The 56,758-nt window shown below is 70.7% G+C and carries 43 protein-coding genes and 3 tRNA genes; 26 read left to right on the forward strand and 20 right to left on the reverse strand.

All coding sequences use genetic code 11. From position 1 onward, the window contains the following. Window positions 1-161 precede the first annotated feature (161 nt). On the reverse strand, window positions 162-1,568 hold the full coding sequence (locus CXQ97_RS16510; RefSeq protein ID WP_104181983.1) for a phosphomannomutase/phosphoglucomutase: 1,407 nt from the start codon (window positions 1,566-1,568) through the stop codon (window positions 162-164). Window positions 1,569-1,660: 92 nt separating this feature from the next. Between CXQ97_RS16510 and CXQ97_RS16515 the strand changes: the two genes are divergently transcribed. Beyond that, the gene (locus tag CXQ97_RS16515) at window positions 1,661-3,775 is read left to right on the forward strand and encodes a RecQ family ATP-dependent DNA helicase (protein WP_104181984.1); all 2,115 of its coding nucleotides are present in this window, start codon (window positions 1,661-1,663) and stop codon (window positions 3,773-3,775) included. Between the two features lie 47 nt (window positions 3,776-3,822). On the opposite strand, the gene CXQ97_RS16520 is transcribed toward CXQ97_RS16515, so the two are convergent. Together CXQ97_RS16520 and CXQ97_RS16525 are read right to left on the reverse strand one after the other, a co-directional pair. After that, window positions 3,823-3,910: transfer RNA gene (locus CXQ97_RS16520), tRNA-Ser, on the reverse strand. 105 nt (window positions 3,911-4,015) lie between these two features. Continuing rightward, window positions 4,016-6,100, reverse strand: coding sequence for a prolyl oligopeptidase family protein (locus CXQ97_RS16525; RefSeq protein WP_104181985.1), 2,085 nt, complete (start codon window positions 6,098-6,100; stop codon window positions 4,016-4,018). Window positions 6,101-6,177: 77 nt separating this feature from the next. Between CXQ97_RS16525 and CXQ97_RS16530 the strand changes: the two genes are divergently transcribed. Continuing rightward, window positions 6,178-8,118, forward strand: a complete 1,941-nt coding sequence (locus CXQ97_RS16530) for an FAD/NAD(P)-binding domain-containing protein (RefSeq protein ID WP_104181986.1) — start codon at window positions 6,178-6,180, stop codon at window positions 8,116-8,118. Between the two features lie 210 nt (window positions 8,119-8,328). Here the strand turns inward: CXQ97_RS16530 and CXQ97_RS16535 are convergent, their stop codons facing one another. From CXQ97_RS16535 to CXQ97_RS16545, 3 genes are all read right to left on the reverse strand, one after another. Continuing rightward, window positions 8,329-12,822, reverse strand: a complete 4,494-nt coding sequence (locus tag CXQ97_RS16535; RefSeq protein ID WP_104181987.1) for an ExeM/NucH family extracellular endonuclease — start codon at window positions 12,820-12,822, stop codon at window positions 8,329-8,331. Between the two features lie 218 nt (window positions 12,823-13,040). After that, complete coding sequence (locus CXQ97_RS16540; RefSeq protein WP_104181988.1) at window positions 13,041-13,637, reverse strand: septum formation family protein; 597 nt, start codon at window positions 13,635-13,637, stop codon at window positions 13,041-13,043. A 50-nt stretch (window positions 13,638-13,687) separates the two neighbouring features. Next, window positions 13,688-13,775 (reverse strand) — tRNA-Ser (locus CXQ97_RS16545). A 60-nt stretch (window positions 13,776-13,835) separates the two neighbouring features. Here CXQ97_RS16545 and CXQ97_RS16550 point away from each other — a divergent pair. Then, window positions 13,836-14,810: an NAD(P)H-quinone oxidoreductase gene (locus tag CXQ97_RS16550; protein ID WP_104181989.1), complete on the forward strand. Its 975-nt coding sequence runs from the start codon at window positions 13,836-13,838 to the stop codon at window positions 14,808-14,810. Here CXQ97_RS16550 and CXQ97_RS16555 read toward each other — a convergent pair. Further along, window positions 14,807-15,901 (reverse strand): FUSC family protein, encoded by a 1,095-nt coding sequence (locus tag CXQ97_RS16555; RefSeq protein WP_306740161.1) that lies wholly within the window; start codon window positions 15,899-15,901, stop codon window positions 14,807-14,809. The genes CXQ97_RS16550 and CXQ97_RS16555 overlap by 4 nt on opposite strands. A 302-nt stretch (window positions 15,902-16,203) precedes the next feature. On the opposite strand from CXQ97_RS16555, the gene CXQ97_RS16560 reads away from it, so the two are divergent. Both CXQ97_RS16560 and CXQ97_RS16565 read left to right on the forward strand, forming a co-directional pair. Then, complete coding sequence (locus CXQ97_RS16560) at window positions 16,204-18,480, forward strand: carbon starvation CstA family protein (RefSeq protein ID WP_104181991.1); 2,277 nt, start codon at window positions 16,204-16,206, stop codon at window positions 18,478-18,480. After that, complete coding sequence (locus CXQ97_RS16565) at window positions 18,480-18,689, forward strand: YbdD/YjiX family protein (RefSeq protein WP_104182020.1); 210 nt, start codon at window positions 18,480-18,482, stop codon at window positions 18,687-18,689. Before CXQ97_RS16560 ends, CXQ97_RS16565 begins: the two co-directional genes overlap by 1 nt. 61 nt (window positions 18,690-18,750) lie before the next feature. On the opposite strand, the gene CXQ97_RS16570 is transcribed toward CXQ97_RS16565, so the two are convergent. Together CXQ97_RS16570 and CXQ97_RS16575 are read right to left on the reverse strand one after the other, a co-directional pair. Then, complete coding sequence (locus CXQ97_RS16570) at window positions 18,751-19,512, reverse strand: hypothetical protein (RefSeq protein WP_104181992.1); 762 nt, start codon at window positions 19,510-19,512, stop codon at window positions 18,751-18,753. Window positions 19,513-19,547: 35 nt separating this feature from the next. Then, window positions 19,548-20,558 carry an ABC transporter ATP-binding protein gene (locus tag CXQ97_RS16575; RefSeq protein WP_104181993.1) on the reverse strand — a complete coding sequence of 337 codons (1,011 nt, stop codon included), beginning with the start codon at window positions 20,556-20,558 and terminating at the stop codon, window positions 19,548-19,550. 113 nt (window positions 20,559-20,671) lie between these two features. Between CXQ97_RS16575 and CXQ97_RS16580 the strand changes: the two genes are divergently transcribed. From CXQ97_RS16580 to CXQ97_RS16595, 4 genes are read left to right on the forward strand one after another with little or no spacing between them, the layout of a single operon-like run. Then, entirely contained in the window at window positions 20,672-22,096 is a 1,425-nt protein-coding gene (locus CXQ97_RS16580) for a sensor histidine kinase (RefSeq protein WP_104181994.1), read from the forward strand. Then, window positions 22,093-22,695 carry a DNA-binding response regulator gene (locus CXQ97_RS16585; RefSeq protein ID WP_104181995.1) on the forward strand — a complete coding sequence of 201 codons (603 nt, stop codon included), beginning with the start codon at window positions 22,093-22,095 and terminating at the stop codon, window positions 22,693-22,695. The genes CXQ97_RS16580 and CXQ97_RS16585 overlap by 4 nt, the downstream gene beginning before the upstream one ends. Window positions 22,696-22,732: 37 nt before the next feature. After that, on the forward strand, window positions 22,733-23,329 hold the full coding sequence (locus tag CXQ97_RS16590; protein WP_104182021.1) for a bacterial proteasome activator family protein: 597 nt from the start codon (window positions 22,733-22,735) through the stop codon (window positions 23,327-23,329). A 7-nt stretch (window positions 23,330-23,336) separates the two neighbouring features. Continuing rightward, window positions 23,337-23,804, forward strand: a complete 468-nt coding sequence (locus CXQ97_RS16595) for a hypothetical protein (protein WP_104181996.1) — start codon at window positions 23,337-23,339, stop codon at window positions 23,802-23,804. Window positions 23,805-23,845: 41 nt separating this feature from the next. Here the strand turns inward: CXQ97_RS16595 and CXQ97_RS16600 are convergent, their stop codons facing one another. Beyond that, entirely contained in the window at window positions 23,846-25,450 is a 1,605-nt protein-coding gene (locus tag CXQ97_RS16600; RefSeq protein WP_104181997.1) for a hypothetical protein, read from the reverse strand. 120 nt (window positions 25,451-25,570) lie between these two features. Between CXQ97_RS16600 and CXQ97_RS16605 the strand changes: the two genes are divergently transcribed. Then, the gene (locus CXQ97_RS16605) at window positions 25,571-26,410 is read left to right on the forward strand and encodes an aldo/keto reductase (RefSeq protein ID WP_104181998.1); all 840 of its coding nucleotides are present in this window, start codon (window positions 25,571-25,573) and stop codon (window positions 26,408-26,410) included. Window positions 26,411-26,633: 223 nt separating this feature from the next. Here CXQ97_RS16605 and map read toward each other — a convergent pair whose 3' ends face one another. Next, window positions 26,634-27,407: a type I methionyl aminopeptidase gene (gene map, locus CXQ97_RS16610; protein ID WP_104181999.1), complete on the reverse strand. Its 774-nt coding sequence runs from the start codon at window positions 27,405-27,407 to the stop codon at window positions 26,634-26,636. A gap of 69 nt (window positions 27,408-27,476) precedes the next feature. Between map and CXQ97_RS16615 the strand changes: the two genes are divergently transcribed. Further along, window positions 27,477-27,776 (forward strand): helix-turn-helix transcriptional regulator, encoded by a 300-nt coding sequence (locus CXQ97_RS16615; RefSeq protein WP_104182000.1) that lies wholly within the window; start codon window positions 27,477-27,479, stop codon window positions 27,774-27,776. A 63-nt stretch (window positions 27,777-27,839) separates the two neighbouring features. Here the strand turns inward: CXQ97_RS16615 and CXQ97_RS16620 are convergent. Beyond that, window positions 27,840-27,915, reverse strand: a tRNA-Thr gene (locus CXQ97_RS16620). A 220-nt stretch (window positions 27,916-28,135) separates the two neighbouring features. Between CXQ97_RS16620 and CXQ97_RS16625 the strand changes: the two genes are divergently transcribed. After that, entirely contained in the window at window positions 28,136-28,876 is a 741-nt protein-coding gene (locus CXQ97_RS16625; protein ID WP_306740168.1) for an HAD family hydrolase, read from the forward strand. Here the strand turns inward: CXQ97_RS16625 and CXQ97_RS16630 are convergent. Genes CXQ97_RS16630 through tmk form a run of 3 tightly spaced genes read right to left on the reverse strand, consistent with a single transcriptional unit; the run spans window position 28,831 to window position 32,239 of the window. Continuing rightward, window positions 28,831-30,405: an alpha/beta hydrolase gene (locus CXQ97_RS16630; protein WP_104182001.1), complete on the reverse strand. Its 1,575-nt coding sequence runs from the start codon at window positions 30,403-30,405 to the stop codon at window positions 28,831-28,833. The genes CXQ97_RS16625 and CXQ97_RS16630 overlap by 46 nt on opposite strands. Continuing rightward, a complete protein-coding gene (locus tag CXQ97_RS16635) occupies window positions 30,402-31,595 on the reverse strand; it encodes a DNA polymerase III subunit delta' (RefSeq protein WP_104182002.1) in 1,194 nt (397 codons plus the stop codon). The genes CXQ97_RS16630 and CXQ97_RS16635 overlap by 4 nt, the downstream gene beginning before the upstream one ends. Then, the gene (gene tmk / locus CXQ97_RS16640; RefSeq protein WP_104182003.1) at window positions 31,592-32,239 is read right to left on the reverse strand and encodes a dTMP kinase; all 648 of its coding nucleotides are present in this window, start codon (window positions 32,237-32,239) and stop codon (window positions 31,592-31,594) included. The genes CXQ97_RS16635 and tmk overlap by 4 nt, the downstream gene beginning before the upstream one ends. A gap of 82 nt (window positions 32,240-32,321) precedes the next feature. Here tmk and CXQ97_RS16645 point away from each other — a divergent pair, with 82 nt between their 5' ends. Together CXQ97_RS16645 and CXQ97_RS16650 are read left to right on the forward strand one after the other, a co-directional pair. Then, window positions 32,322-33,542 (forward strand): PLP-dependent aspartate aminotransferase family protein, encoded by a 1,221-nt coding sequence (locus CXQ97_RS16645; RefSeq protein WP_104182004.1) that lies wholly within the window; start codon window positions 32,322-32,324, stop codon window positions 33,540-33,542. Window positions 33,543-33,546: 4 nt separating this feature from the next. Continuing rightward, window positions 33,547-33,876 carry a DUF2516 family protein gene (locus CXQ97_RS16650; RefSeq protein ID WP_104182005.1) on the forward strand — a complete coding sequence of 110 codons (330 nt, stop codon included), beginning with the start codon at window positions 33,547-33,549 and terminating at the stop codon, window positions 33,874-33,876. Window positions 33,877-33,898: 22 nt separating this feature from the next. Here the strand turns inward: CXQ97_RS16650 and CXQ97_RS16655 are convergent, their stop codons facing one another. Further along, window positions 33,899-34,627 (reverse strand): class I SAM-dependent methyltransferase, encoded by a 729-nt coding sequence (locus tag CXQ97_RS16655; protein ID WP_258062694.1) that lies wholly within the window; start codon window positions 34,625-34,627, stop codon window positions 33,899-33,901. Window positions 34,628-34,913: 286 nt separating this feature from the next. Between CXQ97_RS16655 and CXQ97_RS16660 the strand changes: the two genes are divergently transcribed. Then, the gene (locus tag CXQ97_RS16660; protein WP_104182007.1) at window positions 34,914-35,660 is read left to right on the forward strand and encodes a phosphoglyceromutase; all 747 of its coding nucleotides are present in this window, start codon (window positions 34,914-34,916) and stop codon (window positions 35,658-35,660) included. Between the two features lie 80 nt (window positions 35,661-35,740). Here the strand turns inward: CXQ97_RS16660 and phoU are convergent, their stop codons facing one another. Continuing rightward, entirely contained in the window at window positions 35,741-36,400 is a 660-nt protein-coding gene (phoU, locus tag CXQ97_RS16665; protein ID WP_104182008.1) for a phosphate signaling complex protein PhoU, read from the reverse strand. Window positions 36,401-36,561: 161 nt separating this feature from the next. Between phoU and CXQ97_RS16670 the strand changes: the two genes are divergently transcribed. Both CXQ97_RS16670 and CXQ97_RS16675 read left to right on the forward strand, forming a co-directional pair. Continuing rightward, window positions 36,562-37,797, forward strand: coding sequence for a cell wall metabolism sensor histidine kinase WalK (locus CXQ97_RS16670; protein WP_219815451.1), 1,236 nt, complete (start codon window positions 36,562-36,564; stop codon window positions 37,795-37,797). Continuing rightward, a complete protein-coding gene (locus CXQ97_RS16675; RefSeq protein WP_104182009.1) occupies window positions 37,794-38,474 on the forward strand; it encodes a response regulator transcription factor in 681 nt (226 codons plus the stop codon). Before CXQ97_RS16670 ends, CXQ97_RS16675 begins: the two co-directional genes overlap by 4 nt. Window positions 38,475-38,546: 72 nt before the next feature. Here the strand turns inward: CXQ97_RS16675 and CXQ97_RS16680 are convergent, their stop codons facing one another. Then, on the reverse strand, window positions 38,547-39,077 hold the full coding sequence (locus CXQ97_RS16680; RefSeq protein WP_146069696.1) for a hypothetical protein: 531 nt from the start codon (window positions 39,075-39,077) through the stop codon (window positions 38,547-38,549). A 256-nt stretch (window positions 39,078-39,333) separates the two neighbouring features. On the opposite strand from CXQ97_RS16680, the gene CXQ97_RS16685 reads away from it, so the two are divergent. From CXQ97_RS16685 to glgX, 6 genes are all read left to right on the forward strand, one after another. Continuing rightward, entirely contained in the window at window positions 39,334-39,816 is a 483-nt protein-coding gene (locus tag CXQ97_RS16685) for a CarD family transcriptional regulator (RefSeq protein WP_104182011.1), read from the forward strand. Between the two features lie 79 nt (window positions 39,817-39,895). Then, window positions 39,896-40,621, forward strand: a complete 726-nt coding sequence (gene ispD / locus CXQ97_RS16690) for a 2-C-methyl-D-erythritol 4-phosphate cytidylyltransferase (RefSeq protein ID WP_104182024.1) — start codon at window positions 39,896-39,898, stop codon at window positions 40,619-40,621. A 40-nt stretch (window positions 40,622-40,661) separates the two neighbouring features. Next, window positions 40,662-41,195: a 2-C-methyl-D-erythritol 2,4-cyclodiphosphate synthase gene (gene ispF / locus CXQ97_RS16695; RefSeq protein ID WP_104182012.1), complete on the forward strand. Its 534-nt coding sequence runs from the start codon at window positions 40,662-40,664 to the stop codon at window positions 41,193-41,195. Between the two features lie 26 nt (window positions 41,196-41,221). Next, the gene (gene cysS / locus CXQ97_RS16700; RefSeq protein WP_104182013.1) at window positions 41,222-42,685 is read left to right on the forward strand and encodes a cysteine--tRNA ligase; all 1,464 of its coding nucleotides are present in this window, start codon (window positions 41,222-41,224) and stop codon (window positions 42,683-42,685) included. A gap of 90 nt (window positions 42,686-42,775) precedes the next feature. Further along, the gene (gene rlmB / locus CXQ97_RS16705) at window positions 42,776-43,756 is read left to right on the forward strand and encodes a 23S rRNA (guanosine(2251)-2'-O)-methyltransferase RlmB (protein ID WP_104182014.1); all 981 of its coding nucleotides are present in this window, start codon (window positions 42,776-42,778) and stop codon (window positions 43,754-43,756) included. Between the two features lie 8 nt (window positions 43,757-43,764). Then, the gene (glgX, locus tag CXQ97_RS16710; RefSeq protein ID WP_104182015.1) at window positions 43,765-45,864 is read left to right on the forward strand and encodes a glycogen debranching protein GlgX; all 2,100 of its coding nucleotides are present in this window, start codon (window positions 43,765-43,767) and stop codon (window positions 45,862-45,864) included. A gap of 192 nt (window positions 45,865-46,056) precedes the next feature. Here the strand turns inward: glgX and glgP are convergent, their stop codons facing one another. Next, window positions 46,057-48,669 (reverse strand): alpha-glucan family phosphorylase, encoded by a 2,613-nt coding sequence (gene glgP / locus CXQ97_RS16715; protein ID WP_104182016.1) that lies wholly within the window; start codon window positions 48,667-48,669, stop codon window positions 46,057-46,059. 133 nt (window positions 48,670-48,802) lie between these two features. Here glgP and CXQ97_RS16720 point away from each other — a divergent pair, with 133 nt between their 5' ends. Genes CXQ97_RS16720 through glgB form a run of 3 tightly spaced genes read left to right on the forward strand, consistent with a single transcriptional unit; the run spans window position 48,803 to window position 56,405 of the window. Further along, window positions 48,803-50,842, forward strand: a complete 2,040-nt coding sequence (locus CXQ97_RS16720; protein ID WP_104182017.1) for an alpha-1,4-glucan--maltose-1-phosphate maltosyltransferase — start codon at window positions 48,803-48,805, stop codon at window positions 50,840-50,842. Beyond that, window positions 50,842-52,608: a maltose alpha-D-glucosyltransferase gene (treS, locus tag CXQ97_RS16725; protein WP_104182018.1), complete on the forward strand. Its 1,767-nt coding sequence runs from the start codon at window positions 50,842-50,844 to the stop codon at window positions 52,606-52,608. The genes CXQ97_RS16720 and treS overlap by 1 nt, the downstream gene beginning before the upstream one ends. Next, window positions 52,605-56,405 (forward strand): 1,4-alpha-glucan branching protein GlgB, encoded by a 3,801-nt coding sequence (gene glgB / locus CXQ97_RS16730; protein ID WP_104182019.1) that lies wholly within the window; start codon window positions 52,605-52,607, stop codon window positions 56,403-56,405. The genes treS and glgB overlap by 4 nt, the downstream gene beginning before the upstream one ends. Before the next feature lie 99 nt (window positions 56,406-56,504). Here the strand turns inward: glgB and CXQ97_RS20130 are convergent. Further along, window positions 56,505-56,758: hypothetical protein (locus CXQ97_RS20130; protein ID WP_219815452.1), on the reverse strand; the 254-nt coding region annotated here is incomplete at its 5' end.

A 56,758-nucleotide genomic window follows, 5' to 3' on the forward strand; every position in this document is an offset into this window, starting at 1 on the left:
AGCGCTTCGGGGACTCCCTGCCCGAGGAGCTGAGGGGGCAGCTCGAGGAGCTGAAGCAGCGCTTCAGCGTCGCCTGAGCACCGGGGGCCGGCCCCTCCGACACGAGAGAGGCCCCTTCCCGTCGGGAAGGGGCCTCTCTCGTGCCTGCGGTGCTGCGGGGGTCAGTCGCGGATGACGGCCAGGACGCGCCGCACGAGGTCCTCGAGGGTCTGCGGATCCACGGCCTCGGCGTTGAGCCGGAGGTACGGCTCGGTGTTCGAGGGGCGGAGGTTGAACCACCAGTCGCCATGGCCGGGAGTGAAGGTCAGGCCGTCGAGGTCGTCCACGACCACGCCCTCCTGCTCGAATTCGGTGCGTGCCCGGGCGATGGAGGCGTGCAGGTCCGCCACCTTCGAGTTGACCTCGCCGGAGGAGAAGTAGGGCTCGTACTCGCGGCCGAGCTCCGACAGCGGGCCGTCCTGCTCCCCGAGGGCGGCCAGGACGTGCATGGCGGCCAGCATGCCGGTGTCGGCGTTCCAGAAGTCGCGGAAGTAGTAGTGGGCCGAGTGCTCGCCGCCGAACACCGCGCCCTCCTCGGCCATGATGGCCTTGATGAAGGAGTGGCCTACGCGCGAGCGGAAGGGCCGTCCGCCGTCGTGCCGGATCAGTTCCGGCACCGCGCGGGAGGTGATGAGGTTGTGGATGATGACGGGCTCCGCCTCACCGGCGGCCTGGGCGCGCGCGATCTCGCGGCGGGCGACCATCGCGGTGATGGCGCTGGGCGAGACGGGCTCGCCCTTCTCGTCGATGATGAAGCAGCGGTCGGCGTCGCCGTCGAACGCGATCCCGATGTCCGCGCCGTGCTGCACGACGGCGGCCTGCAGGTCGAGCAGGTTCTCCGGCTCCAGCGGGTTGGCCGGGTGGTTGGGGAACGAGCCGTCGAGCTCGAAGTAGAGGGGCACGATGTCGAACGGCAGGGCGGGGAGGATCCGGTCGCCGAGGACGGCCGGGGTGGTGAGGCCCGCCATGCCGTTGCCGGCGTCGACGACGATCTTCAGCGGGCGCGACGACGAGAGGTCGACCAGGGTGCGGAGGAACCGTGAGTACTCCTCGAGGACGTCGCGGACGCCGGTCGTGCCCCGGGTGCCGGCGGCGGGGATGGTGCCGTCCGCGAGGTATCGCTCGGCGCGCTCCTGGATGTCCTTCAGACCGGTCTCCGAGGACACGGGCACGGCGCCCGGGCGCGTCATCTTCATCCCGTTGTACTGGGCGGGGTTGTGGCTGGCGGTGAAGGTCACGCCCGCCGCGTGCAGGGTGCCGCTGGCGTAGTACAGCTCGTCCGTGGAGATGAGGTCGAGGAAGAGCACGTTCGCGCCGCGCAGGGTGGCGCCGTCGGCGAACGCCTTCGAGAACTCGGGCGACGACGGGCGCATGTCGCCGCCGACCAGGATGGTCTCGCCCGCCAGGTCCAGGGAATCCACGAAGGCGGCCCCGACCGCACGGACCGAGTCCACCGTGATGGTCTCGCCGACGATGCCGCGCACGTCGTAGGCCTTGAAGGAGAGTGAGAGATCGAAGGTTGTAGTCACGTTGGAAAGTGTATCGGTGGGGCCGCGACGCCGGTTGCGCACATGGTGGGCCTCCCGCGAGGACTGGGGGACGTGGCTGGGATACTGGGAGGATGTCGACGACCACCACGCTCAACGAGCAAGCAACAGCCATCCTGCACACCCTCGTCGGGTCGCCGGACGCGCAGTTCCACGAGGGGCAGTTCGAGGCCATCGAGGCGCTCGTCGAGGGCGGGCGGCGCGCCCTCGTCGTCCAGCGCACCGGCTGGGGGAAGTCCGCCGTGTACTTCGTCGCCAGCCTGCTCCTGCGCGCCCGCGGAGCCGGGCCCACGCTCATCGTCTCGCCCCTGCTCGCGCTCATGCGGGACCAGGTGGCCGCCGCCGCCCGGGCCGGGGTGCGCGCCGAGGCCATCAACTCGGCCAACCAGACGGAGTGGCAGGACATCGAGGCGAAGCTCCAGGCCGACGAGGTGGACGTCCTCCTCGTCTCGCCCGAACGCCTCAACAACCCGTCGTTCCGTGAGCTCTACCTGCCGGAGCTCATGCGGCGGACGGGCCTGCTCGTGATCGACGAGGCCCACTGCATCTCCGACTGGGGCCACGACTTCCGCCCCGACTACCGGCGCCTGCGCGAGCTGATCCTGGGGCTGCCGCAGGGCGTCCCCGTGCTGGCCACCACGGCGACCGCGAACTCCCGCGTCGTGAAGGACGTCGAGGAACAGCTCGGGGCGGGAGGCACCGACGTCTTCACGCTGCGCGGGGAGCTCGCCCGCAAGTCGCTGCGGCTCGGCGTGTTGCGCCTGCCGAGCCCCCGCTCCCGCCTCGCCTGGCTCCTCACGCACCTCTCCGACCTGCCGGGCAGCGGCATCATCTACGCCCTGACCGTCTCCGCCGCCGAGGACACCGCACGGCTCCTGCGCGAGAACGGGCACGCCGTCCGCGCCTACACGGGACGCACCGATCCGGCCGACCGGGAGGCCGCGGAGGCCGCCCTGAAGAACAACGAGGTGAAGGCGCTCGTGGCCACCAGCGCGCTCGGCATGGGCTTCGACAAGCCCGACCTCGGCTTCGTGGTGCACCTCGGAGCCCCGTCCTCGCCCGTCGCCTACTACCAGCAGGTGGGCCGCGCGGGACGCGGGACGCCGAACGCCGACGTCCTGTTGCTGCCCGGGGCCGAGGACCGCGACATCTGGGAATACTTCGCCACCGCGTCGATGCCGTCCCAGGACGCCGCCCTGCGGGTGCTCGACGCCCTCGAGCCGGGCACCGTCCTGTCCACCCCGGCACTCGAGACGCGCGTCAACCTGAAGCGCTCGCCCCTCGAGCTCCTCCTCAAGGTGCTCGACGTCGACGGCGCCGTCCGCAAGGTGACCGGCGGGTGGGAGAGCACCGGGACGCCCTGGACCTACGACGCCGAGCGGTACCGGCGGATCAGCGAGGCCCGCGTCGTGGAGCAGAAGGCGATGCTCGACTACGAGAACACCGCCGGCTGCCGCATGGAGTTCCTCTCGAGGTCCCTCGACGATCCGGCCGCCACCCCGTGCGGCCGTTGCGACAACTGCGCTGGCCCCTGGTACTCGGACGAGGTGGCGCACGACGCCTCCGACTCGGCGAACCAGGCCCTCAGCCGCGTCGGGGTGGAACTCGAGCCGCGGGGCCAGTGGCCGTCCGGCATGGAGAAGCTGGGCGTGCCCCTGAAGGGGAAGCTGAAGCCGGGTGAGGTCAGCCTGCCCGGCCGGGCCCTGGCCCGCCTGACGGACCTCGGCTGGGGGAACAGGCTGCGGGAGCTCATGGCCGACGCGACCCCCGACGCACCGCTGGACCACGCGGCCATCGAAGCCGTGGTGCGCGTGCTGGCGCAGTGGGGCTGGGACGAGCGGCCGGTCGCCGTGGTCAGCGTCCCCTCGCGGCGGCGCCCCGAACTCATCGGATCCCTCGCGCAGGCGCTGGCCCAGGTGGGGCGCATCCCCTATCTCGGGCAGCTCGCCACCCCGCACGGCTTCCCGCAGGGGCAGGCGGGAGGCAACAGCGCCTTCCGCCTGGCGGCTGTATGGGACCACTTCGCCGTCCCCGAGGGCGGCGCCGCATGGTTCGCCGCGAACCCCGGGCCGGTGCTGCTGGTCGACGACGTCGCGGACAGCCGCTGGACGATCACCGAGGCGGGGCGGGCGCTGCGTTCGGCCGGCGCGTCGGGAGTGCTGCCCTTCGCCCTGGCGCTCAAGGCGTAACGGGCCGGGATGCGAGAAGGCCCCCGGGGTACCCGGGGGCCTTGGCGCGGAGACGGGGGGATTTGAACCCCCGGTAGGCTTTAGGCCCACACTTCATTAGCAGTGAAGCCCATTCGGCCGCTCTGGCACGTCTCCTCGGCTATCTCTAGCCTCCCAAGGTTACCCAGAAGGGGACGGCAAGAGCAAAACCACCCCGCAGCCGTCCAGGAACTGCCGGGCGGGTGGTCGCGCGCGGTCGTGTCAGAGCGATCCCGTGAGGGCCCGCCAGAGGAACTCGAAGCTCATCGCGTGCATCCTCGCGGCCTGCCGGTTGTCGGCGGCCCCGGCGTGCCCGCCCTCGAGCGCCTCGTGGAACCAGACGTCCGGGATGTCGAGGTCCTTCATCTTCGCGGCCATCTTCCGGGCCTGCACCGGGCCCACCCTGTCGTCGCTGGTCGCCGTCCAGATGAGCGTCTTCGGATAGGCGACGTCGTCGCGGAGCAGGTGGTACGGCGAGAAGGTCTGCACGTACTCCCATTCCTCGGGCTTGTCCGGGTCGCCGTACTCCGCGATCCAGGAGTAGCCGGCCGACAGCTTCGTGTAACGGCGCATGTCGAGCAGGGGCACGCCGCACGAGATGGCGCCGAACAGGTGCGGATAGGTGGTGAGCATGTTGCCCACGAGCAGCCCGCCGTTGCTGCGGCCCGTGCAACCGAGGAGCGCCGGCGAGGTGACGCCGCGCCGGACGAGGTCCTCGGCGATGGCCGCGAAATCCTCGTAGGCGCGGTGCCGGTTCGCGTGCAGCGCCGCGTGGTGCCACTGCGGCCCGTACTCGCCGCCCCCGCGGATGTTCGCCAGCACGTACACGCCGTGCCGGCCCTCCTCCGTGGTGCGTTCGAGCCAGCCGCGACCGATCACGCCGCTGTACGCGGGTGTCATCGAGTGCTCGAAACCGCCGTACCCGGACAGGAGGGTGGGGTTCCCGCCGTCGAGCACCAGGTCCTTCGACGCGAGCTGGAAATAGGGCACGCGCGTGCCGTCGGTCGAGACCGCGAAGTGCTGCTCGACGGCGAAGCGGTCCTCGTCGAAGTAGGACGGCGAGGACTTCACGGCCGTGTGGTCGCCGCCGATGGTCCCGCGGTGGAGCGTCGACGGCGTCAGGAAGCCGGTGGCGATGAGCCAGTAGTCGTTGCCGTCCTCGTCGTCCTCGTCGTCGACCGCGTAGGCGTCGACGGAGTGCAGCGGCGGGCAGGCGTCGAGCAGGTCGGCCGTCCAGTCCTTCGCGGGATCGAGGATGCGGATCTCGGAGGACACGTCGCGCAGCAGGTTCAGCAGGAGGTAGTCCCGGGTCCAGCTCCAGGACTGCAGGGACGTGGACGGATCGGGGGAGAAGACGGTCGCGAACGTGCGCTCACCGGCGAGGAAGGAGTCCAGCGCGATGACGAGGAGGGCGCCGGCCGCGTGGGTGGTCCCGGCCTCGATCCAGTCCGTGCGAGGCCGGACGATCAGCCATTCCCGGTGCAGCGAGATGCTGGCGTCCTCGGGCACCTCGATCAGGCGCCAGCCGTCCTGCCGGAGGTAGGTGCGGCGCGTGTGGAAATCGATGGTGTCGACGGCGATGTCACGCTCGAAGCCCGGTGTGGAGTCGTGCAGCACGAGCGCTATCATGTGGTCCTCGTCCACCTCGAAGTACTGCTCGGCCGCGGCGAGTCCGGTCCCGCGCCGCAGGGTCCGGACGGTCCGGGGGTAGGAACTCGACGTCATCGACCCCGGCCCGAAATCGGTGCCGACGTGGAGGGCGTCCGGGCCGGCCCAGCTGATGCGGCTCTTCGCGGTCGGGATGTCGAAGCCGCCGTCGACGAACGACAGCGTGTCGAGGCTGAACTCGCGGTAGCGCGCAGCGTCGCCGCCGTCGGGGGAGAGGACCACGAGGACCCGGTCGTGCGGGGCGCCGGCCACCGGCCGGAGGAAGAGCGCCCCGCTCCAGACCCATTCGGTCCCCTCGGCGGCGCTCAGGGCGTCGACGTCGAGCAGGAGTTCCCAGGCCGGGGTGTCGGAGGCGTAGCTGTCCCACGTGGTGCGCCGCCAGATGCCCTGGCGGTGCTCGGCATCGCGCCAGAAGTTGTAGTAGTGGCTCCCGTGCTTGCCGGCCATGGGGATCCGGTCCGTGGAGTCGAGCACCTCGAGGATGCCGCGCTCCCGGACGGCGAAGTCCGGCGTCACCAGGGCGTCCTCGGTCAGGGCGTTCTCGGCCCGGACCCACGCGAGGCCGTCCTCGGCGTAGATGTCCTCGAGCCAGAGGAAGGGGTCGTCCGTGGTCGCGGTGGTCTGCGTCGGGTGCGTCATCAGCCCATCCTATGCAGCGCTCCCTCAGGCGATCTCCCGGCGAACGGGGCCGCGCCCGCGTTGGATAGGCTTGACGCGTGGAGAACCAGGAGGCAAGGCGCGTGGCCGTCATCGGAGGCGGACCCCGCGGCACCTCCGTGGTGGAGCGGTTGATCGCAGGGCACCGCGCCCTGGGCGCCGGTGCTCCCGCCCTCGCCCTGCACGTGATCGAGCCCTACGAGGCCGGCCCCGGACACGTCTGGCGGACGGACCAGTCGCGGCTGTTCCTCATGAACACACCCTGCCTCTACCCGACGGTCGTCCCGGTGGGACCCGCCGCCGCCGGCGTCGCGTCCTCACCCGGCGGCGTCTCCTTCGACACCTGGCGGGCACGCGTGAACGACGGCCTGGTTCCCGGACTGGGCGACGCCGATCTCGCCGAGTGCGCGCGGCTCGCCTCGAGGGACTTCCCGAGCAGGGCCCTCTACGGCCGGTACCTCGCCTGGACCTTCGCGGAGGTCGTGCGCCAAGCCCCGTCCGGCGTCGCCGTCGTCCGCCACCCCCAGGAGGCCGTCCGGCTGCGGCGGCTCGACGCCGGCCGGTGGCGCATCCTCCTCGACGACGGCTCCCGGGTCCATGCCGACGACGTCGTCCTGGCGCTGGGACATCTCGCGGCGACCCTCACCCCCGAGCAGGGGAGGCTGCAGGACGTCGCAGCGCGCCACGGGCTGCAGTACTGGCCCCCCGCCGTCCCGGCCGACGTCACCTGGGACCGGCTCCCCGCGCGGAAGACCGTCCTGGTCCGGGGACTCGGCCTCAACTTCTTCGACGCCATGATCCAGCTGACCGAGGGCCGCGGTGGGCGGTTCGCGCCCGCCGACGGGGGCCGGCTCGAGTACACGCCCTCCGGCCGGGAGCCCCGGCTCGTCGCGGCATCGCGGCGGGGGGTGCCCTACCGGGCGAAGGCGTCCCTCGACTCCTACATCCCGCGCAGCATCGAACTGCGGTTCTGCACCCCGGCCCGGGTGCTCGCGTTCCGGCGGTCGGGCGTGCAGCCCGGCTTCGACCACGACCTCTGGCCGCTGCTGCACCGGGACGTGCTCCGTGTCTACTACACGACGCTCTGCCGGACCACGCAGCGGCCGCTCACGGCCGCACCCGAGGCGTTCCTCGCGGAGCTGGACAGCGCGCTGGGGACGGAGGGCCCTGCGTGGGAGGCCGCGGCCGGGGAGGCCGTCGCCCGCGCGATCCCCGTGGACCTCCGGCTCGACGTCGAAGCACTCGCCCACCCGTTCGCCGGGCGCCGCTTCGCTGACGGCGAGGAACTCGCCGCGGCCGTCCTCGCCTACCTCGACGCCGACGCCGGCGGATCGGCGGCCGGCGAGGACGACCCCCTCAAGATGGCGATCGGCGCCCTGAACGCCGGGAGGTCGGTCATCAAGCAGGCCGTCGCGGACGGCGGGATCTCGGACTCGTCGTGGAACGCCGAGCTCCGCGGATGGTTCGAGCCGCTCGTCGAGGGCCTCGCCAGCGGGCCGCCGCCCGCGCGGATCGCGCAGCTCGCAGCGCTCGTGCGGGCGGGGATCGTCCGCTTCGTGGGGCCGAACCCGAGCTTCGGCTTCGACCAGGACGAGGGGCTCTTCCGCGCGACCTCCCCGTGGGTGCAGGGCGAGTCCTTCACCGCGCGCTACCTCGTGGAGGCCATGATGCCCGCGAACCGGGTGAGCACGAGCCTGTCCCCGCTCATGCGCACCCTCCTCGAGGACGGCAGCGTTCGACCGCGGACCCGCATGGGGGAGGACGGGGTGCCGGTGACCTCGGCCGGGCTGGACGTCACGGTGCCGCCCTATCGTGCCGTCGACAGGACCGGGAAGGCCCAGGACTCCCTCTTCGTGATCGGCCTCCAGCTCGCCTCCGTGCAGTGGGGGACGGCCATCGCGGCCGAGGCCGGGGCCCCGCTGGAAGCCGGCGGCAGGACCCTGCTCGATGCAGACGCGATCGCCGCCGCGCTCCTGGAGCGGGCCGCGGGCGGGCTGTAGGAGTTCGACGGGACCGAGCCCGGCACCCGGAGCGCAGAAAGGAGGGACCCCCACCGGGTGGTGGAGGTCCCTCGTTTCATGGGTGCCCCGGCGTCAGGCGCTCAGGACGGTCACCTGGCGGTCGGGACAGCGCTCGTGGTCCGCCAGGTGCGCCCGGTAGCTCGCCCGGGCGCCGTTGTCGGCGCCGTCGATCGGGACTGCCGGCTCGAATCAGTCCTGCTTGCCCGGCTTGACGGGCTTGACGGGCTTGACCGGCTTCTCGGGCTTGACCGGCTTGACCGGCTTCTCCGGCTTCTCGGGCTTGACGGGAACCTCCGGTTGGGGTGCCGCCTCCACGGTCACGGGGAGGGTGACAGTGGTCGCGCTCGGTGAGGCGGTCAGAACGATCCGCCCCTGGCCGCTCGCGGTCGTCGGGACCGTGAGGGTCACCGTCGCGGTACCGCCGGCAACCGGGAAGGACCCGAGCTGCGTGACGGTGCCGTTCGCGGCCACGAAGCTCGCGGCCAGCGTGGTGTTCGCCGGGCTGCCGAGCGAGGTGAGGTCCAGCTTCGACACCGTGAAGGAGACGGCTGCGCCGGCCTTCACAACGGTCGGAGCGCCCTGCACCTGCACGCTGCGGCGGTCGAACGACGGCGACAGCGGGCTGTTCGCCTTGATGTAGTCGATCCACGCGTCACGGTCCACGAGACCCGACTCGCGGGTGTCGGTGCCCTCACGGAAGACCGTGAAGTTGTCGCCACCCTGGGCCAGGAAGCTGAAGGTACCGACGCGGTAGTCCTTCGCCGGATCGAGCGGGGCACCGTCGATCATGACGGAGGTGATCCTCGAACCCCGCGCAAGCGCGGGATCATAGGTGACGCTCACGTTGTCCGACAGGCCGAGGGCCAGGAAGGACCGCGAACTGCCATCCGGCTGCCACTGCTGCTCGAGCATCGCCTTGAACTGCGCACCGGTGAGGGTGGTGGTCCAGAGGTCGTTCACGAACGGCAGCACGGCGTTCGCCTCGGCGAAGGTCACGACGCCGTCGGGTGCGTAGTAGAGCTCGTTGCGGAGCCCGCCCGGGTTGACGACGCCGATCTGCGCTCCGCCGCGTTCCGCGGAGGAGAGGCTGGCGCGCAGCGAGTCGGCCACGAGGTTGCCCAGCGTCGACTCCGAGGCGCGGTCGTCGCGCACGGTGCCGATGAAGGCCGACGTGATGTCCTTCGTGACCGATCCGACGGGCTGGCTGCCGATGACGTTCGCCTGCGCGAGGGCCGCGTCGACGATGGTCTTGACCGCGGCGACCCGAGGGAAGCCGGCGACGAGGGTGGCGTCGGCGTCCGTGGTGCGTGCGACGTTGCGGGCCGTGTAGGACTGGACGTCACCGGTGGGCTTGTCGACGGTCAGCGTGATCTGGCCGACGAACTCGCCGTAGGAGCCGGTCTGGAGGATCGGCCGGGTCTTCCCCGCGGCGCCCGGGACGGGGGCGTCCCATGCGTACTGCTTGTGCGTGTGGCCGGTGAAGATCGCGTCCACGAGGGGGGTGGTCCCGGTGACGATCTCGGCGAACGTGCCGCCCGCTGCGACCTCCTGCTCGAGGGTCGACTTCTCGACGACGCCGTCACCGGCGCCCTCGTGGTACTCGGCGACGATGACGTCGGCGAGGTCCTGGTCCTCGATCTTCTGCGCGACCCGGTTGACCGCCTCGACGGGGTCGCCGAACTCGACGGTCGCGATGCCACCGGGGCTGACGAGTGACTCGGTCTCCTTGGTGACGACGCCGATCACGGCGACGTCGACGCCGTCGACCGTGATGATGGAGTACTCGTCGAGCGCCGGCTCCGTGGTGCCCTTGGTGTAGACGTTCGCCCCGAGGTACGGGAAGTCCGCTGTATCCGAGACGCGGCCGGTCAGGTCCGCGAGGCCCTTGTCGAACTCGTGGTTGCCCACGGCCGAGGCCTTGAGCTCCAGGGCGTTCAGGACGTCGAGCGTCGGCTTGTCCTCCTGCAGCGAGGAGGCGAAGAGCGACGCGCCGATGTTGTCACCGGCGGAGAGGAACGCGGTCTTGTCGTCGCCGAACTCGGCGCGCAGCTTCTCGACGGTCCCGGCGAAGCGCACCGTGTTGGCGTCGATGCGTCCGTGGAAGTCGTTGATGTTCAGCAGGTTGAGTTCCGCGGTGGTGTCCACGGGTGCGGGTGCGAGGTCGAGGCCGACGATCACGGGGTCGTGGTCGCTGGCCCGGTACTGGTCCGCCACGTAGTAGTCGGTGACGTTGTTGTTGTACCGGCTGTACTCGAGGGCGACCGACTCGACCGAGTTGATGTTCCACGTGTCCACGCCGGTGACCGCGGCGTCCGCCGCGGGCGAGGCCAGGATGTGGTCCAGCGATCCGCTGAGGCCCGAGAAGACGTAGGAGTAGCTGTCGTCCTTCTCGCCCTGGTTGACGTACCCGGCCTCGTAGAGGACGTGCATGGGGTCCTCCTGGGTGTACGCGTTGAAGTCGCCGGTCAGGAAGACCTTGTCCGTCTTCGCCGATGCCTTCAGGGAGTCGGCGAAGGCCACGAGGGCCTGGGCCTGCGTGACGCGTGCGGCGTTCCAGGCACCCTGGCCGTCACCCGTGTCGGCGTTGCCGCCCGAGCTGGGGCCGGAGCCCTTGGACTTGAAGTGGTTGACGATCGCGAGGAAGGTCTCCGCCTCCGTGCCGCCCACCGGCTTGAACGCCTGCGCGAGGGGCTTGCGGGCGTTCGAGAAGGCGACGTTGTCATTGAGGATGACCGACTCGCCCACGGGCTCCGCCACGGCCTTCTTGTAGATCAGGGCGGTGCGGATGAAGTCCTCGTCCGCGGGGGCGGGGACGGCCGCGGGGGAGCGGACGTAGTCCCATGTGCCGGGAGCCTTCTCGTTGAGCGCCTCGACGAGGGTGGCGAGCGCGGCGTCGCGATCCTTGCCGAAGCGCACGGAGTTCTCGACCTCCATGAGCGTCACGACGTCGGCGCCGAGGCCGTTGATCGCGGCGACGATCTTCGCTTCCTGTCGCTCGAAGTTCACCTTGTCCGCGGCGCCGCGTGAATTGCAGCCGCCGTCGACGGTGATCGGGTTGCCCGCGCGGTCCGTGAAGTACCTGCAGCCGGTCTGGTCCTCACCCGTGGTGGGGAAGTAGTTCAGCACGTTGAACGAGCCGATCTTCAGGTTGCCGCCCACCGGCTGCGGTGCGGCGGGGCGCTCGCCGGCGAACTGCACCGGCTGCACATCTGCCGGGTTCGCGCCGTTCAGCTCCGCGAGCGGCTGGAACTTCCAGGCGCTGTTGCGGTAGTCGAGGACCACGGGGGAGGTGAAGGCTGCGCTGTACCCCACGCGGACGGGCTGGAACTGGGTCAGGTACGGGAGTACCTTGCCGCGGTTGACCTGCGTGAAGAAGTTGGTCGAGGCGCCGTCGTCGAGCCTGATGCTCCGGGCCGCGTTGTCGGCGATGACCGCTGCGTTCTCCGGGGTGCCCGGGCGTGCGACGTCGGTGGGCTGCAGGAGGCGCTCGGTACCGGAGGCCAGGGTGACCTCGCCGTACTGGTTGAGGGTGTAGTTGTCGGCGACCGTGTAGGCACCGGAGGGCTGGAAGAGCATGCCCTCGACCGCTTCGCGCGCGGCCTCGGTGGCCGGAAGCGCGATGGCCGATGCCTTGGGCTCCTCGGCCGCCTCGGTGATCCTGGTGGTGCCACCGGCAGCGACGGTGAGCTGCGTCAGGTTGAAGAACTCACCGGCGGTACCGGTCACCTCGACGTGGTCACCCACGGCGACCGAACCGACGGTCGCGGGGGAGTAGACGAAGATCGCGTCCGAGGCCGCCTGATCGGCAGCTGCCGAGCTGCCCGGGGTCTGCAGGTAGAAGCCGGCGAACCCGCCCGAGGGGTAGGCGGCGGTGACCTTGCCACGCGTCGTCACGGTCTGGCCGGAGAGCGGTGTCGCGGTCCCGGTGCCCTGGATGTCGCGGATGGCCGTGACGGTGCCCGGCGTCGGCGGGACCGGCGTGGGCGTGGGCGTAGGGGTGGGCGTCGGCGTGGAGCCGCCGGGGGCCGCCGCGCTGTTCATCGGCGTCGTGTCCTGCAGGATGAAGTCGGCGCCGTTGACGTCGGTGTCGCCGAAGCCCGTGCGGTTGGTGGACTTCGTGCTCCCGGCACCAGGTGTCGTGGCGACGGTGCCCTCGAAGGCGGTGGCCGTGCCGTAGCCCAGGGCGTCGACGACGCCGGGTGTGCCGACGATGCTGCCGGGCGGCAGGGCCCCGACGCTCGCGGCCTGGTCGGAGAGCACGAGGACGCCACCGGGGGCGCCGGGGTTGAAGCCCGTCGTGAGGTCAGGGGTGGGAAGCGCGGACCCCGCGGTGCCGTTGCTGCCACCCTGGATGAGGAAGTAGCCCTTGGCCGGGATGGTGCCGCGGAGTGCTGTCGCACCCGGCGCGGCGGTGGATCCCGGCGCGCGGTACTGCAGGGACCAGCCGTCCAGGCTGACCGGCGCATCGGTGGGGTTGTAGAGCTCCACGTACTTGTTGGTGAACGGTGTTCCCGCCGAGCCGCCCGAGATGAACGCCTCGTTGATGATGATGCCGTCTCCTGCGACGGACGCCGTAGTCGGTGGTGTCTCCACCGCTACGGCTGGCAGTGCGATCATCGGTGAGGCGATCAGCCCTACCGACAGCGCCGCACCGAGCGCTCCCCTCCATGACGAATTAATCATTCGTTCGAATTCTCCTTGACGATGGCCGCGAAGCAGCCGCGAGTGAAGCCCGCCGACCCGTCGATGGGTGGGCGCGTTGGCATGAGCACCAGATGTGACGCAGGTGACATTCCATCCCCGGGAGTAGCCAACCAGAACATGGTTAACATCTGGTTACCAAAACACCAGAGGCCCCGGAAAATCCGGGGCCTCTGGTCGTTATCTGTGGACGACCTGCTCTATCTGCGGGCGTTTCTGAGCGTTCCGGTCACCGGTTCCTCATCCTTCTCCGCGACGAAGCACACGATCTCGCGGTCGTCCGCCGCGTTCCAGCTCTCCTCGACCGGGTAGAAGTAGAGCAGTTCCAGGACGGAGGCGTCGTACTCGAGCCCGACGTACGTGGTGAACTCCCTCGCGCAGAACTCGCTCGCCGCGGTGTTGGCGGCCGGCACCCCCGGGTAGTCGCCGTCGGGCATCTCCGTCCGGGCGAAGGTCTCGAAGACGTGCAGCCCGTCGCAGGGCAGGACGGTGATGTCGGAGACGCTCCCCATGCCGGGGTCGTCGATGCAGTCGCCCACCTGGAGGGAGAACGCGTCCGTCCGGGCCTCCGCGGTCACGGCGCCGTCGGCGTCGCGCTCCGGTGCGGGCGGGCCGAGGACGCCGCAGCCGGGGAGGAGCGTGAGCAGGCCGATCGCGGCCGCGGCCGCGATCCCGCGGCGCCGCCCGGCCCTCGTGTGATGCCCAGTACCCATTGAGACCCCGTCGTCGGCCGCGTCGAGCGCGGCGCGGCTGTTGCTCCTCGGGACAGTACCGCACCCGCGGCGGTCGGCAGGCATGGGGCGGATCCGGGAGGGGAGGCCCCGCGCCGCGGAGCCTCCCCTGGGAGCGGAAGGTAAGGGATTCGAACCCTTGAGACGGGGTGACCGCCCACTGGTTTTCAAGACCAGCTCCATCGGCCGCTCGGACAACCTTCCCGCGGCTAGTGTTTCACGAAGGGCGGACGGCGCCCAAATACCCAGGGACTGGAGGACGGCATGCGCGCAGTGGTGATCGAGGGTGCCGGCGGGCCGGACGTCCTCTCCGTGCAGGACGTCCCCGATCCCGTGCCCGGGGCGGGCGAGGTGCTCATCGACGTCGTCGCCGCCGGACTGAACCGCGCCGATGTGCAGCAACGCCGAGGACTCTATCCGCCGCCCCGCGGTGCGTCCCCGCTGCCCGGCCTCGAGGTGTCGGGACGCATCGCCGACGCGGGGGACTCCGCCTTCGCGGTGGGGGACGCCGTCGTCGCCCTGCTGGCGGGCGGCGGCTACGCGGAGAGAGTGGCGGTACCTGCCGGGCAGGTGGTCCCCGCTCCCGACGGGGTCGACCTCGTCGACGCCGCGGGCCTCCCCGAGACGGCCGCGACGGTGTGGTCGAACCTCGTGCTGCAGGCGGGGCTGGCGGAGGGGGAGCACGTCCTGATCCATGGGGCGTCCGGGGGTATCGGTGTGATGGCCGTCCAGGTGGGCCTCGCCCTGGGCGCGGTGCCCCTCGTGACCGCGGGATCGGCGGCGAAGCTCGACGTCGCACGCTCCCTCGGCGTCCGCACCCTCATCGACTACCGCGAGCAGGACTTCGTCGAGGAGGTCCGGGCAGCCACGGGCGGCCGGGGCGCGGACGTCATCCTCGACGTGGTCGGGGCGAAGTACCTCGCACGGAACGTCGAGTCCCTCGCCACCGGCGGGCGGCTCGTCGTCATCGGACTGCAGGGCGGCGCGACGGCGGAACTCGACCTCGGGATGCTGATGGGCAAGCGGGCGAGCGTGGCCGGGACCACGCTGCGGTCACGGCCCGTCGCGGAGAAGACGGCCATCCTGGCGGCGGTCCGCGACAACGTATGGCCGCTCGTCGCCACCGGGGCCGTGAAGCCCTTCGTCGGCCGGACCTTCCCGCTCGCCGAGGCGGCGGCCGCCCATGCCTACTTCGACTCCGGCGAGCACACCGGGAAGATCCTGCTGGTGATGGACTAGGCGGTGCGGGTCCCCGCCTGCGCCGTGCGCTGCCACAGGTGCAGCGCCAGCACCAGCGCGATCCCGACGGACGCCCCGATGCCCGTCTCGACGGCCCGGTCCGCCAGGAGGCCCGCCGGAGCGGTCGGGCGGGCCAGTTCGGTGGAGACGAGAGCGAGGGGCGTCACGAAGGCCTGGGCGAGCGCGTACTGGCGGAGGATGAACATCTCGGCGGCGAACTGGGCGACGGCGATCACGAGGACGAGCTGCCAGGCCGGCAGTCCCGGAAGCAGGATCAACGCGGTCAGGACGAGTCCCGCGAACGTGCCGAGGAGGCGCTGGAGGCCCCGGGTCACGCGGGCGCGCGCGGTCTGCCCGACCAGCGGCACGGTCGCCGCGACCATGGCCCAGTAGGTGTGGCCGATCCCGAGCAGCGTGGCCGCGCTCCCCGCGAGCAGGGCCGCCACCACGTACAGGGCGGCCTCACGCCCCAGGGCCGCGACGTGCCGGACGGTCGGCCGGTCGGCCGGTGCCCGGTGCCAGGGCGTGCGGTGGGCGGGCCGGAGGCTGCCCGCCTGCCCGAGGAGCAGGGCGAAGGCCACCGTGGCGACCGCCGTCGTGAGTCCCGGCCCCAGCGGTGGCTGACCGGGCGCGGACGCGATGGCCGCGAAGGCGAAGATATGGAACAGGGATCCACCCGGGCGGAGGTGGAACAGGCCCGCCAGGAAGGTGCCGAGCCCGGCGACGGCGCTGGTCAGCAGGATCAGCCCCCAGGGGCCGACGTCGGCGCGCGCGGTCAGCGCCGCGGCGAGGATGACCGCGAGCATGAGCCCCCCGCCGCGCAGCTGCGTGGCGAGGCGCGGACGGTGGGGTTCGTTCCGCCCGTAGATGCCGGCGAAGGCGCCGAAGGTCGCGAACACGGCGAGGTCCAGCCGCCCGAGCAGCAGGACGACGAACAGGGGTACACCCACGCCGATGGCGCAGCGGAGGGCAGGATGGTGGTCGGCGGCCGAGGGGGCCAGGTGCACGAGGTCGCGGAGGAGGGGCACGGGCTGCGGGCTTCCGGTCGGAGGGATCGACGGCGCCGCTGGCATCGGATGGCGGAATGCCACCGATCAACCCTACGCCCGTCCCTGCGCCGGGGCGCCGCGTGATCAGCGAGGGGCATGAGCGCGAACGACGACGCGCCGCCCGCCGTGCTCGACGACGGACCCGACGGAGTCCCGCGCAGCTCCTCCTGACGCACCCATCGGCCGCATGCCGGGGAACTCCGGTCCCGGCGCCGCGCGGGGCCGCTCGCCGCACCCCCGGGTGCGTTCGGCGCAACGGCACCCTCGGGCTGCTTGTGGTGTGACGTCGGCCTCACTAGGTTGCTACCTTCGTGTGCATCACACTTCCGCACCCGAGGAGCATCATGAGTAAGAAGCAGAACGGATCCCACCGGCACGCCGACGTGCTGGCGACGGATCCGGACCTGCCGCCGGTCGCCGTCGACCCGCAGCAGGCCGAAGCAGAAGACCGCCGGTGGACCCCGGCGAAGATCGCCCTCTGGGTGGGCATCGCACTCCTGGGCGGTATCGCCTGGGTCATGCTCGCCATCGTCCGCGGTGAGACCGTCAACGCCATCTGGTTCGTCTTCGCGGCCGTCTGCACCTACCTCATCGCCTACCGGTTCTACTCGAAGTTCATCGAGCGCAACCTGCTCAAGCCCGACGATCGGCGCGCGACCCCCGCCGAGTACAAGGCCGACGGCAAGGACTATGCCGCCACCGACCGACGGGTCCTCTACGGCCACCACTTCGCCGCCATCGCCGGCGCCGGCCCCCTCGTGGGCCCCGTCCTCGCAGCACAGATGGGCTACCTCCCCGGTACGCTCTGGATCATCATCGGCGTCATCTTCGCCGGCGCTGTCCAGGACTACCTCGTCATGTTCTTCTCGATGCGCCGCGGCGGCCGTTCCCTCGGTCAGATGGCGCGCGAGGAGCTCGGGGTCATCGGCGGGACCGCGGCCCTCATCGCCACCCTGACCATCATGATCATCATCGTGGCCATCCTCGCGCTCGTGGTCGTGAACGCGCTCGGAGAGAGCCCCTGGGGCGTCTTCTCCGTCTCCATGACCATCCCGATCGCACTCTTCATGGGCGTCTACCTGCGCTACCTGCGGCCCGGCAAGGTCACCGAGGTGTCCCTCATCGGCTTCGCGCTGCTGCTGCTCGCGATCGTCGGTGGCGGCTGGATCTCCGAGACGGCCTGGGGCGTCGAGATCTTCACCCTCGACCGCATCACGATCGCCTGGGGCATCATCATCTACGGCTTCATCGCCGCCGTGCTGCCCGTCTGGCTCCTGCTGGCACCCCGCGACTACCTGTCCACCTTCATGAAGATCGGCACGATCATCATGCTCGCGGTCGCGATCGTCATCACCCGCCCGGAGATCAGCGTCCCCGCCATCACGCCCTACGCGACCTCCGGCACCGGTCCCGTCGTCGCGGGCACGCTGTTCCCGTTCCTCTTCGTCACCATCGCCTGCGGTGCTCTCTCCGGGTTCCACGCCCTGATCTCCTCGGGCACCACGCCGAAGATGATCGAGAAGGAACGCCAGACGCGCTTCATCGGGTACGGCGGCATGCTCATGGAGTCCTTCGTAGCGATCATGGCGCTCGTCGCAGCCCTCTCGATCGACCGCGGGATCTACTTCGCGATGAACTCCTCCGCGGCGGCGACCGGCGGCACCATCGAGGGTGCGGTGACCTTCGTCAACGGCCTCGGCCTCACCGGCGTGAACCTCACGCAGGAGGCGCTGAGCACGATGGCCTCGAACGTCGGCGAGGAATCGATCGTCTCCCGCACGGGTGGTGCTCCGACCCTCGCCGTCGGCATCGCCCAGATCATGCAGGGTGTCTTCGGCGGCGCGGGCATGATGGCCTTCTGGTACCACTTCGCCATCATGTTCGAGGCGCTGTTCATCCTCACCGCTGTCGACGCCGGCACCCGGGTCGCCCGGTTCATGCTGCAGGACAGCATCGGGAATTTCGTGCCCCGCTTCCGCGACACCTCCTGGCGGACAGGGGCGTGGATCTGCACCGCGATCATGGTGGCCGGTTGGGGGGCGATCCTCATCATGGGCGTCACCGATCCCCTCGGCGGTATCAACACCCTCTTCCCGTTGTTCGGTATCGCCAACCAGCTCCTTGCGGCCATCGCGCTCGCGGTCTGCATGGCGATCTGTGCCAAGAAGGGGCTGTTCCGCTTCCTGTGGATCCCGGCGGTCCCGCTCGCCTTCGCGTCCGTGGTCACGATCACGGCGTCGTTCCTGAAGATCTTCTCGCCCGTCCCGGCCATCGGGTACTGGGCGCAGCACACCGCGTTCAAGAACGCGCTGGCGGCCGGCGAGGAGAGCTTCGGCACGGCGAGGACCGTCGCCGCCATGGAAGCGGTGGTGCGCAACACGTTCATCCAGGGCACGCTGTCGATCTTCTTCGTGGTGCTGTCGATCATCGTCATCGCGACGGCGATCCTCGCGACGATCCGCGCCTACCGGCACGGCGGCGGCAAGGAGAACGAGGATGCCCCGGTGGCCTCGCGCATCTTCGCACCCGCCGGCCTCGTCGCGTCCCCGGCGGAGAAGGAGCTGGAGGCGCAGTGGTCGGCGCTGGAGCCGGGCAAGCGGCCGGCGCGGACGGGGCACTGATGACCGTGCCGCAGGTGCTCTCCCGCGCGCGGGACACCGCACGTGAACTGGCGTGGCTCTTCAAGGGGGTCATGGGGGAGAACGCCTACCAGGCGTACCTCGACCACCACGAGCGCACCCACGCCGGTGGACTCCCGATGACGGAGCGTGAGTTCTGGCGGGACAAGACCGACCGCCAGGACGCCAACCCGGAGGGTCGCTGCTGCTGAGCAGGGTACGACGAAGCCGGCACTCCCACGAAGGGGGTGCCGGCTTCGTCGTACCCGGGTGTCAGCGCTTCTCCCAGCGGAAGCGTCTCGCGGCGACGAGGTAGGGCAGCACGATCCAGGCGAGGAGGACGACGGCGGCGCCCGCCACCGACGCGTCGGCGGCCTCGACCCCCCAGCCGGCCATGAGGAGGTTCTGCAGCGCGCCGCCCGGCGTGAGCCGGGAGACCAGCTCGAAGCCGTCGTCGAACGCGGTCCAGAAGAACGAGCCGATCACGGCGACGAGGAACGGGAGCGTGGTGATCTGCGCGGCGGCGGCTGAGGGCGTGTAGATGCTGGTGAGCATGCCGGTGGTCGCGCACAGCGCCAGGAAGCCGAGCGACGCGCCGACCACGAGCAGCGGCCGCGTCGGGACGTCCACGCCGGCCAGGCCGAGTCCTCCGGTGACGACGACGAGCTGCGCCGCGACGAGCGCCACGGTGGGCGTGAGCATGCCGAGCCAGATGACGGTGTCGGAGGACTCGCCGCTGCGCAGGCGCTTGAGGAACAGCTCCTGCCGCCGTGTCGCGAGCGTCGTCGTCGCGGTCAGGTAGACCCCCAGGAGGGCCATGATCATGAGGGTCAGCCCGGCCAGCACGGCCGTGCCGGACGGGCCGGCCATCTGGTCGGCGCCGACGTAGAACAGGTAGGCGGCCATGGCGATGGGCATGAGGACGGCGCCGGTCAGCACCGTCTTGTTGCGGAAGATGATGCGCAGTTCCATGAGCGCGATGGCACTGATGCGGCTGGCGGCGGAGGGGGGCGGGGTGCGCGTGAGGGTGGTCATGGTTCTTCTCCTGATCGGGACTGCGGGGCTCGGGGCTAGGCTGCGTCGCCGACGCTGACCCGGCGGAAGACGGCGGCGAGGGACGCCTCCGAGGCGGACAGCCGGTCCAGCGGGACACGGTGGGCGTCGGCCCAGGACAGGACCTTCCAGAGGTCCTGCTGCAGGTCGAGCGACGGTATCCGCACCTCCGTCCTGGACGGGGTGGGCACGAAGTCGGGGGACAGCCCGAGGCCCTGGAGCCGGATGACGTCGACGGACGCCTCCACCTCGAAGGAGATGGTCGACGGTTCGCGCCGCAGGACTTCCGCGAGGGTGCCCTCGACGGCGATCTCGCCGTCGTGCATGATCGCGAGCCGGTCCGCGTAGCTCTCCGCCTCCTCGAGGTAGTGGGTGGTGAGGACCACCGTGGTACCGGCATCGTTCAGGCCGCGGACGAGTTCCCACGTGCGCTCCCGGGATTCCGGGTCGAGGCCCGTGGTCGGTTCGTCGAGGAACAGGAGATCCGGCTCGTTCGCGGTCGCGAGCAGGAGGTCGAGGCGCCGGCGCTGCCCACCAGAGAGCATCTTGACGCGGGTCGAGGCCTTCGCCGTGAGGTCCAGGACGTCGAGGCCGGTCGCGATGACCTCCTCGCGCGTCCTGTCGCGTGCATCGGCCGTCGACAGCCGCAGCCAGAGCCGGCAGGTCTCCTCCACGGTGAGGTCGTCGGCGAAGCCCGCCTCCTGCAGCATGATGCCGAGGCGGGGCCGGATCGAGGCCTTGTCGCGGTAGGGGTTCCCGCCGAGGACGGTCAGGGTGCCGGACGTGGCGGCACGATGGCCTTCCAGTGCCTCCATGGTGGTGGTCTTGCCGGCCCCGTTGGTGCCGAGCAGGGCGAAGAACTCGCCGTTGCGGATGGACAGGTCGATGCCGCGGACGGCCTCGTACGAACCGTAGGAGCAACGCAGGCCCCGGGCGGACACCGCCACGGTGTCCGCGGGTCCTGTGGGTCCTGTGGGCGCGGGACGGTCCGGAAGGGAGAGCGGCGGGGTGCTGGGTGAGGTGGTCATGGCACCATCCTTCCGAGCCGTCCCGCGTGGCGTCAGTGCCCTGACGTCATCTCCTCCCCTGCCCGTCCGCACACCGGGACCATGACAAATGTCATGGTCCTACGATGGACGGCATGGCGCTCTTCCCCGCTCGACGCAGCCTCCCCGACCCGGATGCTGCGACTGCGCATCACCCGGCTCCTGCCGCGGCAGGTCCGCCCGAGACGGGCCGCGGCGTCCGCGCCACGTGGCGGTACACCATCGGGTCGATCGTCTTCTACAGCGTCTTCATCGGCGCCGTGGACACGCTGTTCATGCTCTCCGGCGGCGACTACGGGTTGCAGCTCCTGGACGTCACCATCATCCTTCTCGCCGCCGTGGCGGTCGCAGCCCTCGTCCGGTACTGCTGGTTCTTCCGCACCGGACTCGGCGGCGGACTGCCGGCGCGGAAGTACACGGTGTGGCTCCTCCTGCCGGCCGCCGGCCTGTGGTTGATCGGGCTCCTCCAGTCCCACACCCTCTGGGTGGCCGCCGTGCCGCTCTGGTTCGCGGCGAACGCCATCGTCGTCGTCGTCGCACGCCGGGCACGCTGGTGGGTGCTCGCCGGGGCGCTCGCCGCCCTCGTGCTCCACGGCATGCTCGGGATGCTCCTCGGCACCGAGCTGGGCGGCCCCGCGGTCGATGAGGGCGGCCTCGTCTCCGTCGGTCTCTGGGCGCTGATGACGCCCCTGCTGTTCGTCGGGAGCATCTGGTGGTGGGAGATCGTGCTGCGCCTCGACGACAGCCGCCGCACCTCGGGCGAACTCGCCGTCGCCAGGGAGCGGCTGCGCTTCGCCGCGGACCTGCACGACATCCAGGGACACCACCTCCAGGTGATCGCCCTCAAGACGGAACTCGCGGGCCGCCTGCTCGACGCCGACCCGGAGGCGGCGCGCGTCCAGATCCGCGAGGCCCAGCAGCTCGCGCGCACGGCGCTGGAGGAGACCCGCGCCCTGGTGCACGGCTACCGTGCTGTGTCCCTCGCAGCAGAGGCCGCCAATGCGGCGGAGGTGCTCCGCGCAGCGGGTATCGACGCCTCCGTGGAGGTCGACGCCGGCGGCCTGCCGCCGGAGGAGCGCACCCTGTTCGGGCTCGTCATCCGCGAGGCCACCACGAACATCCTGCGCCACAGCGAGGCCACCTGCGTGGCGTTCCGCCTCGTGCGGTCCGGACCGGGAGCGGTCCTCTCCGTGACGAACGACGGCGTGACGGACGACGGCGCCACGGGGGACGGGGTGGCGGACGGCGCGACGGACGCGGTGGGCGGTACCGGGCCGCGGGCCGCGGGCTCCGGGATCGACGGCCTGCGGCAGAGGTTCGAGGCCGTCGGAGGATCGGTCGATGCAGGACGAGTGGGTGGGCGGTTCGTGCTCACCGCCACCGTACCGGTGTCGACGGCGGCCGCATCACCCGGACCGTCCGCTGTCCGGGCGTCCGCCGCGGACGAGGCGGACGCCGTCGGTGGTCGAGCCGTCGATACTCCTGCCTCCGCGGCCGGCGCACGGCAGGAGCTGCCATGATCCGCGTCGTCCTCGCCGATGACGAGCACCTGATCCGCGGCGCCCTGGTGGCCTTGCTGGGACTCGAACCCGACCTCGACGTCGTCGCGAGTACCGACAACGGGACGGACGCGGTGCGGCTCGCGCGGGAACACTCTCCGGACGTGTGCGTGCTGGACCTCGAGATGCCGCCGACCGACGGCATCTACGCAGCGGAGGAGATCCTGAGGACGGTCGCGACGCGCGTCGTCATCGTCACGCGGCATGCCCGGCCCGGCGTGCTGAGGCGCGCCCTCGCCAGCAGGGTGTCCGGCTTCGTCCCGAAGTCGACTCCCGCGGACAAGCTCGCCAACGTCATCCGCGACGTCGCGGCCGGCCGGCGGTACGTGGATCCGGACATCGCCGCGAGCGCCCTGACCGGCGAGTCGTGCCCGCTCACCGCACGGGAGCTCGACGTCCTGCGTCACGGTCGCCAGGGAGCGAGCGTGCAGGCGATCGCCCGCGAACTGCACCTCGCGCCGGGGACTGTGCGCAATTACGTATCCTCGGCGATGGCGAAGCTCGACGCCCCGTCGCGCCACGAGGCAGCCGCCAGGGCCTGGGAGCAGGGCTGGATCTGACGTGCCCGGCTTCCGGCTGTTGTGGGAGCATTGCGTCATGACTGAACAGCAGCCGGCCGGTCCCGTGGTTCCTGCTCCCGCTCCTCCTGGCATCACGCAGGCCGGTGGACCCGACGTGGCGGCCGCCCCGGACGGCCGTCCTGCGACCCTCGCGGACCTCGTGGACGAACCGGCGAAGGTCATGCGGATCGGCACCATGCTCAAGCAGCTGCTGGAGGAGGTCCGCTCCGCTCCGCTCGACGACGCCGGCCGCACCCGACTCGCCTCCATCCACGAGCGTTCGGTCCAGGAGCTCGAGGACGGACTCGCGCCGGAACTGGTCGAGGAGCTGCACCGCATCAACCTGCCGTTCGACCGCGATTCCGTGCCCACCGACGCGGAGTTGCGCGTGGCGCAGGCGCAGCTCGTGGGCTGGCTCGAGGGACTCTTCCACGGCATCCAGACAGCACTCGCCGCGCAGCAGATGGCGAACCAGCAGCTCGCGGCACGGCTCCAGCTCCGCGAACTGCCGCCGGGCACGGTGATCGCGCCGGGAGTGGTGGTCGGCGAGGACGGGGAGCCCAGACGCACTCCGCCCGCACGGCGCACCCAGGCGTCCCCTGCGGACACCCACGGTCCCGGCCAGTACCTGTAGGGCATCCGTGGCCTTCTTCGCGGCGGCGCGGCAGGGGCGGAAGGACGACGCCGAGCTGGGCACGGGGGTGTGGCGGCGCGCGCACGACCGTTTCCGCCGAGGACTCGACCGCTACCACCAGATCCTCGAGGGCATCGAGGACGACGACGTCTACAACGAGCTCGTGGGCATCGCCAACGAGCTCAGCGCGATGCTCCCGCGGGTCCGGGCGGTCTGCGTGCGTGCCCAGGCCTCCTCGCCGAGCACCGGACTCGACATCCCCGGCGCGCTCCTGCAGGTACACCGGGCGCTTTCCCGTGCGGGCAACACGCTCGCGACGACGGCCGAGGCCGCCGCGATGACCAGGCTCGACGGCGAACGGTGGGGGATCGCGTCGTCGGGTCTCGACAACGTGCGGCGCCGTGCCCAGCTGGTGACTGAGGATGTCGAGGAGGCCGAACGGGCGATGCCGGACGCCGGACCGTCGCCCCGGTAGATGCCTCGGTAGATGCCTCGGTAGGCGCCTCGGTAGACGCCTCAGTAGACGAGGAGCGTGCTCCCCGGGTCGACCGCGATGTCCCAGACCTCGAGCTCCTGCCCGCCGCACTCGCCGCGCTCCCCCGCGGGCACGCCCCGGATGAACGGCGTCGAGCGGTTGTCGTCCACATAGGGGTACCCGCGGTCGTTCAGGACGGTGAGGACGCGGCGCCCAGTGGCCGGGTCGCCGTCGATAGAGGAGCCCGGTTGCCTCCGCTCGTGGGCGGTGAAGCCCTCCGGCCAGCGCAGCAGGATCGCGCGGTCGTTGAACGAGAAGAGCACGCACGCCTGCCCGTCCTCGGCGTGGATGCGGAACGTGCCGAGCAGGGTGCCCGGCAGGTCCTGGGGATCCCGGCCCTCCGGCGGCCGGACGCCGACGACGGCCGCGGGGTCCAGCGCGCCTGGCGGTGCGCCGCTGGTCCCGAGCGGGATCTCCCCCGCGGGCATGGCATGGATGGCGTCGCGGAGCCCGTCCGGCAGGGGAGCGGGATCACCCGTGACCGTCGCGGCCTCCGGCACCCGGCGGTTCACGAGGGTCAGCACCGAGTCCTCGCCCTCGATCGGTGCGAGGATACCGTGCTCGCCCTGGACGAGGAACATGAGCTGGTTCGGCGGGAAGAAGCTGCGGCCGTACGTGCGCTCGAGCGTGCTCCGGCCGGTGACGTCGACGGTGAGGACGCGGCCCGTCTCCCCGCCCTTGAGGAACTGCACCACCCGGGCCCCCCGCAGCATCCGCACCTCGTCGTCGATCACGGTCGGCCGCACGTTCGAGGCGGCCACGATCGCCACGACCTCCGCGAGGTCGTAGAGGCGCGCCGTGTCCTCCGCGGGTCCGGCTGCCCGGCGAGGGATGAGCGCCGAGACGAGGGCCACCACGATCAGCAGCAGGCAGGCGGCGCCGACCGTCGTCCGGATCCTCCGGCGCCGGGATCCGCTCCCCTCGACGGACAGGTCGAGGGGCTCCTCCGCCGGTGGCGTGGAGGGGGAGGGGGAGGGTGCCTCCACCGGCAGGTCGGCGTCGGACGGCGCCCCGGGGGAGAGCGCATCATGGCTGCGCCCGAGGTCCTCCTCGGACACGGCGCGGGCGGGGTCGGCGGACGCGAGGACGGCGGCGAGATCGATCGCGGGCTCGGCCAGCCGACGGGCACAGGCGGCTTCGATGTCGGGCAGGCCACCGGCATCCTGGCCCGACGCGCGTGCGGCGGTTCCCACGGCGAGGCCGTCCCAGTGGTGCAGGAGGAGGAACTCGCGCTCGCCGGGGGCGAGAGCGGAGAGGGCGGCGTGCAGGTCGCTGCCGGCCTGGACCCGCGGGGGCAGCGACGGCGGAAGGAAGCGTTCGAGGGCCGCCCGCGCCGCGGCGACCAGGAGGATGCGCGTCCGCTCGCCGTCGTGGGCAAGGGGGGCGCCGTCGTTCGTCCTCCCGCCGGCGTCCGCCGTCGCGGGACCTCCGGCCCGCTCCGCGTCCTCGGCTTCCGAGCCTTCGACGGCCTCGACGGCTTCGATCGCCGCCTCGGCGGCGAGCCGTGCGGACCGCGAACGGCGGAACGCGTAGCGGTAGGCGTCGTCGTGGAGAATGATCCGCTCCGGATCGTCGGCAGCACCCATCCCGCACCTCCGTCGTCGCAGGCAGGTCCGCGTGGTCCGCTCCGGGAGCAAATACCTCGCGGGCTGATAGTTGTCGGTGGAAACAGAAATAAATGGACAGTTCCGTTCGTTCCCGACTGTATGACTACATCACCAAACCTTACGTTCAATGACGGCCTCACGATCCCCCAGCTCGGGTACGGCGTGTGGCAGGTTGAGGACAATGTCGCCGAGGATGTCGTGGGCAAGGCCTTCAAGGCCGGCTACCGCCACATCGACACCGCCAAGATCTACGGGAACGAGGCGGGCGTCGGCAGGGCGATCGCGTCGTCGGGCCTGAGCCATGACGAGATGTTCATCACCACGAAGCTGTGGAACGCGGACCAGGGCTACGAGAGCACCCTGACGGCGTTCGACGAGTCCATGGAGCGCCTCGGCCTCGAGACCCTCGACCTGTACCTGATCCACTGGCTGCAGCCCAAGCAGGGCAAGTACGTCGACACGTGGAAGGCCCTCATCGAACTGCAGAAGCAGGGGCGCGTGAAGAGCATCGGCGTCTCGAACTTCACCATCGAGGCGCTCGACGAGATCATCGACGCGACCGGCGTGGTCCCGGTCATCAACCAGGTGGAGACCCACCCGTACCTGAACCAGGTCGAACTGCGCGCCTTCGAGGCGGAGAAGGGCATCCTGCACGAGTCGTGGTCGCCCATCGGCTCCGGCAAGGGACTGCTCGACGACGCCGTGCTGCAGGACATCGCGCAGAAGCGGAACGCGACGCCCGCCCAGGTGGTCCTCGCCTGGCACCTCGCGCTCGGCAACGTGGTCATCCCCAAGTCCGTCACGGAGTCGCGCATCATCGAGAACTGGGAGTCGCTCGACGTGAAGCTCGAGGACGAGGACATCGAGGCCATCAACGGCCTCGACAAGGGAGCAGCCGGCCGGATCGGTGCCGATCCCGCCACGGCCGACTTCGCCTGATCCTCCCCGCCCGGCCACTGGCCCTTCCCTCCGAAGGAGCAGTGGCCGGTGCGCGACGGCGTGATCCGCCGGAGCCGCGCAACCAGAGGCACCGAAGAGCCGCCCGGCACGACGCCGGGCGGCTCTTTCCGTCGTGGTCGTACCCCCGGGCGGCATGGGCCGGCGCCGCCCTCACGGCCCCGGAGACGGTCCCGCGTCGTCGAGCTGGTCCGCCGCGGTCCCCTCACCGGCTGGGCAGCGTGAGGATCTCGGCTCCGTCGCTGGTGATCGCGATGGTGTGCTCGCTGTGCGCCGTCCGGCAGCCAGTGGCGCTGCGGAGCGTCCAGCCGTCGGCGTCCGTGACCAGCCCGTCGGTGTCCGCCATGACCCACGGCTCCAGCGCCAGCAGCAGTCCGGGGCGCAGCTCGTATCCGCGGCCCGCCCGTCCGGTGTTCGGGATGTGGGGGTCCTGGTGCATCGTCGACCCGACGCCGTGGCCGCCGAAGTCCGTGTTGATCGGATACCCGGCCTCGCCGAGGACCGCGCCGATGGCGGCGGAGAGGTCGCCGATGCGGGCGCCCGGGTGGGCGGCGGCGATGCCTGCGGCGAGCGCCCGTTCCGTCGCGGCGATCATCGCGACGCTCGCGGGGTCCGCGGAGCCCCCCACGATGAAGCTGATCGCGGAGTCCGCGACCACCCCGCCGAGCGAGACGGCCAGGTCCAGGGACAGCAGGTCGCCGTCCGCGAGGGCGTAGTCGAACGGCAGGCCGTGGAGCACCGCGTCGTTGACGGAGGTGCAGATGTAGTGCCCGAACGGTCCGCGTCCGAACGACGGGGCATAGTCGACGTAGCAGGACTGCGCGCCGGCCTCGATGATCATCGCCTTCGCCCACCGGTCGATGTCCAGCAGGTTGGTACCTACGGCCGTGCGGCGTGCGAGCGTGTGCAGGATGTCGGCGACCAAGGCGCCCGTGTCTCTCGCTCGGCGCACTTCGGCGGGGCTCAGGATCTCGATCATGCGGTGCCTGCTCTCGTCGGGGCCAATAACTATCCCGGTAATAGTATCCCAGGGACTAGACTCTGGCTCATGGTCAGATTGCCCCTCACCCCCGCCGATGTCGAGCGCGGACAGCGCCTCGGGCTGCTCCTGCGCCGAGCCAGGGGAGGACGGTCCATGCTCGAGACCGCGCTCGACGCGGGTGTCTCGCCGGAGACCCTCCGGAAGATCGAGTCGGGCCGCGTCGCGACCCCGGCCTTTCCGACCATCGCGGCGATCGCCGTCGTCGTCGGCCTCTCCCTCGACGACGTGTGGGCCGAGATCAACCGGCCCGACGACGGCGTCGACTCGGCCGCCGTGGGCGGGGCTCGCCAGCAGTTGGTGTCCTGATCCCGGTCGGCGAAGCGTGTCGGGCACGGAAAAGCCCCGGAGGCGGACCGTCCGGGGCTTCGATGGAGCCTCCTGCCAGAGTCGAACTGGCGACCTTCTCATTACGAGTGAGACGCTCTACCGACTGAGCTAAGGAGGCAATGCTTCCCGGTTCCGGGCAGTACCCGGGGCCGATCCACAAGCGACAACTTTATAGGAGTCCCCGGCCCGCGGTCAAAATGGCGGGATCGGGCGGGAATTCGTGTCCGGTTCATCCCGCTGCCGCCTCGTGTACGCGGACCCGTCAGGAGGATGCGGAACCCTGAGGGGCACCCGGGAGCCCGCATCGGAGCGGGTCCGGCTTCGAAGGGGGACGCCGCGTGGCGCACGACCGCACATTCTCGCTCGCCGTGATCGACATGGCGGGGACCACCGTCGACGAGGGCGCCCTGCAGGAGGAGGCCTTCGGACGGGCGCTCGCCTCGCACGACGTCCACGAGGGCACGGATGTGTTCGACGCCATGACCGCTTATGCGCGCCGGACGATGGGCACCTCCAAGGAGCTCGTCTTCCGGCACCTCTTCGACGACGTCGCGACCGCCGTGGACGTGAACCGCACCTTCGAGACGGCGTACGACAACCTGCTCGCCCGGTACGGCGTGCAGCCGATCCCGGGCGCCGAGGAGGCGATCCTGGCGCTGCGCGAACTCGGGCTGAAGATCTGCCTCGCCACCGGCTTCGGCCGCCATACCCAGAACATGATCCTGGAATCCCTCGGCTGGATGGGACTCGCGGACCTCAGCCTCTGCCCCTCCGACGCGGGCCGCGGCCGCCCGTACCCGGACATCATCCTGACCGCGGTCCTCGCCCTCGACATCGAGGACGTGCGCTCGGTGCTGGTGGCCGGCGACACGACGTCCGACGTCCTCGCGGGGCAGCGGGCGGGAGCCGGGGCGGTCATCGGCGTCCTGACGGGCGCCCACTCGGAGGCCGACCTGCGGCTCGCCGGGGCCGACGCCGTGCTGCCCTCCATGTGCCACCTGCCCCGGTGGCTGCCCGCCGGGACCGGCGGCGCTCAGCAGCGCGAGTCGTCCGCCGGGACGGTCCCGTCGATGAAGTAGGAGTCGACCAGGTCCAGGATGCAGTCGTTGGACCGTCCGTAGGCCGTGTGTCCCTCACCCTGCCAGGTCACGTGCACGCCGGACTCGAGCTGCTCGGCCAGGGCGGTGGACCACTCGTAGGGCGTGGCGGGGTCCCCCGTGGTGCCGATCACGACGATCGGGTCCGCCCCCGCGGCGCGGAGGGGGGCAGGCCCGAGGACCGGCGGGTACTTCCACGGCGCGCACGTGATGCCGCCGTATGCGAGGAACCGCCCGAACGTGGGCGACGCCGCGACGAGTTCCTGCTCGTCGGCGCGCATCTGCGCGGGATCGTTCGTCGTGGGATAGTCGAGGCAGTTCACCGCGAGGAAGGCCGCCGTCGCGTTCGTGGCGTAGGTGCCGTCCGGCCGGCGTTCGGCGGAGAGGTCCGCGAGGTACAGCATGCTGTTCGGGTCGCCGGCCAGCGCCGCGGTGACCGCCTGCGTGAGCGTGGGCCAGTTGCCGTTGTCGTAGAGCGGCAGGATGAAGCCCTGCACGAACGTGGAGATCGGCACGACGCGACCGTCCTCTGCCGTCAGGGGTTCCCGCTCGACGGCGGCGAACAGGTCCTGGATCTGGCGCACGCCGTCGTCCACGCTCCCCGTGTACGGGCACTCCGACCCCTGCTGGCAGGCAGCCACGTACGCGCGGACCGCCCGCTCGAACCCGCCCGCCTGCCCGAGCGTGATGTTCTCATTGCTCAGCGACGGGTCGATCGCGCCGTCGAGCACGAGGCGCCCCACCCGCTCGGGGAAGAGGTCCGCGTAGGTGGCGCCGAGCTGCGTCCCGTAGGAGAAACCGAGGTAGTTGAGCTTCTCGTCGCTCACGAGCGCGCGCAGGATGTCCATGTCGCGCGCCGCCGACTCGGTGTCCACGAACCCGAGCAGCTCGCCGCTGCGCTCGGCGCACAGGTCCGCGTACTCCTGGGCGTCGGCGATCATGAGCGCCAGGAGCTCGTCCTCGGGGGCGTCGGCGGGGTAGGTCTCCTGCCGTGCCCCGTCCTGCTCGGCGTCCGTGTAGCACTTCACCGCGCTGGACCGGTTGACGCCCCGGGGGTCGAAGCCGAGGACGTCGTAGTCCTCGCGCAGCCGCTCGCTCGTGACGTAGTCGAGGGAGTCCTTCACGATGTTGACGCCGGAACCGCCCGGTCCGCCCGGGTTCACGAGGATGGTCCCCTGCGCCTCGCCCGTGGCGTCGGACCGGATGGCGGCGATGTCGATGCTGCTGCGGCCGGGGTCGCTGTAGTCCAGCGGCACCTCGATCGTCGCGCAGGAGAACGACCCCTCGCAGTCCTCCCACAGCACCTCCTGCGTGTAGAAACCGCGGAGGTCCGCGTCCACCTCGCCGACGGCCGCGGGATCGGCGGTCTCCACGCCGGTCGCGGGGGCGTCGGCGTCGTCGGGGGAGAACAGCGTGCACCCGGACAGGCCGAGCACGACGGCGACCGCGGCGAGCGCGGTCAGGGGACGACGGCGCGGCACCCGGCCGGGGGAGAGCGGTCCAGGGGTCATCGGTCGAGGTCCTTCCGGGACAGCAGGCTGACGGTCATCGCTTCGATCGCCAGGAGGGGTGACACGTTGGTGCTGACGAGCCGCGTGCGGACCTCGTTGATCGCCTCGAGCCGCAGCAGGGTGTCCTCGGCGCTCTCGCGGCGCGCGAACTCCTCGAGCTCGGGCCGCAGCGGCTCGTTCACGAGCGGCTGGCCCGTGGCGACCTGCAGCATGAGGACGTCGCGGTAGAACGAGATGAGGTCCGTCAGCGCGCGGTCGAAGTAGTCGTTCTTGGACCGCTTGGCCCGGCGCGTCTGGTCCTCCTCGAGGCGCCTGATCTGCGCCCGCAGGGAGGGGGGCAGCGTGCCCGTCTCCGGGGCGCCGAGGGTGGCCAGCAGGGCAGCCCTCTCCTCGGCGTCGCGCTGCTCGAAGGAGCTCTGCGCCTCCGCCTCCGCGAGTTTCACGAGGTCCGCGGCGGCCCGCATGGCCCCGGCCACGGAGCGCAGCGTCAGCGGGAGCCGGACGATCTGGTTGCGCCGCTCCCGGGCGCCGTCGTCGGTCGCGAGGCGCTTCGCCACCCCGATGTGGCTCTGCGCGGCCCGTGCGGCGGCCTCGGCGGTGGCGGGATCGATGCCGTCCCGGGCCACGAGCAGGTCGGCGACGTCCTGTACGGGCGGCAGCCGGAGGCCCACCGACCGGCAGCGGGAGCGGATGGTGACGAGGACGTCGCCCGGGCTGGGCGCGCAGAGCAGCCAGATGGTGCGCGGCGGCGGTTCCTCGATGGCCTTGAGCAGCACGTTGGTGCTGCGCTCCTGCATGCGGTCGGCGTCCTCCACGATGATGATGCGCCACCGGCCCGTGGACGGCTTGTCCTGCGCCTTCCGGACGAGCTCGCGGGCCTCGTCGATGCTGATGGTCACCTTCTCGGTGGTGACGTTGGTGAGGTCCGCGTGGGTTCCGGAGAGCACGGTGCGGCAGGCCTTGCACGTCCCGCAGCCGCGCTCGCCCAGCGCCTCCCGCTCGCAGAGCAGCGCCGCGGCAAAGGCCCGGGCGGCGTTCGAGCGGCCCGAGCCGGGTGGTCCGGTGAAGAGCCAGGCGTGCGTGGGGGAGCCGGACTCGGCGGCGCGGCGCAGCTGCTCCACCACCTGCTCCTGGCCGCGCAGCTCCGACCAGACACCGGTGGCCGGCAGGCCGTGCGCGACGGCGCTCATGCCGACACCCGGGGCAGGGCGCCCATGATCGCGGTGTGCAGCTCCTCCGGCGTGCGCGATGCGCCGAGCACGAGGTAGCGTTCCGGCGCGAGGCGCGCGAGGTCCAGGAAGGCGTCCCGGATGCTCGCGTGGAACCCGTCGGGCTCGGATTCGAGGCGGTCCTCGGTGGCCGCGCCGGCGGTGCGCCGGCTGCGGCCCTCCGCGGGGTCGACGTCGAGCAGCACGGTGAGGTCGGGGCGGAGCCCCTCGGTGGCCCAGAGGTTCACGTCGAGGACGGCCTGTGCCCCGAGGTCGCGGCCGGCCCCCTGGTAGGCCACCGAGGAATCGATGTACCGGTCGCACACCACGACGTCGCCGCGCCGCAGCGCGGGCAGGATCACCTGGTGCACGTGCGCCGCACGCGAGGCCGCGAACATCAGGGCCTCGGTACGCGCATCGATCTCGCCGTGCCCGTGCTCGAGCACGAGGGAGCGCAGCGTCTCCCCGATGGGGGTGCCCCCCGGCTCCCGCGTGCGGACCACGGTGCGGCCGCCCGCCTCGAGGGCCCGGCAGAGCAGCGCCGCCTGGGTGGACTTGCCCGCGCCGTCGCCGCCTTCGAGCGCGACGAAGAGCCCGGGGAGTCCGTGCGGGAGGGGATAGGTCACGGGCCCAGCCTACCGAGTGGGGGCGACCTTCGCCCCGGGTGACGCGAGCGGGCGGGATCGGTGACGGGACTAGGCTCGGGGGATGGCATCCGTGCGCTCCGACCTCGCCCCCGATACCCTCACCGTCGCGGCGGGGCGTCCTCCCCGCGAGCACGACGCCCCCGTCAACGCGCCGATCGTCCTCACGACGACGTACCACGAGACCCGCGCCCCCGAACCGGGGGACCGCGTGTACGCCCGCGGATCCAATCCCACCTGGGATCCGTTCGAGGAGGCCCTCGGAGCCCTCGAGGGCTCGGACCTGCCGGCGCTCGTCTTCGCCTCGGGTCTCGGAGCCGCTGCGGCGGCGCTGTCGCTCGTACCCACCGGGGGAGTTGTCGTCCTGCCGCGCCATGCCTACGCCGGGTCGCTCGGCCTGGCCGCCGATCTCGCCGCGCAGGGCCGCTTCGAGCTGTGCGTCGTCGACATCGCGGACACCGGGGCCGTCCTCTCGGAACTCCGGGCGCTCGCCGACCGGTTCGACGCCGGCCAGGTCATGCTGTGGCTCGAGAGTCCCACGAACCCCATGCTCGAGGTCGCCGAACTCTCCGTCCTGACCGACGCCGCGCACGCGATCGGCGCCGTCGTCGTCGCCGACAACACCTTCAACACGCCCATCGTGCACCGGCCCCTGGACGCCGGCGTCGACGTCGTCCTGCATTCCGTCACCAAGTGGCTGGCCGGCCACTCCGACGTCGTCCTGGGGGCCCTCGTGACCTCCGACCCCACGCGGCGCGAGCGCCTCCTGGCGCACCGGACGCTGCACGGGGCGATCGCCGGACCGTTCGAGGTCTGGCTCGCCCTGCGGGGCCTGCGCACCCTCGCCCTCCGCATGGAGCGGAGCCAGGGCACCGCCCTGGCCCTCGCGCACCGCCTCGCGGAGCATCCCGCGGTCCGTCGCGTGCGGTACCCGGGCCTCCCGTCGGATCCCGGCCACGAGCGCGCTGCCGAGCAGTTCGAGGGGTTCGGCGGGATCGTCAGCATCGAGCTCGACGACGTCGCCACGGCGGACGCGCTCGTCGCCGCCGTCCGCCTGTGGCTCCCGGCCACCTCCCTCGGGGGCGTCGAGTCTCTCGTGGAACGACGACGCCGCCAGCCCGCCGAACCGCTCACCGTGCCCGAGGCGCTCGTGCGCCTGTCGGTCGGTATCGAGAACCCCGGGGACCTCTGGGCGGACCTGGACCAGGCGCTCCGCCGGGCCGCCGCGGGCGACGCGCACCTCCCGCACGCTCGTGCGCCCAGGGAGGCGGGCCAGCTAAGCTGAGCCCGTGGCTCTCGTATACGCAACCCAGTACTACCTCTATCTCGCGCTCGGCCTGATCGCGCTCGGTATCGAGGTGTGGGCCCTCGTCGACTGCGTGCGGCGTCCCGGGACGGCCTTCGAGGCCGCCTTCAAGCGGACCAAGGGCTTCTGGCTCGCACTCACGGGCGGCGCCGTCGTCGTCGGCCTGCTGTCCACCCTGAGCAGCCGGGGCGGCTTCAACCTCTTCCAGCTCGTCGCCATCATCGCCGCCTGCGTGTACCTCGCCGACGTGAAGCCGGCCGTCAGCCAGACCTCCGGTCGCGGCGGCAATGCCGGGCCCTACGGCCCCTGGTAGCCGCGACGGTCCCTGGTAGCGGCTACCAGGGGCCGGGGCGCACGGCGTCCCACGCCACGGTGACCTCGCCGAGCCGCCACCGGGACGGACCGTCCAGCAGCGGCCAGCCGTCCGCCTTCAGCGCGGCGCAGGCGGCCACCCAGCGCTGGCGGTTGCCGAAGGAGGCGAGCGCCGCGGCGTCGAGCCAGGCCCTGTCCAGCGCCCTCAGGTAGCCGTGGACACGTTCCCCGGGGACGTTCCGGTGGATCAGCGCCTTGGGCAGCCGCTCCGCCACGTCGGAGGGCAGCGTGAAGGCGCCGAAGCGCAGCGAGACGCTCAGCGACACCGGACCCTCCGGGTCGACGGTCGCCCACGTGGCGCGGCGCCCGATCTCGTCGCAGGTCCCGTCGATGAACACGCCGCCCGGTGCCAGGCGCCCCCGCACCTCGTCCCAGTAGGCGGCGTACTCGCCCTCGTCGTACTGTCGCAGCACGTTGAAGGCACGCACGACGACGGGTCGCCGGCCGTCGAGGGGCAGCTCGAAGCCTCCCTGCCGGAAGCCCAGCCCCGGGCGGGCGAGCGGCGCGGCAGCGGCCACGCGTGCGGGGTCGATCTCGATCCCGACCACCTCGACGTCATCGCGGACGGAGCGCAGGCGCGTGAACAGTTCGACGGCGGTGACCGGGGCCGCCCCGTAGCCGAGGTCGACGACGAGCGGGTCGGCGGCGCGGCGGAGGCGGTGGCCCTGGGGCCCGGCCAGCCAGCGGTCCATGCGGCGGAGGCGATTCGGATTGGTGGTGCCGCGGGTGATGGTCCCCAGGGGTTTCGGGGGACGGGGACGCGGAGGCACTCATCAAGGGTAGGGCACCGCCACCGGGCCGCCGCGCCGGGTGCCCGGACCCGTGGGGGCGCCCACCCGCTCCTGCACCCCTGCCACGGGTCTGCGGAGGACGGGCGGTCGGCGGGTCCGCCGGGGCCGCCCGACGGGTCCGGCGACCCCGGCTGTCATACGACGCCGTGGCATGACCGCCGGCAGTGCGATACGGCAGACTGGAACCATGACCTACACATTGATCCTGCTGCGCCACGGGCAGAGCGATTGGAACGAGAAGAACCTCTTCACCGGCTGGGTGGACGTCCCCCTCACGGAGAAGGGCCGCGAGGAGGCCACCCGCGGCGGACACCTGCTGACGGAGGCCGGCATCCTCCCCGACATCGTCTACACGTCCCGGCAGAAGCGCGCCATCATCACGGCGAACCTCGCGCTCGAGGCAGCCGACCGCAGCTGGATCGACGTCAAGCGCAACTGGCGCCTCAACGAGCGCCACTACGGCGCACTGCAGGGCAAGGACAAGGCCCAGACCCTCGCGGAGTTCGGCGAGGAGCAGTTCATGGAATGGCGCCGGTCCTACGACACGCCGCCGCCGCCGCTCGACGACGCGAGCGAGTACTCGCAGGCCGGCGATCCCCGGTACGCGGACCTCGGCGACGACGTCCCGCGCACCGAATGCCTCAAGGACGTCCTCGATCGCTTCCTGCCGTACTGGGAGTCCGACATCACGGTGGACATCAGGGCGGGCAGGACGGTCCTGATCGCCGCCCACGGCAACTCGCTGCGCGCCCTCGTGAAGCATCTCGACGGCATCAGCGACAGGGACATCGCCTCGCTGAACATCCCCACGGGGATCCCCCTGGTGTACGAGCTGGACGACGACCTCAAGCCCGTCAAGGCCGGTGGCACCTACCTCGACGCCGATGCGGCAGCCGCGGCGATCGAAGCGGTCGCGAACCAGGGCAAGCACTGACCCTCCTGTGAACAGGAACGACGGCGGTCCCCGAGGGGCCGCCGTCGTTCCGTCCCTGTGCGGGTCTGGTCAGGAAGACCTCAGGTCAGGGGTGCGCTGGGGTGCCATTCGCCGGTGACGAGGTAGGTGACCTTACGGGCCACCGAGACGCCGTGGTCGGCGAAGCGCTCGTAGTAGCGGCTGGCGAGGGTGACATCCACCGTCGTCGGCGCGCTCTCGTTCCAGTCCTCCGAGGCGACGGCCTTGAAGACGCCGGCGTGCAGTTCGTTGACCCGCGCATTGGCGGCGTTGATCTCGTTGGTCAGGTCGAGGTTGCGCGTCTCGAGCAGTTCCGTGACCTTCCCCGCGATCTGCACGTCGAGTGCGGCGAGTTCGTCGAAGGTGGCCCGGATGCCCTCGGGGATGACGTTCGCGGGGAAGCGCAGGCGTGCGAGCTGCGCCACGTGGCGGGCGAGGTCTCCCATGCGCTCGAGGGACGCGCTCATCCGCAGCGCCCCGACGATCATGCGGAGATCGGACGCCACGGGGCCCTGCAGGGCGAGGATGTCGATCGCCCGCTCGTCGAGGGAGTTCTGGAGGAAGTCGATGCGCGCGTCGGCGGCGATGACCTCCTGCGCGAGCTCGGTGTCGGCTCCCTGGAAGGCGCTGTTGGCCTTCTGGATCGCCTCGGACACGAGCTGCGAGATCTCGATCAGCTCCTCGCCGATCTGATGTAGCTCGGCCTGAAAAACCTTACGCACGTAGGCGTCCTTCCCACTCTGTATCGTCCGACGGGTACCCTCGTCGAGCCTTCCAGCCGGCGATGAACGGTTGCTCCGCTTTGTGTGAACGTTAGTTGAACCACTGGCCTATTGCCACCGGATCGGAGGGGGTCGGAGGCCCCAGCGCATAAGCTAGGCCCGTGGATCCCCTTCTCCTGACGCTCGTGGCCGGGCTGGTCGGCCTGGCCCTCGGCGTGAGCGGCATGGCGGCGTTCCGCGCGAGCGAGGCGCAGCGGCTCCGGCTCCTCTACGAGGACGAGCCCTCGCTGCCCGACGGTGCCGCGGAGGTGCTGTCCATCATCGGCCGGGCCTACGTCATCGTGGATGCGATCGACGGCGTCGTGCGCGCCAGCCCGGCGGCCTACGCCTTCGGTCTCGTGCGCGGACACACCGTGGTCCACTCCGAACTGCTGGACCTCACGGCCCGCGTGCGGCGCGACGGCGTGATCGAGCAGCAGCAGCTCGAGCTCCCCCGGGGACCCCTCGGCCAGGGCACGATCGTGGTCCAGGTCCGCGTGGCGGCCCTCGGCGCGGAGTACATCCTGATCCTGGCCGACGACCGCACCGAGATCACGCGCAGCGAGGAGATCCGCAACGACTTCGTCGCGAACGTCTCCCACGAGCTCAAGACGCCGGTGGGCGCGATCTCCCTCCTGGCGGAGGCCATCGACGACGCGGCCGAGGACGAGGTCGCCGTCCGCCGCTTCGCGCAGCGCATGCACAAGGAGTCCGGGCGCCTCTCCGCCCTCGTGCAGGACATCATCGAGCTCTCCCGCCTCCAGGGCGCCGACGTGGTGCGCCGCGGCAAGGCCGTGGACCTGAACTCGGTCATCTCGGAGGCCGTCGACCGCAACAAGCTGCCGGCAGAGAGCAAGCAGATCGACATCGTCGTCGGCGGCTCGGCCTCCACGCCCGTGTACGGCGACCGGGACCTCCTCATGACGGCGTTCCGCAACCTCATCGACAACGCCATCCGCTACTCGCCCGAGGGCACGCGGGTGGGCGTCGGCGTCCGGTCGCGGGACGGCCTCGTGCAGGTCTCGGTCACCGACCAGGGCTCGGGCATCACGCCGGAGGAGCAGGAGCGCATCTTCGAGCGGTTCTACCGGATCGACGCCGCCCGGTCCCGCCAGACCGGCGGCACGGGCCTGGGCCTGAGCATCGTCAAGCACGTGGTCTCGAACCACGGCGGCGAAGTCACGGTGTGGTCGCAGGCAGGGCAGGGCAGCACGTTCACGGTTCGCCTGCCCGAGATGGAGGTGGCGTCGGAGGACGACGCCCCCGCCCTCCCGGAGGGCACGGCGACGCAGGGCGCCGACAGGAGATCAGCGAAGAAGGGCAGCACCGCTGTCCACGAGCAGGGAGTCAAGGCTTGAGCCGAATCATGATCGTCGAGGACGAGGAGTCGTTCAGCGACCCGCTGTCCTATCTCCTCGGCAAGGAGGGCTTCGAGGTGTCCGTCGTGGACAACGGCCTCGACGCCATCACCGAGTTCGACCGTTCGGGCGCGGACCTCGTGCTGCTGGACCTCCAGCTGCCGGGACTCTCCGGCACCGAGGTGTGCCGCCAGCTGCGCCAGCGCTCCAGCGTGCCGGTCATCATGCTGACCGCGAAGGACGCGGAGATCGACAAGGTGGTGGGCCTCGAGCTCGGTGCCGACGACTACGTGACCAAGCCGTACTCGTCCCGCGAGCTCGTGGCGCGCATCCGCGCGGTGCTCCGGCGCCAGGGCGAACCCGAGGAGCTGATCTCGAACACCATCCAGGCCGGTCCGGTCCGCATGGACATCGAGCGCCACGTGGTGAGCGTCGACGGCGACCAGGTGGCGCTGCCGCTGAAGGAGTTCGAGCTGCTCGAGATGCTGCTCCGGAACTCGGGCAGGGTCCTGACCCGCGGGCAGCTGATCGACCGCGTGTGGGGATCGGACTACGTGGGGGACACGAAGACCCTCGACGTGCACGTGAAGCGGCTCCGCGGCAAGGTGGAGCCCGATCCCTCGAACCCGCGCTACCTCATCACCGTCCGCGGCCTCGGGTACAAGTACGAGCCCTGACCGGCGCCGTCCCCCCGGACATGCGACTGCCCGCCTCCGATTCCCGGGGGCGGGCAGTCGAGGTGCGGGGGGCTACTCGCCCTCGGCGGCTTCCTCGGTCGCGGCGGGTTCGCTCGGGCGCGGGGTGTAGCCGCCCGGGACGTACTCGCGGTACTCCTCGAGCGTCCCGTCGAGCACGGGGACCTCGAAGACGGCCTGCTCGCCCTCGACCTCGAACTCGACCTCGATGAGGGAGCCCGGGATGTCCTCGAGGCCCTCGAGGGTGGCGTCGTCGGAGGACTCCTCCTCGAACCTGAACTCACCCTGGCCGTCGATCGTCACGCTGGTGGGGGCGCCGCCGGCGCCGATGGAGAGCTCCACCGGCTCGTCGCTCGTGTTGAACACGGTGCCGACGAGGCGTCCGGCCGTCTCGTCGTCCCGGCCGACGATGAGGAGGTTGCGCAGGAGCACCGGCCCGAGGTCCTTCACGATGCCGTCCGACGCGGCGTACTGCGTCGTGGTGGACTGTTCAGCGGTGAAGCTGCAGCCGGAGACGCCCAGCATCAGCAGCACGGCGCCGGCAGCAACGGTCTGCTGCACTCGGTTCTTCGGTGCACTATTCACAGCACAAACTCCTGGGGTTCAACAGGTGGGACGGGTGGGTAATCCGGTGCGGACCTACTCCACAGACTATCGGCAAGACCGTCGAATCGTGGTGTCGGTTTCGCGGGACCGGAGTGGCCCGGATCACTGAATCCCCCTGCAGTCAAGGGGCGAATCATAGTTCTTTCAGCTTGTTTCGGCGGCCTGACCTGCGAAAACGCGGAGTCGGCGTGTCGTTACCGTGATAAACTGATTCCCGGGAAAGGGGAAAGTCCACATGGTTTTTGAGGTCGGCGAAACAGTTGTTTACCCTCACCACGGCGCAGCGAAGATCGAAGAGATCAAGATGCGCGTCATCAAGGGCGAAGAGAAGATGTATCTCAAGCTCAAGGTGGCACAGGGTGATCTGACGATAGAAGTACCAGCAGAGAACGTTGACCTCGTAGGGGTTCGCGACGTGGTGGGCAAGGAAGGCCTCGAGCACGTGTTCGACGTCCTGCGAGCCGAATTCACGGAAGAGCCCACGAACTGGTCGCGTCGCTACAAGGCGAACCTCGAGAAGCTCGCCTCCGGCGATGTCATCAAGGTCGCCGAAGTAGTACGGGACCTGTGGCGCCGCGACCACGACCGCGGCCTGTCGGCAGGGGAGAAGAGGATGCTCGCGAAAGCGCGCCAGATCCTCATCTCCGAGCTGGCACTCGCGGAGAAGACCGACGAGGAGAAGGCAGCAAGCGTTCTCGACAACGTCCTCGCCTCCTAGGAGACGGGAACGGCGCGGAAGAGGGACCTTCGGGTCCCTCTTTCTCGTGGTGCTGGCATAGGGTGACGGGGTGTCCGAGATGAAGCATGCCCTCCCCGTCGGCGTCGTGGTGGTGGCCGCCGGGTCTGGGCAGCGCCTGGGGCAGGGAATCCCCAAGGCCCGTGTCCTCTGCGGCGGACGCACCCTCCTCGAACGCTCGCTCGACGCCGTCCTCGCGTCCGGGGTCGCGGCCTCCATCGTCGTCGTCCTCCCGGAGGGCGACGACGTCCTGTCCGCCGTGGTCTCCCGTGCCGCCGGACGTGCCGGCAACACGACCGTCGTCCCGGTGACCGGCGGGGCCACGCGGACGGCCTCCGTCCGCGCCGGCCTCGACGCCCTCCCGCCGTCGGCCGCCGTCGTCCTCGTGCACGACGCCGCCCGGGCCCTCACGCCGCCCGAGGTGTTCCGGCGGGTCGCGGCCGCCGTCGCGGCAGGTGCACCGGCGGTCATCCCGGTGCTGCCGGTCGTGGACACCGTCAAGGTGGTGGACGGCGACGTCGTCACGGCGACGCCGGACCGCGGCGCGCTGCGCGCCGTGCAGACGCCCCAGGGCTTCGACGCGCCGGCCCTGCGCCTGGCGCACGAGGGGATCCACCCCGCCGATCCGTCGGCGACCGACGACGCCATGCTGATGGAGGCACGAGGGGCCACGGTGCGCGTCGTCGACGGTGACGCCCTGTCCTTCAAGGTCACGACACCCCTGGATCTCGTCATCGCCGAGGCGGTGCTCGCGCGGGAGGCCGCCGGGCCCTCCGTCGCCGGCTGACCCCCCCCCCCCCCGACCCCGACCAGCACCAGGAGCAGCCGTGTACCTGAGCGAACACACCCACCTTCCCCGCACGGGCATCGGCGTGGACGTCCATGCCTACGCGCCTGCCGAGGCTCCGGCACCGCTGTGGCTCGCGGGCCTGCTCTGGGACGGGGAGCGGGGACTGTCCGGGCATTCCGACGGGGACGCCGTCGCCCACGCGGCGGCGGATGCCCTGTTCTCCGCCGCCGGTGTCGGCGACCTCGGCACCCACTTCGGCACCGACCGCCCCGAGTACGCCGGCGCCTCCGGCGCCACGCTGCTCGCCGCGGCCGCCGCGATCGTCAGGGAGGCCGGGTTCGACATCGGGAACATCGCCGTCCAGCTCATCGGCAACCGCCCGAGGTTCGGGCCCCGCCGGGCGGAGGCGGAGGCCGTCCTCTCCGATGCCGCCCAGGCGCCCGTCAGTATCTCGGCCACCACCACGGACGGGCTCGGCCTGACCGGCAGGGGAGAGGGCGTCGCCGCCATCGCGACAGCCGTCGTCGTGCGCTCCCACCGGCAGGGGACACCCGCCGGGTCGGAGGGCTGACCCGGCGCGCCGGGTAATCTGGACCGGTGAGCCTGCGATTCTACGACACAGCCCGCGCCGAAGTGCGCCCCTTCGAACCCCTCGAGCCGGGCAGGGCGAGCCTCTACTACTGCGGCGCCACGGTGCAGGGCATGCCGCACGTGGGCCACGTCCGCTCGGCGATCGCATTCGATCAGCTCACGCGCTGGCTGGAGGCGCGGGACCTCCGCGTCACGGTGGTGCGGAACGTGACGGACATCGACGACAAGATCCTCGCCAAGTCGCAGGACTCGTTCCGCGACGACGGCCCGCAGGACCCGTCCGGAGTGCCCGAGGAGCAGTGGTGGGCCCTCGCCTACCGGTTCGAACGCGAGTTCGACCGCGCCTACACCGCTCTCGGGGTCCGCCCGCCCACGTACGAGCCGCGCGCCACCGGGCACATCCCCGAGATGCACGCCCTCATCCAGCTGCTCATCGACCGCGGACACGCCTACCCGGCGCCGGACGGCTCCGGGGACGTCTACTTCGACGTCAGGTCCTGGCCCGCCTACGGCAGCCTCACGCGCCAGGACATCGACGACATGCAGGCCGCACCCGATGCGGACCCGCGCGGCAAACGGGATCCGCGGGACTTCGCCCTGTGGAAGGGCGCGAAGGACACCGATCCTGCGAGCGCGTCCTGGTCCAGCCCCTGGGGTACGGGCAGGCCCGGCTGGCACCTCGAGTGCTCGAGCATGGTCACGAAGTACCTCGGCACGGAGTTCGACATCCACGGCGGAGGCCTGGACCTGCGCTTCCCGCACCACGAGAACGAGATGGCGCAGTCGCAGGCGGCCGGCCACGCGTTCGCCCGCTTCTGGATGCACAACGGCATGGTCACGTACGGCGGCGAGAAGATGTCGAAGTCCATCGGCAACACCGTCGACCCGCAGGAGATGATCGACGCCGCCGGCGCCCGCGTGGTGCGCTACTACCTCGGCCAGGCCCACTACCGGTCGGTGCTCGACTACCGGACGACGTCCCTGCAGGAGGCGGCCGCCGCCGTGGCACGCATCGACGGTTTCCTCGCCAAGGCCTCGGCACGCGTCGGCGCCCCGGCCCGCGGTCCCGTCCGCGCGGTCGACCTCCCGGCGGCCTTCGCGGACGCGATGGACGACGACCTCAACGTCCCGCAGGCCCTCGCCGTGCTCCACACCACCGTGCGCAGCGGCAACACGGCGCTGGCGGCCGGCGACGACGACACCACGGCGACCACCCTCGCCGCCGTCGCCGCGATGACCGCCGTCCTCGGCCTCGACGACGCCGGGAACGGCGTCGGGGGTACCGTCCCGGATGCGGCGGCGACGCGGGCGCTGGATGCACTGGTGGGCGACCGGATCGCCGAACGCACCCGGGCCCGAACGGCCCGCGACTGGGCGCGGGCCGACGCCATCCGCGATGCGCTGGCGGCCGCCGGGATCGTCCTCGAGGACGCGGCGGACGGCGCCCGCTGGTCGCTCTCCGGGGACTGACCGACCCCACCGGCAGCATGTGCCGGTCCACCCGCCCGCCTCCGCGTAAACTGGAGGCGATTCTTCTTCTATATCTAAAGGTGTACTTCCATGGCCAGTCACGGACGTCCAGGCGCGGTTCGCAAAACGAAAAAGGGCCCCACCATCGGCACCGGCGGACATGGGCGCAAGTCGCTCGAGGGCAAGGGACCCACGCCGAAGGCGGAGGACCGCCCGTACCACAAGGCGCACAAGGGCAAGGAGCTCGCGGAGCGCTCCGCGGCCAAGCGTGAGGGTCGGGGCGCCGGCACCGGCCGCACCCGGGGCAAGGCCGCCGAGGAGGTCGTCACCGGCCGCAACTCGGTGGTGGAGGCGCTGCGCGCCGGCATCCCGGCGAAGGCCCTCCATGTCGCCATCCGCGTCGAGATGGACGACCGCGTCCGGGAGTCCCTGAAGATGGCCGCCGACCGCGGCATCCCCGTGATGGAGACGGGCAAGCCGGAGCTCGACCGCATGACGGACGGTGCCGTGCACCAGGGACTCATGCTGCAGATCCCGCCCTACGAGTACGCCGACGCGCTCGACCTCGTGGACGAGACCATCGAGCGTTTCCGGCGCGGCCACATCGGCAACGCCCCGCTGTTCGTGGCGCTCGACGGCATCACGGACCCCCGCAACCTCGGTGCCATCATCCGCTCCGCGTCGGCCTTCAGCAGCCACGGCGTCATCGTGCCCGAGCGCCGCGCGGTCGGCGTGACGGCCTCCGCCTGGAAGACCAGCGCGGGCGCCGCCGTGCGCGTGCCGGTGGCACGGGTCGGCAACCTCAATGCCGCGCTCAAGTCCTTCAAGGACAAAGGCATCTTCGTCCTCGGGCTCGACGGCGACGGCGACGTCTCGCTGCCGGAACTGACCCTCGGGCGAGAGCCCATCTGCATCGTCGTCGGGTCGGAGGGCAAGGGCCTCTCCCGGCTCGTCCGCGAGAACTGCGACCAGATCGTGTCCATCCCGATCGATTCCGCCATGGAGTCGCTGAATGCCTCGATGGCGGTGGGAATCACGCTCTACGAGGTGTCCCGCCAGCGCTCCGCCTGATCCCGCGCATGACGAACCCCGCACCCCTGCCGGACGCGTCCCGCGAGATCCCGCTGGGACTCCACTCCATCAGGGGGGCGTGGGGCCGGGACGACCACGCGAAGGCGGCGGTGTGGGCGCCGGGCATCGCTTCCGTGGACATGCACTGGCGCCGGCCGGACGGCGAGTGGTGCTCGGAGACGCTGGTCGGGCTCGACGACGGCGTCCACCACGGCGTGGTGGGTCCGGTGACGCCCGGTGCGCTCTACGCGTTCTGGCCCACGGGCCGTGACCTGCCCGGGGCCGTCGGGGAGGCGCAGCTGCTCCTCGACCCGTACGCCCGGGCGATCGAGACGATCCCCGTCGATCCAGGCTCGGACGAGGCGCCGTCCCGCGCCTACTACTCGGTGTTCCTCGAGCACGCCTTCGACTGGGGTGCGAGCGAGCGGCCCCTCACGCCGTGGCGCGAGACAGTCGTCTACGAGGCCCACGTCAAGGGCCTCACCAAACTGCACCCCGGCGTGCCCGAGCAGCTCCGGGGCACGTATGCGGGCCTCGCGCACCCTGCGATGATCGCCCACCTCCGGGACCTCGGGATCACCGCCGTCGAGCTCCTCCCGGTGCACTTCCACATCGACGAGCCGCACCTCGAGCCCCTGGGCCTCAGCAACTACTGGGGCTACAACACGCTCGGGTTCTTCGCGGCGCACACGGACTACGCCACCGCCGAAGCCCGGGCGGCAGGGCCCTCCGCCGTGCTCGACGAGTTCAAGGGCATGGTCCGGGCACTGCACGAGGCAGGCCTCGAGGTGATCCTCGACGTCGTCTACAACCACACCGCGGAAGGCGAGCAGCACCGCCCCGCACTGTGCTGGCGCGGACTCGGCGATCCCGACCACTACCGGCACGACGACGCAGGGCGGTACGACGACACGACCGGGTGCGGCAACACGCTCGACTTCTCCCAGCCCCGCGTCGTCGGCTTCGCGCTCGACTCGCTGCGCTACTGGGTGGAGGAATTCCGGATCGACGGCTTCCGGTTCGACCTCGCGGTCAGCCTGGCCCGCGACGGCCACAACACGTTCACGCCGAGGCACCCCTTCCTCGTGGCGGTCGAGGAGTCGGAGGTCCTCCAGGGGACCAAGCTCATCGCCGAGCCCTGGGACCTGGGCCAGGGCGGCTGGCGGACCGGGCAGTTCCCCGCCGGCTGGGCCGACTGGAACGACGGCTTCCGCGACACCGTCCGGGACTTCTGGCTGCACGACGTCGCGGCAATCGAGCGTGGCGGGACGGGCTCCTCGCCGGCACGCCTCGCCGGATGCCTCGCCGGTTCCGCGGAGACCTTCGCGGCGTCCGGCCGGAGTGCGCTGGCCTCGATCAACCTCGTGACCGCCCACGACGGCTTCACGCTCGCGGACCTCACCGCGTACGAGCGCAAGCACAACGAGGCCAACGGCGAGGGCAACCGCGACGGCCACAACGACAACCGCAGCTACAACCACGGCGCCGAGGGACGCACCGAGGACGAGGCCATCCTCGCCCGCCGGGAACGCAGCGCCCGCAACATCATGGCGTCGCTGCTCATCTCGCTGGGCGTGCCGATGATCGTGGCCGGGGACGAGCTCGGCCGCACGCAGAACGGCAACAACAACGCCTACTGCCAGGACAACGAGCTCACCTGGGTGCACTGGCCCGACGACGCCGCGTCGCGCCGCATGCTCGGGGCGACGCGCACGCTGCTCTCCATCCGCAGGGATTTCCTCGCCCGGCAGCCCTCGACGTTCCCCTCGCGCGGCGACCAGTCGATGCTGCTCTGGTTCAACGCAGCCGGACTGCCCATGAGCGTGCAGGAGTGGCACGACCCGCACACCCGGGCCGTGCAGCTGCTCCTCGGGTCGACGGGCGGCACCATCAACGGGCTCGTCGTGATCAACGGCTCGCTCGGGGACACCCGCATCCATCTGCCCTCCGCCTGGATCCTGCAGGGTGAGGGCGTCGAGGGGGAGCAGCCGCGCTGGTTCAGTCCCACGTTCGACTCCGCGGCGCGCGGGCCGCTCGAGGCGACGCGGCTGCGCTCCGGGGACGCCGACACGGTGGCGGCCGACTCGGTGCGCATCTACCGCTGCTGACCCGGCGCCGCGAACCAGCCCGGAGCCGTCGTCCTTCCCGCGTCCGCCGGCTGATGTCGCCGGTCCGCGGCGTGTCCCGCGGCGACGCGCGCTGCGGCCGATCGAAACCGGGAACGACGACGAGCAGGAACGACGAAGCCCGGGACCTCGAGGTCCCGGGCTTCGTCGTTCCGGTCGGACGGGGGGCGACGCCTACGCGTTGACGATGAGCCCCAGCTCGGCCTTCGTGGCCAGGGTGGCGTGCTTCGGGAGCACCCGCACGGTGTAGCCGAAGGACCCGGAGTGGTCGATCCGGACGCCGCCGGTGAACAGGTAGCGCCCGCTGCCGAGGTTCTCGGCGACGTCGAGGTCCTCGACCGTGACCTCGCTCAGCTCGTCGCTCTCCAGGGCGCGCCCGTAGGCCACCTCGACGGCGACGTCGTCGGGATCCAGGCCGCCGAGCGACACGTACGCGTTGACCGTCAGCGAATCGCCGATCTGCGGGTCCTCGGAGACGCCCGTCGAGTCCACGTGTTCCACCTGGACGGCCGGCCAGCTGCCCTGGATGCGGGAACGCCAGGCGGCGGTCCTCTTCGCGAGGGCGAAGGAATCCGCGGCGGCCTCCTGCCCTGCGCGCCAGGCAGGACGGTAGAGCTTCTCGACGTAGTCCTGCAGCATCCGCTCCGCGGACACGGCGGGCCCGAGGGTCGCCATCGTGTGCTTGATCATCGCGATCCACTGGTGCGGCACGCCGTCACGCGAGGGCTCGGACGGTCCTGCCGCTCCCGCACCCTCGGCGGGCACCAGCGAGTAGAAGCGGGGGCCCACCTGGGTCTCGAGGAGGTCGTACAGGGCCGCGGCCTCGATGTCGTCGCGCTCGTCGGCCGAGGCGCCGTTGTTGGCGGTCGGGATCGCCCAGCCGTTGTCGCCGTCGTACATCTCGTCCCACCAGCCGTCGAGGACGGACAGGTTCAGGCCGCCGTTGATGGCCGCCTTCATGCCGGACGTCCCGCAGGCCTCGAGCGGACGGAGCGGGTTGTTCAGCCAGACGTCGCAGCCCGGGAAGAGCGTGCGGGCCATCGCGATGTCGTAGTTGGGCAGGAAGACGATGCGGTGGCGGACCTCGGGATCGTCCGTGAACCGGACCAGGTCCTGGATCATGCGCTTGCCCTGCTCGTCGGCGGGGTGCGACTTGCCGGCGATCACGAGCTGGATGGGGTGCTCCGGGTGCAGCAGCAGCGCCTTCAGACGGGCGGGGTTGCGCAGCATGAGCGTGAGGCGCTTGTACGTGGGGACGCGGCGCGCGAAGCCGATCGTCAGGACGTCCGGGTCCAGCACGGAGTCGGTCCACGCGAGCTCGGCGTCGGCGGCGCCGCGCTTCTTCCAGGAGGAGCGCAGGCGCTGGCGGACGTCGTCGACCAGGTTCGAGCGGAGGCTGCGGCGCAGCGCCCAGATGTCGGTGTCCGGGACGTCGTAGACCTTGGCCCACTGCGGGTCGAGGACGGACTCCGCACCGAAGTGGCGGAGGGCGAAGTCCGCGATCTGCGGGTCGACCCAGCTCGGGACGTGCACGCCGTTGGTCACCGACGTGATGGGCACCTCGCTGGTGTCGAATCCCGGCCAGAGCCCCGAGAACATGCCGCGGGAGACCTCGCCGTGCAGTTTCGCGACGCCGTTGGCGCGCTGTGCGAGGCGCAGGCCCATGACGGCCATGTTGAACTTCGTCGGATCGCCGTCCGCGTAGTTCTCCGCCCCGAGGGCGAGGACGCGGTCCGTGGGGACGGCCGGCGCGAGGCCTGCGTGGAAGAAGTGCTCGATCTGGAAGCGCTCGAAACGGTCGATGCCGGCCGGCACGGGTGTGTGGGTGGTGAACACCGTGGACGCGCGTCCAGCGGTGAGCGCCTCCTCCCAGCTCATCGGCGACTCGTTGGACGGATCCATGAGTTCGCGGATGCGCTCGATGCCGAGGAAGCCCGCGTGGCCCTCGTTGGTGTGGAAGACCTCCGGGGCGGGCGTGCCGGTGAGGCGCTGGAAGATGCGCAGGGCCTTGACGCCGCCCATCCCCAGGAGCAGCTCCTGCTGGAGGCGCTGGTCGCCGCCGCCGCCGTAGAGGCGGTCGGTCACGTTGCGTGCCGCGTCGTCGTTCTCCGCCACGTTCGAGTCCAGGAGCAGGAGGGGGACACGGCCGACGTCGGCGCGCCAGATGTGCGCCGAGAGCTGCCGGCCGTTGGGCAGGGGCAGCACCACCTTCGCGGCGGAGCCGTCGTCCTCGCGGAGGAGGGTCAGCGGCAGGCCGTCGGGGTCGAGGACGGGGTAGGTCTCCTGCTGCCAGGCGTCGCGGGAGAGGGACTGCTTGAAGTAGCCGGCCTGGTAGAGCAGGCCGACGCCGATGAGGGGGACGCCGAGGTCCGACGCGGATTTCAGGTGGTCGCCGGCCAGGATGCCCAGGCCACCGGAGTACTGGGGGAGGACGGCGCTGATGCCGTACTCGGGGGAGAAGTAGGCGATGCTCCGGGGCGCGTCCTCGCCGAGGCTCTGGTACCAGCGTGGTTCTGACAGGTAGCTGTCCAGATCCGCGCCGAGCTCCTGGATGCGCTGCACCAGCTTCTCGTCGGCGGCGAGCTGCTGCAGCTTCTCGCGGGTCACGGAGCCCAGGAAGGACACCGGATCATGCCCGCTCTCCTCCCACGCTGCGCGATCGATCTCCTCGAACAGGCGCGAGGTCGGCAGGTGCCACGACCAGCGCAGGTTGCTCGCGAGCTTGCCCAGCGGGGCGATGTTCTCGGGGAGGACGGTTCGGACGGTAAATCTACGGATGGCCTTCACCCCGGAAACGGTAGCGCACTTGTCCGCGCCGGAGGGAGGCGGCTGCGTAAACGCTTGCGTATTACAGGAAAGGCCTTGACGTTACGCCAAGCCGCCTTAGCAATTCGGGCCATTACTCGCTAACGTCGTACGGGTGACCACTCCTACCGAGCAGAACCGAAATGCCCAGTATCCCGAAGGACTGCGCTTCGGCCGCATCCCGATCACGGCGGTCAGTCCCGTCGTCGAGGACGGCCGTTTCCCCGCCAAGGGGATCCCCGGCTCGGACATCGCCATCGGGGCGACCGTCTTCAGGGAGGGCCATGACCAGCTCGGCGTCTCGGCCGTCCTCCACGACCCCCGCGGCAAGGAGGTGCAGCGCGTCCGCATGACGCCGGTCGGATCCGGCCTCGACCGCTGGGCCGGCATCCTGACGCCGCGCGCCAAGGGGCTGCACACGTTCACCATCGAAGGATGGTCCGACGTCTTCGGGACGTGGGAGCACGACGCCACCATCAAGATCGCCGCCGGGGTCGACGTCGAGCTGATGCTCGCCGAGGGCGCCGCCCTCTTCACCCGCGCCGCCGGTGAGCGGGCCGCCAAGGACGCCGCGCTGTTCCGCCGCGCCGCAGGGGTCCTGGCCGACACGACCCAGAGCGTCGAGACGCGCCTGGCCGCAGGGTTGTCGCCCGAGATCCACGAGGCCATCGCCCGCCGACCCATCCGCTCGCTCGTGACGGCATCACGGGCGTACCCCATCGACGTCGAGCGCGAACTGGCCGGGCGCGCCGCCTGGTACGAGTTCTTCCCCCGCTCCGAGGGTGCCTCCTACGATCCCGAGACCGCGGAGTGGACGTCCGGCACCTTCCGTGAGGCCACGAAACGGCTCGACGCCGTGGCGGCCATGAACTTCGACGTCGTGTACCTGCCGCCCATCCATCCGATCGGCCACACGCACCGCAAGGGGCCGAACAACACCCTGACGGCGGGCCCCGCGGATCCCGGCTCGCCCTGGGCCATCGGCTCCGCGGACGGGGGGCACGACGCCATCCACCCGGACCTCGGCACCTTCGAGGACTTCGACGCGTTCGTCGCGCGGGCCCGAGAGCTCGATCTCGAGATCGCCCTCGACCTCGCGCTGCAGGCTGCGCCGGACCACCCCTGGGTGAAGACGCACCCCGAGTGGTTCACCACGCGCGTGGACGGGTCCATCGCCTACGCGGAGAACCCGCCGAAGAAGTACCAGGACATCTACCCGATCAACTTCGACAACGATCCCGCGGGTCTCGCGAAGGAGATCCTGCGGATCGTCCTCATGTGGATCCAGCACGGCGTGAAGATCTTCCGTGTGGACAACCCGCACACGAAGCCGGTGCAGTTCTGGGAGTGGCTGATCGCACGGGTGAACAAGAAGCACCCCGACGTCATCTTCCTCGCGGAGGCGTTCACGCGTCCGCCGATGATGCACGCCCTCGGCCGTGCCGGGTTCCAGCAGTCCTACTCCTATTTCACCTGGCGCAACACGAAGACGGAGCTGGAGGAGTACTTCACCGAGATCAGTTCGGTCTCCCCTGCGTACTTCAGGCCCAACTTCTTCGTGAACACCCCGGACATCCTCACCGAGTACCTGCAGTACGGCGGTCCGGCTGCCTTCAAGATCCGTGCGGTGCTCGCCGCCATGGCCAGCCCGCTGTGGGGCGTCTACTCGGGCTACGAACTGTTCGAGCACGTGGCCCGTCCGGGTGCCGAGGAGTACATCGACAACGAGAAGTTCCAGTACCGGCCCCGCGACTACGCCGCCGCCGAAGCGGAGGGACGCTCGCTCGCGCCCTTCATCACGAGGCTCAACGGGATCCGACGGACCCACCCCGCGCTCGGCGACCTCGAGAACCTCAGCGTCCACAGCAGCACCGACTCGTCCACCGTCGTCTTCGCCAAGCACAAGCAGACGGCGGAGGGCAAAGACACGATCATCGTCGTCGTCAACGTCGACCCGCATAGTACCCGCGAGAGCACCGTGTCGCTGGATCTCGCCAGGCTCGGGGTCGGCGCGGCCGACCTCGACGAGAACGGTACATTCCTCGTGGACGACCTCGTCACGGGTCAGACCTTCACGTGGGGCGAGCACAACTACGTCCGGCTCGACCCCCACGTGGAACCCGCCCACATTCTCTCAATCAGGAGGCAGCACTAGTGCCCAACCCCTTCCAGCTCAACGCACCTGGACTGGCCCACGACCCCCACTGGTACCGCAAGGCGGTCTTCTACGAGGCACTGGTCCGAGGGTTCGCCGACGCGAACGGGGATGGCTCCGGTGACCTCTCGGGGCTCATCGAGAAGATGGACTACCTCCAGTGGCTCGGCGTCGACTGCCTGTGGCTTCCACCGTTCTTCAAGTCCCCGCTGCGCGACGGTGGCTACGACATCTCGGACTACTACGACGTCCTCGACGAGTTCGGCTCCCTGGGGGACTTCAAGCGACTCGTCGCGGAAGCGCACGCCCGCGGCGTCCGGGTCATCATCGACCTGCCGATGAACCACACCTCGGACCAGCACCACTGGTTCCAGGAGTCGCGCCGGGACCCCGAGGGCCCCTACGGCGACTTCTACGTCTGGAGCGACACGGACGAGAAGTACGAGGACGCGCGCATCATCTTCGTGGACACGGAGGAGTCGAACTGGACGTTCGACCCGGTGCGCCGGCAGTTCTTCTGGCACCGCTTCTTCAGCCACCAGCCGGATCTCAACTTCGAGAACCCCAAGGTGCAGGAGGCCATCTTCGACGTCGTGAGGTTCTGGCTCGACCAGGGCATCGACGGATTCCGTGCCGACGCCATCCCCTACCTGTTCGAGGAGGAGGGCACCAACTGCGAGAACCTGCCGAAGACGCACGAGTTCCTCAGGCGGCTCCGCGCGATGGTGGACGAGAACTACCCGGGCCGCGTCATCATCGCCGAGGCCAACCAGATGCCGGACGAAGTCGTCGAGTACTTCGGCGACGAGGACGACCCCGAGTGCCACATGTCCTTCCACTTCCCGATCATGCCGCGGCTCTTCTACGCCCTGAGGGACCAGAAAGCCGCTCCCATCATCGAGACGATGGAGGAGACACCGGACATCCCCAAGGGCGCCCAGTGGGGCACCTTCCTCCGCAACCACGACGAGCTGACGCTCGAGATGGTCACCAACGAGGAGCGGGAGGCGATGCTCGGGTGGTACGCGCCGGATCCCCGCATGCGCGCCAACGTCGGCATCCGCCGTCGGCTCTCCCCGCTGCTCGACAACTCCCGCGCGGAGGTCGAGCTGATCCACGCCCTGCTGCTCTCCCTGCCCGGCAGCCCGTTCCTCTACTACGGTGACGAGATCGGCATGGGGGACAACATCTGGCTCGAGGACCGCGACGCATCGCGGACCCCGATGCAGTGGAACCCCGACCGCAACGCCGGCTTCTCCCCGGTGGACCCCGGCAAGCTCTACCTGCCGGTCGTGCAGTCGCTCGTCTACCACTACAACCACGTGAACGTCGAGGCGCAGATGGCGACGTCCAGTTCGCTGCTGCACTGGGTCCGCCAGATGCTCGCCGTGCGCAAGGCCCACCCGGCCTTCGGCCTCGGTACCTACCGCAACGTCCCCGTCGAGTCCGAGCACGTCCTGGCGTTCCTCCGCCAGGTCGACGAGGGCAACGCCGAGGGCGAGCCCGCCGAGTCGGTGCTCTGCATCTTCAACCTCTCGCAGCACCCCGTCGCAGCGAAGATGCGCCTCCCCGAGTTCGCGGGCCGTGGCCTGCGGGACCTGTTCGGCGGAGCGATCTTCCCCGCGTTCGAGGAGGACGGCGGCATCATGCTGACGCTCGGCAGCCACGACTTCTTCTGGCTGCGTATCCGTTCGGCGAGCTCCAACACGTCGTCCCCGCACACCGAGGCGATGCCCGTCATCTCCATCCCCGAGGCGGTCCGATGACGGCGGCCTCCCCCTTTGTCCCGGAGATCCTCGCCGGATGGCTCCCGTCGCAGCGCTGGTTCCCCGTGAAGGGGGAGTCGGTGGACCTGAAGGTCGTCGGCGGGACGGTCCTGGAGGACCCGGCCGGCGCCGCAGGCTTCGAGGTGCACTTCCTGGCCGTCGGGTCGGGGCGCCACACCAGCGTCGTCAGCGTGCCGATCAGTTACCGCTCGGCACCGCTCGACGGCGCGGCGGCCGGCCTCATCGGCCGGGTGGACCACCCGGAGCTCGGTGCGCGATGGGCGTACGACGCGACCCATGACGCCGACTTCGTGCGGCTCTGGGTCGATTTCATCCTGACCCGCGCCACGACGACGGACGGCCGGCTGACCGGCGTCGTCATCAAGGCGCCCGCCCACCAGGAGCCGGGCACCGCCCAGCCCGTCAAGGTGCTGCAGGGCGAGCAGTCCAACACGTCGGTGGTCTACGGTTCGGGCCCGGGGTCGATGATCGTGAAGTTCTTCCGGGTGCTCGCCGCCGGTGAGAGCCCGGACGTCCAGATCAGCGCCGAGCTGACCGCCGGCGGCTCCACGGACACCCCCGACACCTTCGGCTGGGTGACGGGGACGTGGCAGGAAGCGGACAGCGAGCCCGGCCACCCCGTGACGGGCCACGTCAGCGTGCTGCGGGACTTCGTCGAGGGGAGCACCGACGCCTGGCGCACCGCATCGGTCGCAGCCTCGACCGCCGCCGACTTCACGGCCGAGGCCCGCAGCCTGGGCCGTGCCGTGGCGCGCATCCACCACCAGCTCGACGGGGCCTTCGGAAGCCGCACGGCCACCGAGGCCGAGAAGAAGGAGTTCAAGGAGGCCCTCGCGCAGCGCATCCGCTGGGCGTGGGACGAGGCGGGCGACGTCGTCGGTCCCCTCGGCGCCGAGGTGGACCGCATCATCCGCGAGATCGGGGCTCTGGAGGACATCCCTCCCCTGCAGCGCATCCACGCCGACCTGCACCTCGGCCAGGTGCTGCAGGCGCCGGACGGAACCTGGCTCGTCATCGACTTCGAAGGTGAGCCGCTCCGGCCCACCGCGGAGCGGAGTGTCCCGGACGTGCCGGTACGCGACGTCGTCGGCATGATCCGCTCGCTCGAGTACGCAGCCGCGTCCCGCGGCGCCGCGCTGATCGGATCGCCAGAAGCCGCCGAGACCGAGCAGTGGTCCGACGCGGCCCGCGACGCATTCCTCGAGGGGTACGCGGCGGAGGCCGGTGCCCCCGTGGACACCGCGGGCCCGCTGTTCCGGGCCCTCTGGCTCGACAAGGCCCTGTACGAAGTCGTCTACGAGATCCGCAACAGGCCCGACTGGGTCGAGATGCCCGCCCGGGATGTCCGCCGTACCCTCGGCGCACAGTCCGGCACGGACGCAACGAAAGCAGCTGACATGAATCCCCCCAAGAAGGCCGGCCCCGCCAAGGGCGCAGGCAAGGAAACCCTCGCGGGCAAGGCGGCGAAGGCCGTCACCGGCACCGCGAAGGCGGTCGCCGACAAGGCGAAGAGCACGACGGCGGGCATCGCCGAGAAGGCGAAGGAGGTCGCCCCGGAGACGAAGGGCCCGACCCCGGCCCCCGCGGCCGACCTCACGCCCGCCACCGTCGAGCCGTCCGTGCTGCAGCAGGTGTCGGAGGGCTCGTACCACCAGCCCCACGCCGTGCTGGGTGCGCACCTCAGCGACGACGACGTCGTCACCATCCGGACGCTGCGCCGCCTCGCGCGCTCCGTCGTCGTCCTGACCGCCTCCGGCCGGACGGAGCTGCGGCACGAGCACAACGGCATCTGGGTCGGCGTCCTTGCTGCCGAGAACCCGGGCCACGTCCCCGACTACCGGCTCGAGGTGACGTACGAGGGCGATCCGATAGTCGTCGACGACCCCTACCGGTTCCTGCCGACGCTCGGCGAGATCGACATGCACCTCATCGGTGAAGGCCGGCACGAGACCCTGTGGACGGCGCTCGGCGCACACGTCCGCCACTACTCCTCCGTCCTCGGCGACATCGAGGGCGTGTCCTTCGCGGTGTGGGCCCCCAACGCCCGTGCCGTCCAGGTCATGGGCGACTTCAACGGCTGGGACGGCAGCGTCAACGCCATGCGGGCGCTCGGCAGCTCGGGCATCTGGGAGATCTTCATCCCCGGGGCCGGCGCCGGCACCTGCTACAAGTTCCACATCCTCGGCAGCGACGGGCAGTGGCGCGAGAAGGCAGACCCCATGGCGCGCGGCACCGAGGTCCCGCCGCTCACCGGCTCGAAGGTCGTCGAATCCACCTACGCCTTCCAGGACGACGAGTGGATGCAGGCCCGCGCGGCCGGCGATCCCCACAACGGGCCCATGAGCGTCTACGAGGTGCACCTCGGTTCCTGGCGCCAGGGACTGAGCTACCGGGAACTCGCCGAACAGCTCGTGGAGTACGTCTCCTGGCAGGGTTTCACCCACGTGGAACTCATGCCGGTCGCCGAGCACCCGTTCGGCGGCTCGTGGGGCTACCAGGTCACGTCCTACTTCGCGCCGACCTCGCGCTTCGGATCACCGGACGACTTCCGGTACCTGGTCGACAGGCTCCACCAGGCCGGGATCGGCGTCATCATGGACTGGGTGCCCGCACACTTCCCGAAGGACGCCTGGGCACTCGCGAACTTCGACGGCGGCACGCTGTACGAGCACGGGGACCCGTTCCTGGGCGAACACCGCGACTGGGGCACGCTCATCTTCGACTTCGGCCGCCGTGAGGTCCGCAACTTCCTGGTCGCGAACGCCCTGTACTGGCTCGAGGAGTTCCACATCGACGGCCTGCGCGTCGACGCCGTCGCCTCGATGCTGTACCTGAACTACTCCCGGGAGGAGGGCCAGTGGCGTCCGAACAAGTTCGGCGGCCAGGAGAACCTCGAAGCCATCTCCTTCCTGCAGGAGGTGAACGCCACCGCCTACAAGCGCGCACCGGGCATCGTCATGGTGGCCGAGGAGTCGACGGCCTTCGACGGCGTCACCCGGCCGACCAGTGCCGACGGCCTGGGTTTCGGTATCAAGTGGAACATGGGCTGGATGCACGACACCCTCGAGTACATCTCGGAGGACCCGGTCAACCGTGTGCACCACCACGGCAAGGCCACCTTCTCGATGGTCTACGCCTACACCGAGAACTTCATGCTCCCCATCAGCCATGACGAGGTGGTGCACGGCAAGGGCTCGCTCCTGCGCAAGATGCCGGGCGACCGCTGGCAGCAGCTGGCGAACGTCCGTGCCTATCTCGCCTTCCAGTGGGCGCACCCGGGCAAGCAGCTCATCTTCATGGGTACGGAGTTCGCGCAGGAGGCGGAGTGGGCCGAGCAGCACAGTCTCGACTGGTGGCTGACCGAGACGCCGTCACATCAGGGTGTCCAGCACCTGGTCCGAGCGCTCAACGCCGTGTACCGCGAGACCCCGGCGCTCTATGCGCGGGACAACGAGCCCGCCGGGTTCCAGTGGATCGACGAGAACGACGGCGCGCACAACACGCTGTCCTTCATCCGGTGGGACCATCAGGGCAACCCGATCGTGTGCATCGCCAACTTCGCAGGAGGCCCGCACGAGGGATTCCGTGTCGGCCTGCCGTGGGCGGGGGAGTGGACCGAGGTCCTCAACACCGACTCCGCGGAGTTCGGTGGCTCGGGAGTGGGCAATGCAGGACCCATCACCGCCCGGGAGGGAGCCCACAACGGTCAGCCCGCCTACGGCGACGTGCGCGTACCCCCTCTCGGGGTGCTCTACCTCAAGCCCGCCACTTCCTGACACGGCCGGCAGGCGGCGGCGGACCCTCGACGGGAGGGTCCGCCGCCGCTTTGCATCCACCGGGAGGCGGTGCTACTGTTTATATCCGCGCTGATGAAGTCATCTGGTCGGCCGACAACCACAGAACCGAGATACCTCTCCTGCCTCCATGGCCCGGAGAAGAGGATCGGGAATGCGGGAACCGGCCGATTTGGAGAACGGAACCGGCAGCGGTAGGCTTGTGAAGTTGCTTCGGAGCGAGGACATGATGGTTTGGTCGTGTTTGGTGCCGGTAGCTCCTGTTGTTTGAGAACTCAATAGTGTGCCAAGTTTGTTGATACCGATTGTTTTTTGATTGGTTGAATTTGCTGGTT

Origin of the sequence: Arthrobacter sp. B0490 (assembly GCF_002929355.1) — a bacterium.
GTDB lineage: Bacteria > Actinomycetota > Actinomycetes > Actinomycetales > Micrococcaceae > Arthrobacter_D.

What these genes read in the sequence shown, in the direction of transcription:
- CXQ97_RS16515 (WP_104181984.1), top strand. Translation starts at nt 1,661, where the DNA reads ATGTCGACGACCACCACGCTCAACGAGCAAGCAACAGCCATCCTGCAC.
- CXQ97_RS16525 (WP_104181985.1), bottom strand. Translation starts at nt 6,100, where the DNA reads ATGACGCACCCGACGCAGACCACCGCGACCACGGACGACCCCTTCCTC.
- CXQ97_RS16535 (WP_104181987.1), bottom strand. Translation starts at nt 12,822, where the DNA reads ATGATTAATTCGTCATGGAGGGGAGCGCTCGGTGCGGCGCTGTCGGTA.
- CXQ97_RS16540 (WP_104181988.1), bottom strand. Translation starts at nt 13,637, where the DNA reads ATGCCTGCCGACCGCCGCGGGTGCGGTACTGTCCCGAGGAGCAACAGC.
- CXQ97_RS16550 (WP_104181989.1), top strand. Translation starts at nt 13,836, where the DNA reads ATGCGCGCAGTGGTGATCGAGGGTGCCGGCGGGCCGGACGTCCTCTCC.
- CXQ97_RS16560 (WP_104181991.1), top strand. Translation starts at nt 16,204, where the DNA reads ATGAGTAAGAAGCAGAACGGATCCCACCGGCACGCCGACGTGCTGGCG.
- CXQ97_RS16565 (WP_104182020.1), top strand. Translation starts at nt 18,480, where the DNA reads ATGACCGTGCCGCAGGTGCTCTCCCGCGCGCGGGACACCGCACGTGAA.
- CXQ97_RS16570 (WP_104181992.1), bottom strand. Translation starts at nt 19,512, where the DNA reads ATGACCACCCTCACGCGCACCCCGCCCCCCTCCGCCGCCAGCCGCATC.
- CXQ97_RS16575 (WP_104181993.1), bottom strand. Translation starts at nt 20,558, where the DNA reads ATGACCACCTCACCCAGCACCCCGCCGCTCTCCCTTCCGGACCGTCCC.
- CXQ97_RS16580 (WP_104181994.1), top strand. Translation starts at nt 20,672, where the DNA reads ATGGCGCTCTTCCCCGCTCGACGCAGCCTCCCCGACCCGGATGCTGCG.
- CXQ97_RS16585 (WP_104181995.1), top strand. Translation starts at nt 22,093, where the DNA reads ATGATCCGCGTCGTCCTCGCCGATGACGAGCACCTGATCCGCGGCGCC.
- CXQ97_RS16590 (WP_104182021.1), top strand. Translation starts at nt 22,733, where the DNA reads ATGACTGAACAGCAGCCGGCCGGTCCCGTGGTTCCTGCTCCCGCTCCT.
- CXQ97_RS16600 (WP_104181997.1), bottom strand. Translation starts at nt 25,450, where the DNA reads ATGGGTGCTGCCGACGATCCGGAGCGGATCATTCTCCACGACGACGCC.
- CXQ97_RS16605 (WP_104181998.1), top strand. Translation starts at nt 25,571, where the DNA reads ATGACTACATCACCAAACCTTACGTTCAATGACGGCCTCACGATCCCC.
- map (WP_104181999.1), bottom strand. Translation starts at nt 27,407, where the DNA reads ATGATCGAGATCCTGAGCCCCGCCGAAGTGCGCCGAGCGAGAGACACG.
- CXQ97_RS16615 (WP_104182000.1), top strand. Translation starts at nt 27,477, where the DNA reads ATGGTCAGATTGCCCCTCACCCCCGCCGATGTCGAGCGCGGACAGCGC.
- CXQ97_RS16630 (WP_104182001.1), bottom strand. Translation starts at nt 30,405, where the DNA reads ATGACCCCTGGACCGCTCTCCCCCGGCCGGGTGCCGCGCCGTCGTCCC.
- CXQ97_RS16635 (WP_104182002.1), bottom strand. Translation starts at nt 31,595, where the DNA reads ATGAGCGCCGTCGCGCACGGCCTGCCGGCCACCGGTGTCTGGTCGGAG.
- CXQ97_RS16645 (WP_104182004.1), top strand. Translation starts at nt 32,322, where the DNA reads ATGGCATCCGTGCGCTCCGACCTCGCCCCCGATACCCTCACCGTCGCG.
- CXQ97_RS16655 (WP_258062694.1), bottom strand. Translation starts at nt 34,627, where the DNA reads ATGGACCGCTGGCTGGCCGGGCCCCAGGGCCACCGCCTCCGCCGCGCC.
- CXQ97_RS16660 (WP_104182007.1), top strand. Translation starts at nt 34,914, where the DNA reads ATGACCTACACATTGATCCTGCTGCGCCACGGGCAGAGCGATTGGAAC.
- CXQ97_RS16685 (WP_104182011.1), top strand. Translation starts at nt 39,334, where the DNA reads ATGGTTTTTGAGGTCGGCGAAACAGTTGTTTACCCTCACCACGGCGCA.
- ispD (WP_104182024.1), top strand. Translation starts at nt 39,896, where the DNA reads ATGAAGCATGCCCTCCCCGTCGGCGTCGTGGTGGTGGCCGCCGGGTCT.
- rlmB (WP_104182014.1), top strand. Translation starts at nt 42,776, where the DNA reads ATGGCCAGTCACGGACGTCCAGGCGCGGTTCGCAAAACGAAAAAGGGC.
- glgX (WP_104182015.1), top strand. Translation starts at nt 43,765, where the DNA reads ATGACGAACCCCGCACCCCTGCCGGACGCGTCCCGCGAGATCCCGCTG.
- glgB (WP_104182019.1), top strand. Translation starts at nt 52,605, where the DNA reads ATGACGGCGGCCTCCCCCTTTGTCCCGGAGATCCTCGCCGGATGGCTC.